We start from the raw sequence: 57,117 nt of genomic DNA on the forward strand, positions 1-57,117 counted from the left end.
GGTTACGAGATGGCGGTGCTGGCCGAGCGGGCGGGTGCGCTGCTCGATCCGGCGCTCATCTCGCAATTGCGAGAGACGCTGCGCAGATGAGAGATTCGGACAGAGACGACGCGTTCGTGCGCCCGTTCGTCGTCACCGCCGGGCGCACCACACCGCTGGTGGACGGCTTGCGGATCGAAACCCTGGTGCAGGCGCCGCCCGCCGCGCTGTCCGCCCCGCTGCGGTTCGAGGAGCGCACGGTGGTGCACCTGTGTCAGGCACCGCATTCCATCGCCGAAATCGGTACCGCCCTTCGCGTTCCGGTGGGCGTCGCGAAAGTCATCGTCAGCGATCTGACCGCCGCGGGCCATGTCACTGTGCGCGATGCGCAGGAACTGTCCACCGCGGCCATCGAGAGGATCAGGGATCTTGTTCGGGCACTCTGAAATTCGCACCCCACTCGCGGAACGTCCCCTGGCTTCCTCGGTGAAAATCGTCGTCAGCGGCGGATTCGGCGTCGGCAAAACAACATTCATCGGCGCCATCTCCGAAATCGAGCCCCTGGTCACCGAGGCCGCCATGACCGAGGTCGCGATCGGCGTCGACGACCCCGGACGGCACGCCGGCAAAACCCAGACCACCGTGGCCCTCGACTTCGGCCGCATCACCTTGGACTCGTCCCTGATCCTCTATCTCTTCGGCACCCCCGGCCAGGACCGCTTCGTATTCCTCTGGGACGACCTCGTCGACGGCGCCCTCGGCGCGGTAATCGTCGTCGACACCGGCCGCATCGAAGACTGCTACCCGGTCCTCGACTACTTCGAAGAGCACAACACCCCCTTCGTCGTCGTGGTCAACCGCTTCGACCAGGGCCCGGCCTTCGCCCTCGACGAGGTCCGCGAAGCCCTCGGCCTCGACGACCTGATCCCGCTCCTGGAATGCGATGCCCGCCAACGCGACTCGGTCCGCGACGTCCTGGTAGCCCTCCTCGAACAAGTCCTCGTCCACCGCCTCGCCGCACCCCACCTCCAGGTGAGCTGACCAAGATCACCAGGACCTGAGGGCGGCATCTCCCGAGAAGCCCCGCCCTCAGGTCCTGTTGATCTTGTGTCCGTAGGCTGGTGGAGTGGGTGAGCAGCGGGAGCGAATGCTTCGGGGTGAGTTGTACAGGGATAGCGATCCGGAGCTGGTGGCGGAGCGGCGGCGGGCGCAGCAGTTGTGCGATGAGTTCAACAGGGCCGGGCCGGAGGAGACGGAGCGACGGGATGGGGTGTTGCGGGAGTTGCTCGGGAAGTTGGGGGAGGGGTCGTGGATCATGCCCCGATTCCAGTGTGACTATGGGTATCTCATCGAGATCGGGGCCAATAGTTTCCTCAACTATGACGCGATTCTGCTGGACTGCGCGCAGATCACCATCGGTGACGATTGCTCGATCGGTCCGCGCTGCCAGCTTCTGACGGCCCTGCATCCCATGCAGGATCACGAATTGCGCAGGCAGCGTTGGGAATCGGCGGCGCCGATCACCATCGGTGACAACGTCTGGTTCGGCGGGGGCGTCATCGTCTGTCCGGGCGTCACGGTCGGCGACAACACCGTCGTCGGCGCAGGCAGCGTGGTCACCCGAGACCTCCCGCCGCGCGTTTTCGCGGCAGGCAACCCGGCCCGCGTCCTCCGCGAGCTGTAGCCGGGCTTGCCGAGCAGTAGCGGCAGCTGTCGGTGGTCGCCGTTAGCCTGGTGGCGTGTTGAGAACGGTGGCTGTCGAGAACTATCGGTCGTTACGGCGGTTGGTGGTGCCGCTGGGCCAGTTGAACGTCGTTACCGGGGCCAACGGGAGTGGAAAATCCAGTCTCTACCGGGTGCTTCGGTTGCTGGCCGATTTCTCGCGCAATACCGCGGTGGCTGCGCTGGCGCGGGAAGGTGGCCTGGATTCCACGTTGTGGGCGGGCCCCGGCCGCATCGATAGGGGCGAGCCGCTCCGGCTGCGGGTGGGTTTCGCCGGCGACGACTTCGGTTACGCGGCTGACCTCGGGATTCCACAGCCGGGGGAGTCGAAGTATTTCCATCGCGACCCGCAGATCAAGGCCGAGGCGGCTTGGGCGGGCCCGGTGCTGCGGCCCTCGACGGTTCTGGCCGACCGAGGTGGGCCCGTGGTCCGGCTGCGGACCGGCAACGGCGGCTGGCACATGGTGCCGCACGTGGTCAAGCCGTTCGACAGCATGCTCACTCAATTGGCCGACCCGCAGCAGGCGCCGGATTTGCTGGTGTTGCGCGAGCGCATCCGATCCTGGCGCTTCTACGACCATCTACGCACCGACTCCGAAGCCCCGGCACGTACACCGCAAATCGGCACCCGCACACTGGCTCTCGCACATGACGGCGCCGATATCGCCGCGGCCTTGGCCACCATCGAGGAGATCGGTTACCAAGCGGATCTGGTTGACGCGATCGATCGCGCGTTTCCCGGCAGCGAAGTCGAAATCGCCAGTCAAGACGGACGATTCGAGGTGTTCCTGCACCAGCCGGGCCTGCACCGGCCGCTGGGCACCGCAGAATTGTCCGACGGCACACTGCGCTACCTACTGCTTGTCGCAGCACTGTTGACACCCCGGCCACCCGAACTCCTGGTACTCAACGAGCCGGAATCCAGCCTGCACCCCGAGCTGCTGAAACCGCTGGGCGAACTGATCGCGTCGGCCGCGGAAAAGACACAGGTAGTCGTGGTGACCCACTCCCAGCCGTTGATCTCCGCCCTCGAGAACAGTGGCCACGAAATCAACACCATCGAATTGGTCAAGCAGGACGGCGCGACCACCATGCGCGACCAGGGCATCCTGGATGCCCCCGCCTGGCATTGGCCGAAACGCTAGCGTGATATCCCACCCGTTCGACAGAGAGAAAAGCAATGAGCAAAGACCTCGCCCTCACCCACGTCTCCGTGCTGGTCGGTGACCAGGAGCAGGCCCTCGAGTTCTATCGCGACGTGATCGGCCTGGAGGTCCGCCAGGACATGCCGTTCGCCGGCGTCCGCTGGCTCACCGTCGGCCCGGCCGCCCAGCCGACCATCGAGTTCCTGCTCGAGGTCCCGGAGATGGTGCCGGACGAGGCGCGCCGGCATGCGGCGCAGGCGCGGCTGGCCAGCGGGGCGCAGGGCACGCTGATCTTCACCACCGACGATTGTGACGCCACGTTCTCGCGGTTGCGGGACGCGGGCGCGGTGGTGGCGCAGGAGCCGATCACCCAGCCGTACGGCATGCGCGACTGCGGTTTCGTCGACCCGTGGGGCAATCACCTGCGCTTCTCCCAGTTCATGGGCTGATCACGCTCGTTTGAACGCTTTACGCCTCGCTTCCCAGAATCTGGGTTACAGGTTGACATTCAGTGTTGATTTGTAAACACTCGTTCCGTTCACGGTCATCGGAAGAGAGGTACGCCAGTGACCGATCATGCTCGGGAAGCGCTGGAGCTCGTGCGCGACAGCAGCCAGTTCAAGTGGTACGTCATCCCCCTGCTGCTGCTCGTCGTCTACGTGTATTCCGTCGAGGTCGAAAGACGGAACTGGAACGTGCTGTTCGGCGGTCTCGCGCTCTGGGGCATGGACCTGTTCAACGAGATCTGGAACTCGCTGGTTTTCCACGTCACCGGCCGGGCGCCGGTCTGGGGCGCCAGCGGTCCCACGGCGTATCAGCTGCTGATCGGGTTGAACATCGAGATCTGCTTCATGTTCGCCATCATGGGTGTGGCGGCCGCGAAGATGTTGCCGCCCAAGGAAACCCGGATCTTCGGATTACCGAACCGCCCGGTGCTGATCGCGCTGAACTCCGCCGCCGCGGTGGGCATCGAGGTGCTGCTGAACAAAGCCGGTGTGCTCACCTGGGATTGGTCCTGGTGGCAGCCGAGCTTCCCGTTCCTGATCTTCCTGATCGGCTACGTCCCGTTTTTCGCCGCCTGTTTCTGGGTGCACGATCTGGCGACGGTGCGCGCGAAAGCCATAGCGGTGGGCACGATCCTGGGGATCGACGCCGTGGCCGTGATCGTCTTCGGGACGCTGGGATGGCTGTGACGACTGCGCGCATATTGGCCTTGCTCACCGGGCTCGTCTTCGCCACCGCGCCGCTGCCGACCGCCGCGGCGGACACCGGATGCGCCCTGGTCGGCACGGTCGGCACACCCGAGATCGGCGTGGACAACAGCTCCGCCGGATTCGAGGCGTTGCCGCTCGCCGAAACCGGGCTGCCCGCGCAGGTCGTGTTCCGGACGTCGACGGAATCGTTCAACCGCCGCTGGTCCTTCGCCGCGCGCGACGGCCGGATCTACGTGAAAGAAGCTGCGGCCCAAGGTGGTTGGCGCGCCTTACCGCTTCCCGGTTGCATGGAAGGCCGGATCCGCGGGGTATCGGCGGACGACGATGAGGTCATGGCCATCGACCACGACGGCCGTTTCTTCACCATGGACCACGCCCTGAGCGCGCCCAAGGACTGGAACTGGAGCAGCCGCTTCGGCGCCCCGCTGTGGACCGGTCCCGGAAACGCGCTGCCCCCGGGCACTCTCGACTGGACCTGGTCGGTGCTGTCGCCGAACGAAGATCACGTCTGGCGCGACACCGCCGGCAACGACCACCCTGTCGGCGGCGCCAAGGTCTCGCATGTCTTCGCGCTCACCGACGGCGGCAGCCGCATCCGCTACATCGATCCGTGGCTGCCGCTCGACCACAGCTACGAGATGGCGACCCCCGAGGGCGGACGATTCCGCGCGGTCGCGCTATCCACGAGCGGCTCGACTTCGCTGGTGATCAACAAATCCGGCGACCTCTACACCCGCCTGTTCGACTTCGACATCTCCGGCGCCGACAAGGTCTTCTTCCGCTACTCCTACGCCGATCAGCGCGGCCTGCCCGAGGCTCCGGACATGCTCTCCGAGCGCGTCGACCAGAACACCGCCGCCATCCAACTCCCAGCACCCGCGTGGGCGTCCCAGCCCCGGATCCCCGGTGAGATCACCGACCGGATCTCCGTCCACAAGACCGGAATCGGTTCGGAAGCAAGGGAACTCCGCGTCGAAGGCCGCAGCGCGGGGCGTACCGGTTACTGGACCAAGCAACTCACCGCAAACGAGTGGACCTTCGTAGCCACCGATCAACCGCTCTCCGGCACGCGGTTGCCCAACGGCAGCGCGCCAGTCGATCCTTCGATCCCGCCCTCGGCATACAGCTACACCGGAAAATCCGCCACGGGCTGGACGGCCTCGATCGAGCACTTCGACGTCGCGAATACCCCTACACCCCTGCGGATGACCTTCGGCGACGGCACACAACTCGATCTGATCCTGCACACCGTCGATGGGCTCCGGCAGACACCGCAACTACCGGGCATCACAACCCAGCCCAGGCACTTCGACGGCACCATCGAAGTACCCCAAGACATCCTGGCCTCACTGTCTCGACAACCGGCACCGATCCGGGACCTCATCAATGCCCTCGCCGACAGCCGATTCACCGACACCGCAGTCGTGGTCACCGAGACGGAATTCCGGGTCGGTGTGCTGAATCTGGCCCTGACCCGCGCGCGGTAGTACCCCCCGGCGGGCTTGAAGCGTTGCACAGCAAGGACTTGCGGTCGATTCAGATGGCGGTCCGGCTGAGCACCGCGATGGGGAGTTTGCGGGGGCTGAGGGCCTGGTAGGTCTCGAAGTCGGGGTAGCCCGCGACCAGGGTGCGCCAGTGGGTGGCGTATTCGTCCGGGTCGGTGATCACCCGGGCGGTGACGGACCAGCTGTCGCGGCCGATCCGGACCGTCCCACGGCCGGCGGCGACCAGGTTGTGCCACCAGGCCGGGGCGGTGGGGCGGCCGCCGAAGGAGCCGCAGACCAGCAGGTCGTCGCCGTCGCGGACGAGCATCAGGATGACGGAGCGTGGCTCGCCGGACTTGCGGCCGATCACGGTCAGTTCGAAGACCGGTTTGCCCATCCACTTGCCGAACCGGGTGCCGCCGAAGCGGTCGTAGACGTGCCGGTGGACTCGGCCCGACAGTTTGCTCAGGCCGGTCAGGCGGGTGCTGCCGAAATTGGCCAGGCGTCCGCTGAGACTGATGCCGGTGGGGTGGTTATCGACCATGTCGACCTCGCTCTTCGCTCGCTTGCCGCCGGTCACGCTACCGGCCCGGGCGCGCCGCCGTCTCGCTGTGAACTCGATTGCACCGGCCGGTCCCTGAGCTCCCGGAAAGATCAACCGCAGTAGGGTCGAGGGCATGACCGTATCGCGGATCGACTCAGCACAGGACGCGACCCGGCCGCTGCGCGACGACATCCGGTTCCTGGGTGGCGTGCTCGGCGACACCATCCGCGACCACGAAGGCCCGGAGGTGTTCGATCTCATCGAGCGGGTGCGCATCGAGGCCTTCCGGATCCGCCGCGAGGAGGTGGAGCGCAGCGCGGTCGCGGACATGCTCTCCGGGGTGGATATCGAGACCGCGATCCCACTGATCCGCGCGTTCAGCTATTTCGTGCTGCTGGCCAATCTCGCCGAGGATATTCAGCGCGATCGGCGCCGGGCCGCGCACGTGGCGGCCGGAGAGCCGCCGCAGGATTCGTCGCTGGCCGCCACCTACCGCAAACTCGACGCGGCGCGGCTCGATGGTGACCAGGTCGCCGACCTGCTGGTGGACGCGCTGGTGTCCCCGGTGATCACCGCGCATCCCACCGAGACTCGCCGTCGCACCGTATTCGACGTGCAGACCAGCATCACCGATCTGATGCGGATGCGGCAGCGCTACGACGAAACCGAGGCCGAGCGCGCCGATTTCGAGTTGCAGATCCGCCGGCAGGTGCTGGCGCTGTGGCGGACGGCGCTGATCCGTTTGGCGCGCTTGCGGATTCAGGACGAGATCGCGGTGGGGCTGCGGTACTACGAGCTGACCCTGCTGGATGTGATCCCGGCGATCAACGCCGAAGTCCGTGCGGCGCTGCGGTCCCGATGGCCGGACACCGAACTGCTGTCGCGTCCGATCCTGCGACCCGGCTCCTGGATCGGTGGCGACCGCGATGGAAACCCCTATGTGACAGCGGAGGTGGTGCGCCAGGCCGCACAACAAGCCGCTGGCGTGGCGTTCGGGCATTACCTGCGGGTACTGGTGGAGCTGGAGAAGTCGCTGTCGCTGTCGGCGCGGCTGGCCGAGGTGTCGCCGGAGGTGACCGCATTGGCCGCCGCCGGATACGCGGACCCGCTGGTGCATGCCGACGAACCGTATCGCCGTGCGCTGCACGCGGTTCGGGCCCGGCTCACCGTCACCGCGCAGCAGGCGCTCGGTAGCCTGCCCGCCGATGGTTTGGCCGGTCGCATCGAAGGGGTCGATCCGTATCCGGCGCCCCGCGCGGTGCTCGACGACCTGGACGCGATCGACGCCTCGCTGCGCGCCAGCGGTGACGGGCTGCTGGCCGACGACCGCCTGGCCGCGCTGCGAAATGCCGTGGAGACCTTCGGATTCCACCTCCAGGGCCTGGACATGCGGCAGAACTCGGAGGTGCACGAGCAGGTCGTCGCCGAGATATTCGCCTGGGCCGGTGTGCATTCCGATTACGCGAGCCTGGCCGAGGCCGAGCGGGTCGAGCTGCTCGCCGCGGAACTGCGCACCCGTCGTCCGCTGCTCGGCCCGCACGCACGGTTGAGCGAACTCGCCACCAAGGAGCTCGGCATCGTCCGCGCCGCCACCGAAGTCGTGGAAACCCTTGGGGCGGAGGCGATACCGAACTACATCATCAGTATGTGCACCTCCGTCAGCGACATGCTCGAGGCCGCGCTGCTGCTCAAAGAGGGCGGCCTGCTCGATCCGGGCCCGCCGGACGGCGCCCCGAGCTGCACGGTGGGAATCGTGCCCCTGTTCGAAACCATCGAGGACCTCGGCGCGGGCGCAACGACACTGTCGGCGGCCTTGGAAGTGCCGGTGTACCGAGATCTGGTGGCCGCCAGGGGTATGCGCCAGGAAGTCATGCTCGGCTACTCCGACTCCAACAAGGACGGCGGGTATCTCGCCGCGAACTGGGCGCTGTACCGCGCCGAACTGGACCTGGTCGAGGTGGCGCGCAAAGCGGGAATTCGGCTGCGGCTGTTCCACGGTCGGGGCGGCACGGTCGGTCGCGGCGGCGGCCGCAGCTACGACGCCATCCTCGCCCAGCCCGCCGGCGCCGTGCACGGCTCGCTGCGCCTGACCGAACAGGGCGAGGTGATCGCCGCCAAGTACGCCGAACCCCGTGCGGCACACCGCAATCTGGAATCACTGATCGCGGGCACGCTGGAGTCGACCCTGCTGGATGTGGAAGGTCTCGGCGCCGACGCCGAACCCTCCTACCAACTCATGGACGACCTCGCGGCCCGCGCCCGCGCCGCCTACGCCCGCCTGGTGCACGAAACCCCCGGCTTCGTCCAGTATTTCCGTCAGTCGACCCCGGTCGCCGAGGTCGGCGACCTCAATATCGGCAGCCGCCCCGCCTCCCGCAAACCCACCAATTCGGTGTCCGACCTGCGCGCCATCCCCTGGGTGATGGCCTGGAGCCAGGCCCGCGTGATGCTCCCCGGCTGGTATGGCACCGGCACCGCCCTCGAAGAGTGGGTAGGCGACGATCCGCAGCGCCTGGCCACCCTCTCCGACCTGTACCGGCGGTGGCCGTTCTTCCGCACGGTCATGTCGAACTTGGCCCAGGTGATGGCCAAGTCCGACCTCGACATCGCCGCCCGCTACGCCGACCTGGTCGACGACAAAACCTTGCGCGACACCATCTTCGAGATGATCCGCGACGAGCACGCCCGCACCGTCCGGATGCACGCCGCGATCACCGGCAACGACCACCTCCTCGCCGACAACGCCTCCCTGGCCGAGTCCATCCACAACCGCTTCCCCTACCTGGAGCCGCTCAACCAGATGCAGGTGGAACTGCTGCGCCGCTTGCGCTCCGGTGACGACAGCGACCTGGTGAAGCGTGGCATTCTGCTGACCATGAACGGCTTGGCCACCGCCCTGCGCAACTCGGGCTAGACGACGTGGCCGGTGAACTTCGGTCGGAAGGAATGTTGTGGAGATCGACGAGAAGGCAGTGGCGGCGCTGGGCGACCGGGTGCTCGGACCGGAGCACAAGAGTGTGCCCGCGGCGGCATGGGGGCGCACTGCGCGCGAGTTCCTCGATACCGAACCGCATCTCGACGATTTCCAGACACCGGTGTTCACCCTCGATCGGTCGGCGCTGACCCACAACCTGGCGGTCATGGGCGAGCTGGCCGAAGCCGCCGGGGTGCGATTGGCCCCGCACGGCAAGACGACGATGGCCCCGCAGTTGTGGGCCGAGCAATTGGCGGCGGGCTGCTGGGGCATCACCTTGGCGACACCCTGGCAGGTGCAGGTGGCGCGGTCGTTCGGCGTGCGCCGCATCGTGCTCGCCAATACGCTGGTCGATCCGCACGGATTGCGCTGGGTCGCCGAGGAATTGGCGCGTGATCCGGCGTTCGAATTCGTCTGCTGGGCCGATAGCGTCGCCACGGTCGCATTGATGGACCAGCAGCTGCGCGCCGCGCCCGGCACCGGCCGAATCCGGGTCCTCGTGGAACTCGGTGGCGCGCAGGCACGTACCGGGGCCCGCACGATCGAGGAGGGTCATGCCATCGCCGCGGCGATCGAGCGCGCCGATCGGCTGATCCTGGCGGGCGTCGGCGGATACGAGGGAGCGCTGGCGCGGGACCGCACACCGGAATCGATTGCGACCCTGCGGCATTACCTGGACGACGTCGCCCGCCTGCATCGCGAATTCGCCGCCGCGGGGCGCTACCGGGACGACGCGATCGTCACCGCGGGCGGCAGCTCCTACCAGGATCTGGTGCTCGAACACCTCGCCGGTCTCGCGGATGAGCAAGGTGCGCAAGGGGTTCCGACCACGGTCGTGCTGCGCTCCGGCGCGTACCTTATTCACGACGACGGCTTGTATGCCGAGGTCTCCCCGCTCATCCCGCAGCGCAGCGCTCGCCCGCTGCGCGCGGCCATGCACGCCTGGGCCCGCGTCCTGTCCCGCCCGGAACCCGGCCTCGCACTGCTGGACGCGGGCCGCCGAGACGTGCCCTTCGATTCAGGGCTTCCGGTACCGCAACATGTTGTGACGCAAGACCTTTCCGGTGTGGATGGCATGCTCGACTCGATGGCCATCGGCAAGCTCGCCGACCAGCACGCCTTCCTCCGGATGCCGAACGCTACCGCCGACGACCTCCCGGTCGGCACGGTACTGCGCCTCGGCCTCTCGCACCCCTGTACCGCTTTCGACAAGTGGCGCCTGATCCCCGTCATCGACGACGCGGACGCCCGCCGTCCCCGCGTAGTAGACCTCGTCCACACCTTCTTCTGACCCCGGGTACCACCGGGCTGCTGGTACCGCATTCCGGACGGTCGGCATACGCTCGGTCGACGTGCTGGAGAGAGTGGGGATTGCGATGTCGAAGGTGATCATCGTCGGCGGCGGTATCGGTGGACTGGCCACCGCTGTGGCGTTCCACCGGCAGGGCTGGGATGTCGAGGTGCTGGAGCGGGCGCCGGAGATCACCGAGGTCGGTGCGGGATTGTCGTTGTTTCCCAATGCTCTTCGAGCGCTGGATACTCTCGGTCTCGGTGACGAGGCGCGGGCGCACGCGCGCGAGCACGGCGCCGTCGGGATCCGGAACAGCAAGGGCGGCTGGCTGGCCCGCCCTGACACAGCCGCTATTCGAGACCGGTACGGCTTGCCGGTCATGGTGCATCGCGCAGATCTGGTCGACATTCTCCGGCGTGCGATCCCGGAAGACGCGGTGCGCACCGGCATTTCGGTGACGGAGGCGCACTCCGGCGGCAGCGTGGAACATTCCGAGGGCACCTCCACCGGTGACCTGGTTGTCGGTGCGGACGGCATCAACAGCGTTGTCCGGCGCGCGGTGTGCGGCCAGATCACCCCGAAGTATGCCGGTGCGACTGCCTGGCGCATGGTGTTGACTCCCACCCAGCCGATGGACGACCTCGGTGAAACCTGGGGCCACGGCGAACGATTCGGCTTCACGCCACTCGGCGATGGCCGCGTCTACTGTTACGCCACCGCGAATCTGCCCGCGGGGACGAAAACCGACGGCCTCGAGGAACTGAAACGCCGCTTCGGGTCCTGGCACGCGCCGATCCCGAGCTTGCTCGAGGCCGCCGAGGCATCCGCTGTCCTGCAGAATGATCTCTACTACTTACCGCCCCTGAAAACCTTTGTGGCCGAACGTATCGCGCTGCTCGGAGACGCCGCGCACGCTATGACGCCGAACCTCGGGCAGGGTGGTTGCCAAGCCTTGGAAGACGCGGTCGTGCTGGCCAAGGTCATGCGGGAGGGTGGAAACCTCGCCCGATACGACGAGCTGCGCCGACCTCGAACGCAAATGATCGCCGCCCGCTCGAACCGGGCAGGGATGGTCGCCCAGCTTTCGTGGGCGCCGCTGGCCTGGTTGCGCGACTCGTTGCTCCGGCTGGTTCCGGCCTCCGCGCAGGTGAAAGCCATGGCGCCGGTGCTGGACTGGAAGCCCTAGTCGGTACCGGTGACGATGCCGCGGACCTTCGCGGTGACCTCGTCGGTGTCCACGCCGAGCGCCCCGAAGACGCGTTTGGCCAGTTCCGGGTCGGCGTCGAGTAGGCCGAGCAGCAGGTGCTCTGCGCCCACGACCTCGCTACCAGCCCGGACGGCCTCGTCGTTCGCATGCAGGAATGCTGTCCGGACCAGCGGTGCGAGCTGCAGGCGGCTCGGCCCGACGGGATGGCGCAGGTCCTCGGCGGTGAGCCCGAGTGTGGTGATGGCCGCGGCGGCGGGGGAGTCGACGTGCGCGGACTCGCTGCGAATGATGCCCAGCAGCACGTGGTCCGGCGTGATCGCGGTGTGACCCAGCGCTATCGATTCGCGCAGCGAGGCCTGCAACGCTTCCTTGGCTCCGTCGGTGAAGGGTAGGAACTCCGGTGCGGCTTCGGAGCCGGTGTCGGGTTGCAGCCCGACTCGTTCGACCGCGGCCGATGGCGTATACCCGTGCAGGTGCAGCGCTTTGGCGGTTGGCGAGTTCTCTTCGGATTCCGCTTCCCGCAGCACCGCGACGAGTAGATGCTCGGCCCCGATGAAGTGATGGTTGAGCGCGCGCGCCTCTTCTTGCGCGAGCACCACTACGCGGCGAGCTCGATCGGTGAATTTCTCGAACAATGCGCCTCCCAGTCCGGAAGCTGTCGTCGGGTTCCATCGTAGTGGGGATTTCCTCCGCCGCCGCCGGATTCAGCGACGCGAAGGCTACTCCGGGAACTCGCGCACCGCGCCCGAGCAGCGCTCGGCCTGCCGGCGCAGCGCCGCGACGAGTTCGGGCGGGCCGGTGAGCAGGGTGAAGTCGAGATCGGAGGACGCGATCATCCAGACCAGGGCTTCGGGCGTATCGGCGCCGACGTGCAGGCGGCAGCTGTGCTCGTCGAACGCCTCGACCACACCCATCCCCGGCCACACCCGGGCGCTGGCGTCATCCGCGGACACGTGCAGCAGCACCGTCGCCTGATACGGCCAGGTACGCACGGACAGCTGGCGCGAAAGGTAGGTCGCCACATCGGTTTCCGGCAGTTCCCGCGGCGTGAAACGGGGACCGGTCGGTATGCGCGGGGTCAGCCGATCCACCCGGAACGTGCGCCAGTCTCCGCGATCGACATCCCAGGCCACCAGGTACCAGTGGCGGCTGAAGTGAACGAGGCTGTGCGGCTCCACTTTTCGGATACCGCTGGCACCGCCGTGCGCACGGTAGTCGAAACGCAGTTGCTCCCGGCGCTGGCAGGCCTCGGCGATGGCCATCAACGTGTCCGGTTCCACGGTCGCTCGCGGTGTGCCGACCCGGACGGTCGCGCCCCGGAGCGTGCGAACGCGATGCCGCAATCGCGGCGGCAGCACCTGCTCCAGCTTGCTCAGCGCCCGCACCGCCGCCTCCTCGATACCGGCGACACTGCCATCGGACGCGCCGCGCAGACTCACCGCGACCGCCACCGCCTCCTCGTCGTCGAGCAGCAGCGGGGGCAGCGCGGCACCGGCACCCAGCCGATATCCGGCCGTGCCCTGGTTGGCGTGCACCGGATAACCGAGTTCCCGCAGCCGCTCCACATCGCGGCGCACGGTGCGCCCGGTGACGCCGAGCCGTTCGGAGAGCTCGGTGCCGGTCCAATCGCGGTGGGTCTGCAGCAGGGCCAGCAGTTTCAGTAGTCGCGCCGAGGTTTCCAACATGAATCCGAGAATGCCAGATACTTAGGAACGAGACGGTCCTAACACCTCTACTGTCGGCATGCCGGTTACTGGCGGTAGTTGTCTGCCATGCCAGCGGCGATCGCGGCGAGCTGGGCGCGCAGCTCCGGCGGATCGAGGATCTCCGCACCGGCGCCGAGCGGCAGAATACTGTGCACTAGAACGGGATACGATTCGGAGGCGAGTTCCACCTCGACCCAGTCGTCCGCGTCCGGTTCGCTCATCGACGCCAAAGCCGCAGTGACGGCGGCGGGTTCGAAACTCAGCCGGAGTAGTCGAATGTGATCGGCCCGGACGCGGCAGCGGGCGCGTACGCGCAGCATGGATTGCGCGAAGCCTTCCTGTGCCTCGGCCCAATGTGCGGCGAGATCGAAATCCTCTGGGCGGGTGAAATATTCATCGGTCTGCTCGGCGACCGTGATCCGGCCGACCCGGTAGGAGCGGATGTCGTGGCGATGACGGGCGACCAGATACCAGGTACCCGCTTTGAGCACCAGCCCGAGCGGATCGAGCAGGCGTTCGACCTCCCGGTCCTTGCGTCCGTAGGTCACCTGCAGCCTGCGGTCGTGCCACAGTGCGTCGGCGATGGTGGCCAGGGTCGGTGTCTCCTCGGGGCGATGGAACCAGCCGGGCACATCGATATGCACGCGCTCGGCGACCCGGGTGGCTCGCCCGCGCAGTTCCGGCGGCAGGGCGGCGAGCACCTTGAGCTGCGCGGTCGCGAGCACCGTGCCCAGTCCGAGGTCGGCGGCCGCGCCGGGGAGTCCGGCGAGCAGCACCGCGTCGGCTTCCTCCGAGGTCAACCCGGTCAACCGCGTCCGGTAACCGTCGACCAGCCGGATACCGCCCAGCCGCCCCGGCTCGCTGTACACCGGAACTCCCGCCTCCGACAGCGCCTCTACGTCGCGATATACCGTCCGCACCGAGACCTCCAGCGCCGCGGCCAGCTCCGGAGCGGTGACCCTGCCGCGGGTCTGCAGCAGCAGGAGAAGTTGCACCAATCGGCTCGCACGCATGGTTTCGAGATTATCCGGAAAACTTGACAGTAGATGTCAAGGTTGGCTCGTAGCGTTGCTGACATGACCGTTTGGAGCGAGTTCGTCCAGGAAGCACCGAAAATCGCGGCCCTGTTCTCGAGTCGGCACAAAGCGACCGACAACCTCTGCATGCTCGGCACCGTCCGCGCCGACGGTTCCCCGCGTATCAGCCCGATCGAACCGCGGCTCTTCGACGGCATGCTGGTGCTCGCGGGCATGCCGAACACCACGAAGTTCAAGGACCTGGAGCGCGACCCCCGGTTCTGTCTGCACACCGCCACCATCGATCCCATGGTCGGCGACGGCGACGTGAAACTCTTCGGCGCCGTCACCGACCTACAGGACAAGCAGGTACACGCCCGATTCGCCCAGGACCTGTTCGACGAATCGGGTTTCGACATTCGCGGCGAGGAGTTCGACCACTTCTACGTCGCCGACCTCACCGGCGCATCGTGTATCGAGGCCGCCGACAACCAGCTCGCGATCACCATCTGGAAGCCGGGCGAGGGCGAGCGCGTCGTGCGGAAGTGACGGTCAGGCCGCCGGGAAATGGCGGTCGAGGAATCGGGCGAACACCTGACGGGAGATCTGGGTGCCCCAGTCACCCCAGCTGAAGTCGTAGACGTGGTCGCCGTAGGGGATCGGCAGCAGATCATGCTGCACCCCTGCGGTTTTCAGCTTTTCCGCCAGCAGCGCCGATTGCGCGTAGGCGACGATGTGGTCCCGGGTCCCGTGCAGGAGGAGGGTGGGCGGCACGCCGGGCCGGACATAGGTGATCGGTGAGGCGGCGGCGTATCGGTCCGGGAACTCCTCCGGCGTACCACCGATATAGTCCCGCAACGCTTTTCGCGCGTACTCCGGATCGCCGGAGTCGCGGTAGCCGAGGGCCAGGTCGGCCGGCGGATAGAACGCGGCGACCGCGCGCACCGAGGTGTCGCCCACCGGGCAGCTCGGCGGCACCCGGTCGTCGGCGTATCCGCCCAGCAGGGCGAGGTTCCCGCCCGCCGAGCCGCCGGCCAGCATCACTCGCTCCGGATCCACGCCGAACTCCCGCGCGTGCTGCTTGACCCAGCCCACCGCGCATTTCACGTCACCGGGCGCCTGATTCCAGCGCGGCGGGGGCGCGAGCCGGTATTCGATGGCGAACACCGCATAGCCCTTGTCGTTGAGCCACTTGTGCCACCGCGGCGCTTCGCCCCGATCACCCTCGGACCAGCCCCCGCCGTGCACCCACACCACCGCCGGGCGCGGACTTTCCGCGGCGCGGGACGGAAGTTTCGGATCCAGCAGCAAATTGGTGCCGTCGACGGTCGCGTAGGTAGTAGACATCGATTCCATCGGCTTACCGGAATTCGACCCGCCGGTGAGGTAATCCAGCACCGACAATTCCGCGCCACGCCGGTGCGCCTCCCGCCACGAGGCGACAAGCGGAAAGCAGGCGGCGATCATCGCTATCACGCACACGATTCCGACCAGCTTGCCGACTATCCGCAATACCCTGGCATTGCGCTGCTGCAAGAGGATCGCGCTGATTCCGAGCCCCAGTAGGCCGACCGGAAGCAAATACAGTCCGAAGTTGCTGACCAGCAGTGAGAGCGGGATCAGGCGTGGCGGAATATCGGCCCAGGCGATCACGAACGTGATGGACGCCAGCAACGCGGCCAGTGCCAACCCGAGGGTGGCAACAATCCAGCGGATCACCATTCGCTCATTAACCCACGGCCCCCTGCGGTTTCCGGGTCCGGCACGCCGCGCCCACTCGCGGACCCGGTTCGATGCTCAGGCCGGCGGTAGTACCGCCCGCACCCGTTCCGCGACTGCCTGCACGTCGCCCACCCCGTCCACGCGTCGCAGCACTCCGCGCTTTTCGTAGAAGGGGAGCAATTCCGCCGTCATCGCCGCATAGTTTTCGATGCGCTGCCGCACGACATCCTCGTGATCATCGGAACGATGTTCCAGCTCCGCGCCCGCCGGCGGCGGATTGGATTTCAGGTGGTAGATCTTCCCGGTGCGTTTGTCCGCACGGCGATAAACGGCACGCTCGATCAACCGCTCCGCCGGCACTTCCAGCGCCACCACCAGATCGATCGCGGCGCCCTGCTTTTCGAGAATTCGATCCAGCCCGGTGGCCTGCGTCTCGGTCCGCGGAAAGCCGTCCAGCAAAAACCCCGACCGGCAATCCGCCTCGGTCAGCCGCTTGCCGATCAACTCGAGCACCACCTCATCCGGCAGCAACCCACCCTCGGACATCTGCCGCCCCAAATGCTCGGGCAGCTCACCAGCAGCCTGCGCGGCGCGCAACATTTCCCCGGTCGAAATCTGCGGAATATTGATCCGCTCACAAAGGATCTCGGCTTGCGTCCCTTTACCCGCACCAGGCGGCCCCACCAGAACCAGTCGCATAGCTGTCCTCCCTATAGGGGCACAGCCTTTGCGCCCGAACCGGATTCGAGATTACTGGAGGAATGCGCGGGAACCGGGGAACCACACGGGCTGCCCGGCCCATCCGCGTTCATGCGGAGGCACGCGGTCGCTGATGCTGTCAGGTGCGCCGTCCGACGGGCAGCAAAGTGTCTGCGCGACGCGCCTACCGCGGGGTGAACGCCTGGATGCCGCCATAACTCGGGATTCCGGTGGGCACCGCGCCCCCGTCGCGGACAGCGCGCGCCGCGTCGAGGGTCGCTGCGAGAGCGGCTCGGTAGAGCAGCGATCCGGTGCTGATGCGGCGGACACCCAAGCCCGAGAGTTCGGCGACCGAGGGGCCGGTGCTCGAGTAGAGGACGTTGAGCGGGAGGTGGGTCGCGCGGACCACCGTCCGGATCTGCTCCGGATCGGTCAACCCGGGGACGAAAATGCCGTCTGCGCCCGATTTTTCGTACTGCGCGACACGGCCGAGGGTGGAGTCGGGATCCAGCCCGAGCCAGTGGGTGTCGACGCGCGCGTTGATGAACAACTCGGGTGCGCGAGCTTTGATCGCCGCGATCAATTCCGCTTGCTGGCCGGGATCAGCCAGCGCAGTGTCCGAGCGCCCGTCCTCCAGATTGACACCAGCGATTCCGAGTCCGGCCAGCTGCCAGGCGAATTCGGCAACCTCACTGGGGTCTTCGCTGAACCCACCTTCGATATCTACGGTCACCGGCACTTCCAGTCGACTGAGACACGTTGCCAGGAGCAAGGTTTCGTCGCGAGTAGCACCCGTGCCATCGGGAAGCCCGGCACCCGCCGCCACCCCGAGACTGGTGGTACCGACCGCCGGAAAGCCTTCGGCCGCAAGCATTGCCGCCGACGCGAAGTCCCAGGCATTGGGCAGGACGAGCGGCTGACCACGATGGTGCAGCTCGCGAAAGATGGTCGCCTTGGAGGCCATTGTGTCTACCTTCTGCTGTGAGGAAATGCCTACGAAGTCGGAAGCGGTGTCAGTCTTCGGCGCGACAGTTGGGATGTCTGTGATAGCCAGTCGGTGTGTCGCCCATGGGCATTCGCGGCGAGCGCGGGGCCCATAACCCGCTGTGGCTCGGGTGGGGAGATACATCGCGAAGGGCTGGCAGGGGTCGGTCAGCCAGAAACCAAGTCGTGCACGGGGCTGTGGTTCGGCGGAGGTCACGGGTTTGGGGTCTCCCGAATATGGCTGCGATGGTCAGTGCTTGCGCATGGCCCGTGCATTCGCCGTCAGCGCCGCGACCGAGTTCGTCGGTTTCGCGCTGTGGCTCGCGGAGGGGTGGCTGTTGGTCAGGCGCGGGCCTCGAGGATCCCGGCTGCGATGGCCAGCGCGTGTGCCTGGCCCGGGCATTCGTGCGGACCCGAGCCGAAACCAAGTCCATCCTGTGTCAGGTCGAGTTCGACCAGTTCTCCATCGACGATGCGGCGGGTCCGTCGTACCGGCGGATTGTGAGCCATTGTGCGTGCGAGAACCGCGGCAGCCCAATCATTCTCGGATATCTGGTCATGCAGCATGCGGGCGTTCGCGAGCAGGTCGGTTGTTGCCTGGCAGGCTTGCACGAGCAGGGAGATCCGGGCTGCTGTCGCTTCATCGGCACTACCGCCGCAGGCCGCGACGAGATCCTCAACTGCTCGATCCGCGGCCGGATTATCGGGTGTGTGCGGTTGATAGTGTGCGGCAACGAGTTCCACCGCCTCGGCGGAAATGCCGTGCAGCCCGAGCGCGTCGGCGAGCACTCGGACGTGCGCCAATCGCCCGTCTGCGGCCCGCGCCGCGATCCGCAGCGAATCCGGTTCGAGCCTTTCCAATTCCGCGACCACCAGCGCGCGCCTGCGCCGATGCTCATCGTCGTTGCTGAAGCGCGGAACCTGGGCTCGCAGCCAGGCGATCCCGGTCGTCGCGCCTCGATCGACCGGAGGCATGGGGCAGTGGGCGAGTACCTCGCGTACCCGCGCAGGCTCGGTGATCAGCGGCAGTGTCGCGTTCATGCCGTGAAGGTAGACCGCCGTTGTTTCGGTGGCGGCCGAAACGTCGGCGGCGCATCCTGGGTGCATGCAAACCCGCGGCGCTGACCTGGCCGGACTGGCCGCCCTGCTGGCCGACTCCACCCGAGCCGAAATCTGCCTGGCGCTGCTCGACGGACGCGCCTGGACCGCAGGCGAATTGGCGCGCCACGCCGGCGTCGCCCCGTCGACCACGACCGAACATCTGAACCGCCTGCTGTCGGGCGGGCTGCTGGCCGAACGCCGCCAGGGCCGACACCGCTACGTGCAACTGGCCGACGCCCGGGTCGCCGAACTCCTCGAAGCGATGGTCGGACACCTCGAACCGCAAAAGCCCAGGGTGTCCTCGCTACGCGCGGCCACCGCGTCGGAGGCCCTGGCTCGCGGCCGCACCTGCTACGACCACCTCGCCGGCCGCCTCGGCGTAGTCATCACCGACGCCATGATCGCCCGCGACCTGCTCGACCCGGCCACCGGCTTCGCCCTCACCGACCCCGGCCTGACCTGGCTCACCGGCCCACTCGGCGTGGACCCGGCCGAACTCCGGAAAACCCGCCGCCCCCTCGCAAAACCCTGCCTGGACTGGACCGAACGCCGCACCCACCTCGGCGGCGCGGCCGGCGCACACCTCTGCCGCCGCCTCCGCGACCTCGACTGGGTCCAGCGCAGCGGCACCGGCCGCGCTGTCCGCGTCACCCCGCACGGCGCCTCCGGCCTCGCGGACCTTCTGGGTATCCAGCCCGCGGCACTGATCTGAACGCATCGCCTGTCTGCGGCGGCGCAACGCGGCGGAACCGGCCGCAGCGAGATCTTTCGCACGCGAGAGAAGTACAACCCTGGGGGCTATCTATTGGTGAATCTATGTCACAGCCTGATGTGGGAGCCGCCGAATTCTCGAACCTCTATGCCAATATTGGTCAATGGACCTGCTCAGCGCGGCTCATGACGCAGTGCACCCTACGGCTATCACCTCCCTGTTCTTGATTGCCTTGATCGCTGTCATCGGTCCAATCGCGTCGCGGTTATTGCGCGGCTATATCCCTGACGTCGTGATCCTGCTGCTCCTCGGCGCGATCATCGGTCCGAACGCGCTGCACTGGGCGGGCACGGACGGCGGTGTCGATCTGCTCAGCGAGTTGGGGCTCGGGATGCTGTTCCTGCTCGCCGGCTACGAGCTCGATCCGAAGTTGTTGCGCGGCAAGCCGGGGCACACCGCGTGGCTGGTCTGGGCGGGCTGCCTGGTTTTCGCGTTCTTGCTGGTGAGTGTCGCGGTGCTGGCCGAGTCCGGCGCGGATGCGGGGTTCACCGCCAAGGTCGCGGTCGCCATCGCGATGACCTCGACGGCGCTCGGGACGCTGCTGCCGATCGTGAAGCAGGCCGGATTCCTGGATCAGCCGCTGGGCCGGGCGGTGCTGGCGCACGGCGCGGTAGGCGAGTTGGGTCCGATTGTGGCGATGTCGGTGCTGCTGACCAGCCGCAGTCCGCTGGCCGCGGTCGTGGTGCTGCTGCTCTTCGCGGTCGCCACGGCGTGGATCGGGTTCGTGCCGCAGCGCATCGTCCAGAACGCGCCGTGGCTGAGCCGGCTTCTGGGCGGGATGAACGGCGGCACCTCGCAACTGCCGGTGCGCGGAGTGTTCCTCCTGCTGTTGGTGCTGATGGCGGTCGCGGAGACTTTCGACCTCGATGTGGTGCTGGGCGCGTTCGCGGCGGGTGTGGTGCTGCGCGGGATGATCGCCGGCGCGCATCCGGAGGTGGAGACCGCGCTGGAGACGATCGGGTTCGGCATCCTGATCCCGGTGTTCTTCGTGGTCTCGGGGATGGGTATCGATATTTCCGCCGTGCTGAGCAGCCCGGTGCTGTGGGTGCTGTTCGTGCTGTCGATCGCGATCGCCCGCGGCGTGCCGGTGTGGCTGAGCGAGCGGTTCGTCCCGCACGGCGAGAACCTGCCGACCCCGAAGGAGCGGGCGCAATTGGCGCTGTACGCGGCGACCGGTTTGCCGATCATCGTCGCGGTTACCCAGGTGGCGACGAGTTCGGGTTTGATGGATGCGGATCTGGCCTCGGTACTGGTGGCCGCCGGCGCGACGACGGTGCTGCTGTTTCCGCTGATCGCCCGGGTGATCGGCCGGGGGAATCTAGAAGCCGTCGAGCCCCGAGTATGAATGAGCTTGCATGATCATGCATAATCATTTCATGGCTGATTCCTCTGGTGGATCCGTAATAAGGGTCGCCGTCGCGGGTGCGAGCGGATACGCGGGCGGTGAAGTACTCCGACTACTCCTGGCGCATCCCCGATACCGAGACGGGCGCCTCGAGATCGGGGCGCTGACCGCGGGGTCGAACGCCGGAACCACGCTGGGCGCGCACCAGCCGCATCTGCTGCCACTGGCCGACCGCGTGCTCGGCCCGACCACCGTCGAGGAACTCGCCGGGCACGACGTGGTCTTCCTGGGACTGCCGCACGGCCAGTCCGCTGTCATCGCCGAGGCGCTGCCGGAGTCGACCGTGATCATCGACTGTGGCGCGGATTTCCGGCTGCGGGATGCCGCCGCGTGGGGGAAGTACTACGGCAGCGCGCATGCCGGCACCTGGCCCTACGGTCTGCCCGAATTGCCGGGCGGCCGTGAGTCTTTGCGCGGCGCGAAACGGATCGCCGTCCCCGGCTGCTACCCGACGGTGTCGAGTGTGGCACTGGCGCCCGCCATCGCCGCGGGCATCATCGAGCCGTCGGTGCACGTCGTCGCGGTGAGCGGCACGTCGGGCGCGGGCCGCAAACTCGATGTGAGCCTGCTGGGCTCGGAGGTGATGGGCTCGGTCCGCGCGTACAGCATCGCGGGCGCGCACCGGCACACCCCCGAGATCGCGCAGAACCTGAAGGCAGCCGGCGGCCAAGACGTCGCGGTGTCGTTCACCCCCGTGCTCGCCCCGATGCCGCGCGGCATCCTGGCGACCTGCACCGCGCGCACCACCGTGGACGCGGCGGAGGCCCGTGCGGTCTACGAAAAGGCTTACGCCGACGAACCTTTCGTGCACTTGCTGCCCGAAGGTGTGCTGCCGCAGACCGGTTCGGTGCTCGGCTCCAACGCCATCACCTTGCAGGTGGCGGTGGACGCCGACGCGGGTCTGCTCGTGGTGGTCGGCGCGATCGACAACTTGACCAAGGGCACCGCGGGCGCCGCGGTGCAATCCATGAACCTGGCCCTCGGATTCGAAGAGACCGAAGGACTTTCCACCGTAGGAGTGGCACCGTGACGACGACCGAAACCAACTCTGGCAAGCTGGTTCGGAACCAGGGCGTGACCGCCCCGCTCGGCTTCCGGGCGGCGGGTATCGCCGCGGGCATCAAGGCCAGCGGCAAGCCGGATCTGGCGCTCGTGCTCAACGAGGGCCCCGAATTCGCGGCGGCCGGCGTGTTCACCCGCAACCAGGTGAAGGCCGCGCCGGTGCTGTGGTCGCAGCAGGTGCTGACCTCCGGCCGGTTGCGCGCCGTCATTCTCAATTCTGGTGGGGCGAACGCCTGCACGGGCCCCGGCGGCTTCCAGGACACCCACCAGACCGCCGAAGAATTGGCAAAAGTCTTGAGCAACTGGGGCGCCGAGACCGGCGCGGGCGAGATCGCGGTCTGCTCAACGGGTTTGATCGGTGACCGGCTCCCGATGGACAAGCTGCTCCCCGGCATCACCGAGATCGTGCATGAAATGGGCGGCGGCATCTCCGGCGGCACCGACGCCGCGCACGCCATCATGACCACCGACACCGTGCCGAAGGAAGCCGCGTTCCACCACAAGGACAAGTGGAACGTGGGCGGCATGGCCAAGGGCGCGGGCATGCTCGCCCCGTCGCTGGCCACCATGCTGGTCGTGCTCACCACCGATGCCGTCGCCACGCCCGAGCAGCTGGATTCCGCGCTGCGCAAGGCGACCCGGCTCACCTTCGACCGGCTCGACGTGGACGGCTCCTGCTCGACCAACGACACCGTGCTGCTGCAGGCCAACGGCGCCAGCGCCGTCACGCCGTCGCAGGAGGAGCTCGACGCCGCGGTGCTCGCGGTCTGCGACGACCTGGCGACGCAGCTGATGGCCGACGCGGAGGGCGTCACCAAGCGGGTGCGGGTCTACGTCAAGGGTGCGGTCAGCGAGGACGAGGCACTGATCGCGGCGCGTGCCATCGCCCGCGACAGCCTGGTCAAGACAGCGCTTTTCGGCTCCGACCCGAACTGGGGCCGGGTGCTCGCCGCCGTCGGCATCGCCCCGATCACCCTGGACGCGAACCGGATCTCGGTGTCGTTCAACGGTAATCCGGTCTGCGTCGACAGCGTCGGCGCTCCGGGAGCGCGTGAGGTCGACCTGTCCGGCGAGGACATCGAGGTGCTCGTCGAACTGAACGTCGGTACCGGTGAGGCGATGGTGCGCACCACCGACCTCTCCCACGGCTACGTCGAAGAGAACTCGGCATACAGCTCATGACCGATGTGCTGCACAACCTTTCGGCCTTGGACAAGGCGCACGTCCTAGCCGATGCCCTGCCCTGGTTGCAGAAGTTCCGCGACAAGATCGTCGTCGTGAAGTACGGCGGCAACGCCATGATCGACGATGACCTCAAGCGCGCCTTCGCCGCCGACATGGCGTTCCTGCGCACCGTCGGCGTGCACCCGGTGGTGGTGCACGGCGGTGGTCCGCAGATCAGCGCGATGCTGAAAAAGCTCGGCCTGCAAGGAGAATTCCGCGGCGGCTTCCGGGTCACCACACCCGAGGTGATGGATGTGGTGCGGATGGTGCTGTTCGGTCAGGTCGGCCGGGAACTGGTGGGCTTGATCAACGCGCACGGCCCGTACGCGGTCGGTATCTCCGGGGAGGACGCACACCTGTTCACCGCGACGCGCCGCACCGTCGACGTGGAAGGCATCGCCACCGATATCGGCCTGGTCGGCGACGTCACCTCGGTCAACCCGGACGCGGTGCTGGATCTCATTGCGGCGGGCCGGATTCCGGTGGTCTCCACCATCGCCCCCGACGCCGGCGGTGTGGTGCACAACATCAACGCCGACACCGCGGCGGCCGCGCTCGCCGAGGGCATCGGTGCGGAAAAGCTGGTGGTGCTGACCGACGTCGAAGGCCTGTACACCGATTGGCCGGACCGCTCCTCGCTGACCTCGCGCATCGACGCCGACGAGCTGGCGAAGCTGCTGCCGCGGCTGGATGCGGGCATGGTGCCGAAGATGGAGGCCTGTCTGCGCGCCGTCGAGGGCGGGGTGCCGACCGCGCACGTCATCGACGGACGGGTGCCGCACTCGGTGCTGCTGGAACTGTTCACCGGAGAAGGAATCGGAACAATGGTGACGCCTGCCGGCGCACCGGACGGAACGAAATCATGAGCACTGTCGAAGAAATGCAGTCGCGGTGGAACACCGTGATGATGAACAACTACGGCACCCCGAAGGTCGCGCTGGTGCGCGGCTCGGGCGCGGTGGTCTACGACGCCGACGGCAAGCGCTACCTCGATTTCCTCGGCGGTATCGCGGTGAATTCGCTCGGCCACGGGCATCCGGCGATCATCGAGGCGGTCACCGGCCAGCTCGGCACGCTCGGGCACACCTCGAACCTGTATGTCACCGAGCCGGCGCTGGAGCTGGCCGAAAAGTTGTTGTCGCACTTCGGCGACGGTCACGGGCGGGCGTTCTTCTGTAACTCCGGCACCGAGGCCAACGAGGCGGCGTTCAAGATCGCGCGGCTGACCGGGCGCACCAAAATCGTTGCCTGCCAGGAAGCTTTCCACGGCCGGACCATGGGTTCGCTGGCGCTGACGGGTCAGCCCGCCAAGCGCGCGCCGTTCGAGCCGATGCCGCCCGGTGTCGTGCACGTGCCCTACGGCGACGCGGACGCCCTCGAAGCGGTGGTCGATTCCGACACCGCCGCGGTGTTCTTGGAGCCGATCATGGGGGAGAGCGGCGTCATCGTGCCCCCGATGGATTACCTGGCCCGGGCCCGGGAGATCACCGCCCGCCACGGCGCGCTGCTGGTGCTCGACGAGGTGCAGACCGGCATCGGCCGGTGCGGAAAGTTCTACGCGCACCAGGCTTTCGGCATCGTGCCGGACGTGATCACCCTCGCGAAGGGCCTCGGCGGCGGCCTGCCCATCGGCGCGGTGCTGGCCACCGGACCGGCTGCGGACCTGCTCACCCCGGGCCTGCACGGCACCACGTTCGGCGGCAATGCCGTGTGCGCGGCGGCGGCGCTGGCGGTGCTGCGCACCATCGACTCCGAAGACCTGCTCGCCCATGTGGAAGCGCTGGGCAAGCACATCGTCGACGGCATCGAAGGGCTGGACCATCCGCTGATCGACCACGTGCGCGGCGCCGGTCTGCTGCTGGGAATCGGACTGACCCAAGACATTTCGGCCGAGGTCGAGGTTCGCGCCCGGGCCGCCGGATACCTGATCAACGCCCCCAAGCCCGATACCATCCGCCTCGCGCCCCCGCTGGTGCTCACCGAGACCCAGGCCGACAACTTCGTCGCCGACCTGCCCGAGATTCTCGACGGTGCGGTCGAAGACGCGAAGGGAACCAAATGACCGAGCTCAGGCATTTCCTACGGGATGACGATGTCACCCCCGTCGAGCAGGCCGAGATCCTCGCCCTCGCAGCCGAACTGAAGAAGTCGCCGTTCGCGCACCGTCCACTGGACGGGCCGCGCGGCGTGGGTGTGATCTTCGAGAAGAACTCCACCCGCACCCGGTTCTCCTTCGAGGTCGGCATCGCCCAGCTCGGCGGCCACGCCGTCGTCGTCGACGGGCGCGACACCCAGCTGGGCCGCGAGGAAACCCTCGCCGACACCGGCCGTGTGCTCTCCCGCTACGTCGACGCCATCGTCTGGCGCACCTTCGAACAGGCGCGCCTGGACGAAATGGCCCCGGCCGCAACGGTTCCCGTGGTGAACGCGCTGTCCAACGAGTTCCATCCGTGTCAGGTGCTGGCCGACCTGATGACGCTGAAGGAGCAAAAGGGCGACCTCGCGGGCCGCAACCTCACCTACTTCGGCGACGGCGCCAACAACATGGCGCACTCGCTGCTGCTCGGCGGCGTCACCGCGGGCTTGAACGTAACCATCGCCGCCCCAGCGGGTTTCGAACCGCTGCCGTGGATCCTGGAGGCCGCCCGCAAGCGCGCCGCCGAGACCGGCGCGACCATCACCCTCACCGGTGACCCGGACGCCGCCGCCGAAGGGGCCGACGCGCTGGTCACCGACTGCTGGACCTCGATGGGGCAGGAAAACGACGGCCTGGACCGCGTCGGCCCGTTCCGCCCGTTCCAGCTCAACGCCGACCTGGTCGCCCGGGCGCAGTCGGATGTCGCTGTGCTGCACTGTCTTCCGGCGCACCGCGGCGAGGAGATCACCGACGAGGTGATCGACGGGCCGCACAGCGTCGTCTGGGACGAAGCCGAGAACCGCCTGCACGCGCAGAAGGCGCTGCTGGTCTGGCTGCTGGCGAAACGCGGTGATGCGCGTTGACCATCGCCCGCACCCGCGCCGGACGGCAGTCCCGCATCATCGAACTGCTGTCCGCGCACGCGGTCCGCAGCCAGACCGAACTGGCGTCGCTGCTGTCCGCCGAAGGCATCGAGACCACCCAGGCCACCCTGTCGCGTGACCTGGACGAACTCGGCGCCGTAAAACTTCGCGCGGCCGACGGCGGCGCGGGCGTCTACGTGGTCCCAGAGGACGGCAGCCCCGTCCGCGGCGTCACCGGCGGCACCGACCGCCTCTCGAAACTGCTGGGCGACCTGCTGGTCTCCACGGACTCCTCCGGCAACATCGCAGTCCTGCGCACCCCGCCCGGCGCCGCCCACTTCTTGGCCAGCGCCCTGGACCGCGCCTCCCTGCCGTTCATCGTCGGCACCATCGCCGGCGACGACACCATCGCCGTCATCGCCCGCGAACCCCTGACCGGCGCCGAGCTGGCCGCCAAGATCGAGGAACTCGCGTAGGCGAACACTTCCGCCGAGGGTTAACGCGCGAAGCCCGCACCCCGATTATGAATGGGATTGCAGCATCGTGCATAATCATTTGTAGAACGGCACGGGGGCGCCGACACCGAAACCAACTCGAGGAGCACAGAGAAAATGTCCGAGCGCGTCGTACTCGCCTACTCCGGTGGGCTTGACACCTCCGTCGCCATCAGCTGGATCGCGAAGGAGACCGGCGCCGAGGTCGTGGCCGTCGCCATCGATCTGGGCCAGGGTGGCGAGGACATGAACGCGGTGCGCCAGCGCGCGCTGGACTGCGGCGCCGTGGAGGCCATCGTGGTCGACGCGCGCGACGAGTTCGCCGACGAATACTGCCTGCCCACCATCCAGGCCAACGCCATGTACATGGGCCAGTACCCCCTCGTCTCCGCGATCAGCCGCCCGCTGATCGTCAAGCACCTGGTCGAGGCGGCCAAGTTCCACAACGCGACCACCGTGTCGCACGGCTGCACCGGCAAGGGCAACGACCAGGTCCGCTTCGAGGTCGGCATCGGCGCGCTCGCGCCCGACCTCGAGGTCATCGCCCCGGTCCGCGACTACGCCTGGACCCGGGAGAAGGCCATCGCCTTCGCCGAGGAGAACAAGCTCCCGATCAACGTCAGCAAGAAGTCGCCGTTCTCCATCGACCAGAACGTGTGGGGCCGCGCCGTCGAGACCGGCTTCCTCGAGGATCTGTGGAACGCGCCGACCAAGGACGTCTACGACTACACCGCCGACCCGACGGTCAACTTCGAGGCACCCGACGAGCTCATCATCACCTTCGACAAGGGTGTCCCGGTCGCCATCGACGGCAAGCCGGTCAGCGTGCTCGAGGCCATCGTGGAGCTGAACCAGCGCGCCGGCCGTCAGGGCGTCGGCCGCCTGGACATGGTCGAGGACCGGCTCGTCGGCATCAAGAGCCGCGAGATCTACGAGGCCCCCGGCGCCATCGCGCTGATCACCGCGCACCAGGCCCTGGAAAACGTCACCATCGAGCGCGAACTGGGCCGCTACAAGCGTCAGGTCGAGCAGCGCTGGGCCGAGCTGGCCTACGACGGCCTGTGGTTCTCCCCGCTCAAGCGCGCGCTGGACGCCTTCATCGCCGAGACCCAGCAGAGCGTCTCCGGCGATATCCGGATGGTCCTGCACGGCGGCTCCGCGGTGGTCAACGGCCGTCGCTCCGAGCAGTCGCTCTACGACTTCAACCTGGCCACCTACGACGAGGGCGACACCTTCGACCAGTCGCTGGCCAAGGGTTTCGTGCAGATTCACGGCCTGTCCTCGAAGGTCGCCGCGCGCCGCGACCTGAACCAGAAGTAAGGCTCCCGTATCGGTCGTAGCCTCGTACGAGAGGCTACGACCGAAAGGCGAATGCGATGCGCAGCGACGACGACAGTTGGGACATCACCAGCAGCGTGGGGCTCACCGCGCTCGGTGTGGCCGCCATGCGGGCTTCGGAAACCCGGCGGCCGGACGCCCTGTTCGCTGATCCGTTCGCCGAGATCCTGGTGACCGCCGCCGGTTCGCCGGTATGGACCCGGCTCGTGCGTGGTGAACTCGGCCCGGACGAGCAGGGTGTGGCCGAGTCCTATGCACCGCTGGTCGCCAGTATCGTCGCTCGCACGTGCTACTTCGACGCGTACTTCGCGGCTGCCGAAGCCGCGGGCATCCGGCAGTTCGTCCTGGTTGCCTCGGGTTTGGACTCGCGGGCCTATCGCATGGACTGGCCTGCAGGCAGCGTCGTGTTCGAGCTCGACCTGCCCGCGGTGCTGGACTTCAAAGCCGCCGCGCTGACCGGGCACGAGCCCCGTGCCGACCGCCGCGCGGTGCCGGTGGATCTGCGCCAGGATTGGCCGAAAGCATTGCAGCACAATGGATTCGATCCAGGAGCGGCGACCGCCTGGCTGGTCGAGGGCCTGCTGCGCTATCTGCCGGCCGACGCCCAGGATCGGTTGCTGGATGACATCGTCGCCCTGAGCGCCCCGGGTAGCCGGGTCGGACTGAACACCATGCTGGAACAGTCGGCGTCGGACGGGGAACGCGCCGCGCACAGCGTGCACCTGGACCTCGGGATCGACCTCGAGCAGTTGCTCTACCCCATGGAGGGGCGCGCGCACCCCGTCGAATGGTTCGACCGTCGCGGCTGGAGCACCTTCGCCGGTGACCCGGTCGAGGTCCTGACCGGCCACGGTCGCACCGTCACCACCGCCGAGGCCGACGAGATCGGCCACCACCTACTGATGACCGCAATCCGACCCGGAGGAGACAGCACACGATGAGCAGCGACAGCCACGGCACCAACGAAGGCGCGCTCTGGGGTGGACGTTTCGCGTCCGGTCCGGCGGCGGCCATGGCGGCGCTGAGCAAGTCGACGCATTTCGATTGGGTGTTGGCGCCGTACGACATTCGCGCGTCCAAGGCGCACGCCCGGGTGCTGCACAAGGCCGGTCTGCTCTCCGACGGTGACCTGTCCGGCATGCTCGCCGGCCTGGAACAGCTCGCCGCCGACGTGGATTCGGGGGCCTTCGGTCCCGTCGAGTCCGACGAGGACGTGCACGGTGCGCTGGAGCGCGGACTGATCGAACGGGTCGGCACCGAACTCGGCGGCCGGCTGCGGGCCGGGCGTTCCCGCAACGATCAGGTCGCCACCCTGTTCCGGATGTGGCTGCGAGATGCCGTGCGGCGCGTCGCCTTCGGTGTGCTCGAAGTGGTCGACGCGCTGGTCGCCCAGGCCGCCGCGCACCCGGATGCGGTGATGCCCGGCAAGACCCACCTGCAGGCCGCCCAGCCCGTGCTGCTGGCCCATCACCTGCTGGCGCACGCGCACCCGCTGCTGCGCGATATCGATCGGCTGCGTGACTTCGACAAGCGGGCGGCGGTGTCCCCGTACGGTTCCGGCGCGCTGGCGGGTTCCTCACTCGGCCTGGATCCCGAGCAGATCGCGGCCGAACTGGATTTCGATGCTTCGGCGGCGAATTCGATCGACGCGACCTCCTCCCGCGACTTCGCGGCCGAAGCGGCCTTCGTCCTCGCCATGATCGGCGTCGACCTGAGCCGCATGGCCGAAGAGGTAATCATCTGGAGCACACCGGAATTCGGTTACATCACGCTGGCCGACGCCTGGTCCACCGGATCCTCGATCATGCCGCAGAAGAAGAACCCGGATGTCTCTGAGTTGACCCGCGGCAAGGCGGGCCGGCTCATCGGCAACCTCACCGGTCTGCTCTCCACCCTGAAAGCCCAGCCCCTGGCCTACAACCGCGATCTGCAAGAAGACAAGGAACCGCTCTTCGATTCGGTCGCCCAGCTGGAACTCCTGCTGCCCGCGATCGCCGGCCTGGTCTCCACCTTGACCTTCCACACCGACCGCATGGCCGAACTCGCACCCGCCGGTTTCACTCTCGCCACCGATATCGCCGAATGGCTTGTCCGCCAGGGTGTTCCGTTCCGGGTTGCGCACGAAGCGGCCGGCGCCTGCGTGAAGGCAGCCGAATCCCGCGGCGTCGGCCTCGACACTCTCACCGACGCGGAATTCGCCGCTATCGATCCGGCTCTCACCCCGCAGGTTCGCGAAGTTCTCACCGTCCAGGGCTCCATCGCCTCGCGCAACGCCCGCGGCGGCACCGCGGGAGTCCAGGTCGCCGCCCAGCTCGACGAAATCCGCACGGACGTAACCGAACTCCGCAGCTGGTTGCACTGAGCACCGGGTAGGGCCGGGCACGCGTCCACGCGTGGCGTCGACGCGGCGCGCATACTTGGGGCGTGCCCGGTACCCCGACTTCTGAGGCGGAGACGCTCCGATCCGTGCTGCGCGCGCTCGCCGAAGCCAGAGCCGGACCCTTCTACTCGCTGTGGATTCATCTGGGGTACGCGGTGCACAGGCAGTCGCCGAAAATCGAGTTCCGCATACATCAAGTCTTTCCCTCTGACGGCGCCTACCTCGTGCTCTACGTCAGTGCGATCCGTCAGGACCAAATGGATGTCCACTGGTCCCTGACGCTGGCGGTCTCGGGAGAGTCGATCAAGATTTCGGCGCATGTCGAGGTGGAGACGGATTCCGGACACGACGAGGTATTCGAGCGGTGTGCTGTCGTACACAGCGCCACCGACGCAGTACAGGCGATCGAGCGCTTCGCCGCCGCCGTCTGCGCCGAACGCCACTGGTTCGACCCCTCGGCCTGACCGCTAATGTGCGGCCATGACCCTCCTGCTGCTGGCGCTGGCCATCGTCTCCGAGATCACCGCGACCATCTCGCTGAAACTGTCCGAGGGGTTCAGCAAGCTGGTGCCGTCGATCATCGTGGTGATCGGCTACTGCGCGGCGTTCTTCTTCCTGTCTCAGGCGTTGAAGCGCGGCATGAGTATCGGTGTCGCCTACGGCATCTGGTCGGCTATCGGTGTGGCCGCGGTCGCCACGATCGGCGCGCTGTTCTTGGGCGAACGGCTCACGCTCGTGCAGATCGGGGGGATCGGCTTGGTCATCCTCGGTGTGCTGGCGCTGGAACTCGGTGCGGCGCACTGAGAGTCCACTTTCGATGAATCACCCTCGGCGGGGGAGTGGGTGATCGTAGGATCGGGCGATGGACTGGTCGTTTGGTCAGCCGAGTCCACGGGGGGTGGACTGACGATGACGTCGGAGGAACAGTCGCCCGAAGCGGGCGGTGGTGCTGTCGCGCTGGAAGCCCGCGGGCTGATCAAGCGGTACGGCGGCGTGGAAGCACTGCGCGGGGCCAACTTTCAGGTACGCGCCGGTGAGGTCGTCGCCCTGATCGGGGACAACGGCGCGGGCAAATCGACTCTGGTGAAAAGCCTTTCGGGCGCCGAGCAACCCGACGGCGGGACCATCCTGCTGGACGGAAAACCGGTCGTGCTGAACACCCCGACCGCCGCGCGCAAACTCGGCATCGAAACCGTGTACCAGGACCTCGCGGTCGCTCCCGATCTGGATCCGGCCGCCAATCTGTTCCTCGGACGCGAGCTGGTGCGCCGGGGGATCGCGGGCAAACTCGGCATGCTGGACAAGGCCGCGATGAGAAGCCAAGCGGTGGAGCACTTCCGGCGTCTCGGGGTCACGCTGCAACGGGCCGATGTGCCGATCGGCTCGCTCTCCGGCGGGCAGCGGCAGAGCGTCGCCGTGGCCCGGGCTGTCATGTGGGCCAGCAAGGTCGTGTTCATGGACGAGCCGACCGCCGCCCTCGGAGTGGTCCAGCGTGAGCGGGTGCTCGACGTCATCCGCCGGGTCCGCGACGAAGGCATCGCGGTGGTGCTGATCAGTCACAACATGCCGGAGGTGCTCGCGGTGGCCGATCGGATCGAGGTGCTGCGGCTCGGGAAGCGCGTGGCCCGATTCACCGCCGCCGAAGCCACCTTGGAGCATCTGGTCGCCGCCATGACGGGCGCGTTGTCGCAGGAGGAGGCCGCGTGAGCGATCAGGAGGCCGAGCGCGTCGTGGACAACGGTGACACCGGCGGTATCGATCTGCCCGAACGCACTGGCCTGCAACGACTTCTGGGCATCAGCACCGTCTGGATCGGTGTGGTGCTGGTCGGGCTGTGTGTCGTGTTCAGTGTGATGCGACCGGAGGCCTTCCCGACCCGTTTCACCTTTCAGACGCTGCTCATCGAAACCTCTGTGCTGCTGGTTCTTTCGGTCGGCATGACCTTCGTCATCATCACCTCCGGTATCGACCTGTCGGTCGGGATGGTGCTGATCTTCGCCGGGGTGATCGGCGCGAAAACCATGGAGTGGCTCAGCCCGAACGAGGACGCGACCGGGGCGGGGTGGGGCCTCATCGGGCTCGGCTTCGTGGGAGCCGTAGCAGGCGGCGGCATCTGGGGTCTGCTGAACGGACTTCTGGTGGCCAAGGCCAAGATCCCGCCGCTGATCGTCACGCTCGGCACCTTCGGTGCGGCCCTCGGGGCGGCACAGCTGATCACCGGCGGCGTCGACACCCGCACGGTGCCCGACAAGCTGCGCAACACACTGGGTTTCGGTACCTCGCTGGGTGGTGTCCCGAACCTGGTGCTGGTCGCCACCGTGGTGACAGTGCTCGCCGCGTGGATACTGCACACCACCAAGTTCGGCCGCTACACCTACGCCATCGGCTCCAGCGAGGAGGCGGCCCGGCGCTCCGGTATCGCGGTCACCCGGCATCTGGTGCTGGTGTACTTGATGACCGGATTACTCGCCGGGCTCGCGGGTTTCATGAATCTGGCGTACTTCGGCACCACCACGATCGGCGGCCACACCACCGACAATCTGGACGCTATCGCCGGTGTAGTCATCGGCGGCACAAGTCTTTTCGGCGGCGTCGGCTCCGTGGTGGGCACGGTGATCGGGGTGTTCATTCCGTCGGTGTTGAAGAAGGGTTTCGTGATCGTGGGTGTGCCGGTGTTCTGGCAGCCCATCGCGGTGAGTGTGGTTCTCGTGGCGGCGGTCTGGTTCGACCAGGCTCGCCGCCGGGCGCGGGACCGGAAGTAGAGGTCCGTAGCAAAGCGTTGATCTAAAGAATGCGGAGGTTCGAGGATGAGGCAACAACTCGGGGTGGTGGCCGGTGCGCTGATGGCCGGGGTGCTGGTGGTGGGATGCACTGGGAACGTGGGTGATTCGGGTGGCGGCGACAGTAAGAAACTAGTGCTGATCCCCGGTGTCGCCGACGAACCGTTCTACATTTCCATGCAGTGCGGCGCGGAGGCGAAAGCCAAGGAACTGGGCTACGAACTCGGCACCCAGGCGCCCACGAAATTCGATGCGGCACAGCAGACTCCGATTCTGAGCGGTGTCGTCTCCAACAAACCGGGCGGCATCCTGATCGCCCCGACCCATGCCACCGCCATGGCCAGCCCGATGAAGCAGGCCCGCGATACCGGCATCAAAATCGTCGAGGTGGACACCGCCCTCGACGACACCTCCGTCGCCCTGTCCTCCATCGCCTCCGACAACAAGAAGGGCGGCGAACTGGCCGCGCAAACGCTGGCGAAACTCATCGGCGACAAGGGCCCGGTCCTGGTGATCAACACCAAGGCCGGCACCTCCACCACCGACGCCCGCGCCCAAGGTTTCCAAGACGCCCTCAAAGCCTTCCCTGGCATCACTTCCCTTGGCGTGCAATACAACAACAACGAAGCCGCCCAAGCCGCCTCCATCGTCACCGCCACCCTCGCCGCCCACCCCGACCTGGCCGGCATCTTCGCCACCAACCTGAGCTCCGCCGAGGGCGCCGCCACCGGCCTGCGCAACGCGAACAAACTCGGCCAGGTGAAACTGGTCGGCTTCGACGCCAGCCCCAAGCAGGTCGAGGATCTGAAAGCGGGCACCGTTCAGGCGCTGATCGCCCAGGACCCGGGCGGGATCGGCGAGAAGGGCGTCGAACAGGCGGTCGCGGCCATCGAAGGCAAGCCGGTGACGCGCACCATCCAGACCAGCATGGTGGCGATCACCCAGGCCGGCATGGACGCCAACTCGAAGTACTTCTACAAGCGCAAGTGCTGACAAGCGACGCGTGGGGGAGTTAATCCTCCACGCGCACTGCGTATCCCGCGTGGATCAGCGCGTCGAGCACTTCGCCGCGGTGATCCGGTCCGCGGGTCTCCAGCGTCAATGACACCTCGACCTCGTTGACCGCCAGCCAGGTACCGGTCCGGGAATGCGCGACATCCACCACGCTGGCGCCGGTCTTGCCGACCACCGTCAGCAGGCTGCTCAACGCACCCGGCAGATCGGAAATGGTGACCCGCAGCTCGAGGTAACGGCCCGCCGCGCTGAGCCCGTGCCCGATCAGCCGGGTCAGCAGCAGCGGATCGATATTGCCACCGGACAGGACCGCGCACACCGGGCCGCGCAGGTCCAATTCCGCTGGGGCACAACTCATCAGCGCCGCCACCGCCGCCGCGCCCGCGGGTTCGACGATCAACTTCGCCCGCTCCAGGCACAGCAGCAAGGCCTTGGACAGCGCCTCCTCGTCCACCGTCACGATGCTCGGCCCGTGCGCGGCGACATGCGCGAACGGCACCTCACCCGGCAAGCCCACCGCGATACCGTCGGCCATCGTCGACATCTTCGCCACCCGGACCGGCTTTCCGGTGGTCAGCGACTCGGGCCAGGCCGCGGCCTCGGCCGCCTGCACCCCGATCACCCGCACGTCCGGCGCGAGGTGATGCAGCGCGATCGCGATACCGGCCAGCAACCCGCCGCCGCCGGTCGGCACGAGGACCGTCCCGACCTCGGGCAGCTGCGCCAGAATCTCCTGCGCCACCGTCCCCTGCCCGGCCACGATATCGGGGTGATCGAACGGGTGGATCAACGTCGCCCCGGTCCGCACCGCGAAATCCTGCGCCGCCTCCAACGCCTCATCGATGGTCTCACCCACCTGCCGCACCCGCGCCCCATACGCCTTGGTAGCGGCCAACTTCGGGATGGACGCACCGGCCGGCATGAACACCGTCGACTCGATCCCCAACGAGGTAGCCGCCCACGCCACCCCCTGCGCGTGATTCCCCGCACTTGCCGCCACCACACCCCGCCCGCGATCCGCCTCTGGCAGATTCGCGATGCGGTTGTAGGCGCCCCGCGGCTTGAACGACCCGGTTCGCTGCAGGTTCTCGCACTTCAGGAAGACCTCGGTCCCCGCCCGTTCCGACAACACCCGCGACGCCACGATCGGCGTCTGCCGCATCACCGGCGCCAACCTCGCCGCCGCCGCTTCAATCTGTTCCAGCCCGAGCAACTCCATGCGCCCATGCTGCCACCACCACGCCGATTCGTCCCACCTTTCGGGCGGCGCGCTCGGGGCACGTGGAGGACACTCCCGTCGCGCGACGGACGCCGCCACTGTCCATCGATGGCAATGTGGCAGCGAACTGCACTCTGCGACAATCGGATTCAGAGAAATTCGCACACATGTGTCATAGCTGACCGCTATAGTGCGAATGCACCTCAGCTCCGAATGTTGGCGGTCGGTCCGGCCGCCACCGTCAGGAGAGGAGGTGAATATGGGGCGTCACAGTAAAGATGAGCCGACGACCGCTGCAGCATAGTTTGCAGCCACTGCGGCGATCGTCGGTCTCGTCATTATTCTGGTCCGCATGAAGCGGGCTAGGTAACCCCATAGGCAGGGCGTCGGGGTAGGAGCCGGCGCCCTGTCACTTCATCCATCACCTAGGTGATCCATCAATAATACGCGCCCAGCAGATCCGCGTCAGCCGGATAACGCACCCACTCCGCCCGGGATCGCGCCGACCACCGCCAGTTCTCCCATTCTGCTGCCCCTCGCATTCCGGCCGAGTCGAGTGGGACACCACCGAGTAACCACCCGCGCGATGCCACGCCCATGTCCCACTCGCTGAGCACTCGGGACGCCACACCCATGTCCCACTCGACGTGCCTACATCTGGGGGAGTACGGGGAAAGTCGTGCTGCGGCAGGATGATTCGTCGGGTCGTCAGGTGGGAGTGTGAGTTGAAGGACGGCGACGGTGGAGGGCATCATGCGTGAACGTTGGGGATCTGTGGTGGCGGTCGTGCTGGCTGTGGTCAGCGCGTACGGGGCGGGGCTGGCATGGATGACGCACATGCATCACCGCGCGTTGCAGTACCTCGAGCCGGGGCGGATGGTGGCGTTCGACGGCGGGTATGAGCGGCTCTCCGATCTCACGGTGATCCCGGTGGGCGTTGCCGGCTTGCTCGGCTGGACGGTGCTGCTCTGGCTACGGCCGCGCGGGGTGCCGACCTGGTTGGTCGGGTTCGGTCTGGCGCTGCAGGTTTCGGTGTTCATCAGTCGTATCTGGTTCTGGGGCGTGTGGGCGGAGACAGTCCGCGAGACCGGATCCGCCTGGCTTGCCGATGGCACGCTGCACCCTGATTACGTCCGGTATATGGACACGAACTGGGTCCGCATCGTGATCATCAGCGCCTATGCCCTGCTGGCTGCCGGGCTGCTCCTGCGTATGACCTACGTCCGAGCCGCGGCGAATGCGGGGGCTCGGGTCTAGCCTGCGATCAGGAGTTGTCGAACTGCAACAGCTTCGGCAACTCGGCCAGGCCCGCGATAGTCAGCACCCCGGTCGGCAGGCTGACGCCGCTGCCCGCGCGGTCCAACCAGACGGCGGTCAGGCCGGCGTCCCGAGCGCCGAGCGCATCGATATCGAGACGATCACCGACATAGGCGACGTCGGCGGGCGGCAAATCCAGTGCGGCACAGGCGGCGTGGAACGCAGCGGCGTCCGGTTTGGCGTGACCCAGTTCGTCGGCGCACAGCACTGCCTCGAAATGTGAACGGATGCCCAATGTTTGGAGCTTGCGCTCCTGGTTGACCACCGAGGAGTTGGACAGCACCGCTTGCCGGACCAGCGGCTCGAGCGCGACCAGCGCTTCGGCGGCGTCGGGAAACAACGTCCAGCAGTCCTGATAGTGCGCGATGTAGCGGTTGAACCAGGCATCCGCCTCGTCGTCGGACAGTTCAACCCCCAGAAACACCCGGGCACGGCAACGCCGATGCTCGAAAATATCCACCTCACCGGCGAGGAATCGAACGAACTCCGCCTCCATGATCGCCTGCCACCGCCGCACCGCCGGCCCCGCCCCACCCTGCGCCTCGAGCAACCCCTCCACCTCGAGATGCCGCAGCACCCCCGCCCGATCCGACCCCGAATAATCGAAGAGCGTGTCATCGACATCCCAAAGCACGGCCCGCACGGTCATACCGCCGACCTTAACGGCCGCGTTTGGCGATGTTGTGGGCGATGGCGCCGAGGCGGGCTAGGCGGGCATCGCCGAGGGGGGTCAGTTTGCCGCCGAGGCGGTTGGTGACGAAGCCGAGGGACATGCCGGTGGCGGGGTCGGCGAAGGCGCCGGAGCCGCCGAGACCGAAGTGGCCGAAGGCGGAGATCGGGTCGGCTTTGGAGGGCTTCATGGGGACGCCGTGATAGCCGAGGGCCCAGGGGATGCGGAAGGCGAGGACGTAGTCGGGGGTGAAGATTTGGCGTTCGCTGGCTTTTTCGATGGTTTCGGGGCGCAGGAGCTGGTAGCCGTCGAGCTGTCCGCCGTTGGCGAGGGCGCCGTAGAGGCGAGCCAGGGAGCGGGCGGAGAAGACGCCGTTGACGCCGGGCATGACCGAATCGTGCAGGCGCGGGTGGGACACGAGTTCGGCGAAGCCGGCGGGGGTGGTGTCGGCGGCCGCGGCGAATTTGGTTCGGCCGAGCAGGGTGCTGCTGCGTTCCCAGCTCATTCCGGCGATGGTGAGGCGGGGGAAGTTGGGGGCGATGCGGTGCCGCTCGTGGTCGGGGACGCGGAACCAGAGTTCTTCGGCGCCAAGCGGTTCGGCGATCTCGGTGCGGAGCAGCTCGGTGAATTTCGAGCCGCTGACCCGGCGGATCAGTTCGGCGACCAGATGGCCGTAGGTGATGCCGTGGTAGCCGCTGGTCACGCGGTGGCGCGGGTCGGGCGGGCTGGCGGCGAGGGCCGAAGTCACGGCCGCGTCGTCGAGGAATCCGTCGGCGGGTCCGGTGAGCAGTCCGCGCAGCCGATGCAGGCCCGCCCGATGGGTGAGCAGGTCGCGCACGGTGATGTGCTCTTTACCCGCCGCGGCGAACTCGGGCCAGTACTCGGCGACCGGCGAATCGTAGTGCAGCAGATCACGTTCGGCGAGGCGATGGAGCAGCGTCGAGGCGACGCCCTTGCCGGTGGAGTAGGCCATGGCCACGGTGTCGTGCTGCCATTCCTGGTCGGGCCGGGCGAAACCGGCCCACACATCCACCACGGGCTCGCCGTGCTGGTAGACCGTGAGCGCCCCGCCGCCGTCCTCGGGCGTGCGGAACAACCGGTCGAACTCGGCGACCAGCCGCACATAGCGTCGGTCCACGAACTGTTTGGTCGGAATGTCGGTCATCGTCGATCAGCCCTCTCCGTCTCCCGTACAGCGTAAATCAGGCGCTGCGGGCACCGAGAGCTCCCGCGTTCGCGGGGGAGAGGGGCTCAGGCGGCGACGGCGGAGGTGAGTTCGGCGAGGGCGGCGTCGGGGTCGGCGACATCGACGACCAGACGGGTGTAGCCGGGGCCGGCCAGCTCGATGCGGATGGCGTGGCCCTTGAAGTTGGTGTCCCAGAACTCTTTACGGCCCTTGCCGCGGAAGGTGCCGGCGGCGATGGCGCCGGGGAAGAAGGCCCCGGGGGTGCGGAGCCACGGGGGCCGGAGGTCGACCTCGGCGATCGTCACCTCTTTGATGTCGGCCACGTCGAGGGTGACTTCGTCGCGCAGCGCCAGGAGGCGATGTCCACCGAGCACGTGGAACTTCACCGTGTCATCCGTGACTTCGACTTCGACCATCGCACACCTCGCTTGCCGGAAATTCGGTACACCACTAACAATCCGCTGCCGGGCTGGCGGGACGCTGTGGCCTACCTGTGAATTGCCCAAGGTTCTCGACGCGGGTGACGCGTTCGTCCTGGGCGGGACAGTGTGGTTGTCGCACGAGACTGTGCAGTTGTTACAGACATCCCTTTACCTAGATATGCGCATCTATGCATTGGATGCGCCCTCCCTTAGAGTGCCCAGAATTAGCTGAATGCTGGGGTCGTAGAACAGCATTGAGGGGAGGGGCTCAGACGCCCGCTTCGCTCGCGATCTTCAACACCGGCCCGAGCCACGGCGTGTAGCTATCCGGATCCTCGGCCATCGCCGCCTGCAACGCCTCGGGCGCCACCCACTCGAACGCCGCGACCTCCGCCGGATCCGGATGCGGCACACCCGCGACGAGCGTGCCGACGAGCACGTGATCCCACTCGTACTCCACCCGCCCGGTCGCCGGATCCAGCGCTTGATAGACGAACTCGCCCGCCTCGGTGAGCGTGGTCGCCAGCCCGAGCTCCTCCGCGAGCCGCACCGCCGCGGCCGCCTCGACCGGTTCACCCGGCGCCGGATGCCCGCAACAGGTGTTGGCCCACAGCATCGGGAACCGCGTCTTCACCGCCGCCCGCTGCTGCAACAGCACCCGCCCGGTCTCGTCGAACAGCAGCACCGAGAACGCGCGATGCAGCCGCCCGGGCGCGGTGTGCGCCTCCGCCACCGGGCACGCGCCGACCGCGCGCCCGGCCTCGTCGACGAGCTCGACGGGCAGGGCTTCGCGGTCGGTCAGTGCTCGAGCCTGGTGATCGGTCACCGGCCCACCTTATCGGCGGCGATCAGCAGGTATTGGAAGCTCCCCTCCCGATAGGCGGTCAGGAACGGTTTTTCCACACCGGTCGCGAGTTCGGACTTGGTGCGCAGTTCCCAGTACGGGATCGTGGCCGGTGTGAGATCGATGACGTTGATCGGCACCAGGTTGTTGGCGGCGAGCGCGCGGAAGTATTCGCCGCGCGGATGGATCATGCAGCCGTAGTGCGCGTCGATCCAGCTGACCGAGGACGAGCGGCCACCGGTGACGTCGTTGGAGCAACCGGTGATGCAGACGTAGCGCCCGCCGGGTTCGAGCAGCCGGGAGAATTCCGCGAACAGCTCGAAAAGGTCGACGTACATGGTGGTTTCGTTGGTCCAGATGCCGCGCCGGGACGCGCTGTCGAAGCCGGTCTCGAGCATGTTGCGGAAGTGGAACCGCACTTTGTCCTCGACGCCGCGCTGCTGGGCCTGGTCGTTGGCGAAATCCACCTGGTATTGAGAGATGGTGACGCCGTCGACCTGGCAGCCGAAGCGCTGGTTGGCCATGAAACTGGTGCCGCCGCGCCCGGAACCGCCGTCGAGTAGCCGGTCGCCGGGTCGGACGTCGCCGAGATGGTCGAGCAGGAGATCGGCCTGGGCGGTTTCGAGGCGGTGCAGGTCGGTGACGATGCGCTGCTGCCGTGTCTCCTCCGGTCCTTCGAGCACCGACAGGTCGGGCTCGCCGATGCCGTAGTGGTGGTGATAGAGCCCGTCGACTTCGCCGAGTTTGGTGTTGACCCGATCGTCGTTGGGATTGTTGTTCCAGTATTCGGCGACCGACTTCTGATACCGGGTGCGCAGTACTGCGTCAGGGTCGAGCATGGTCATTCGGGATCATCCTCTCTCGGTAACGTCGTAACGCTTGCTGTCGGCATGCCAGGCGCGATTGCCGCCCATCCATGCCCACAGGCCGGTCAGGAACCGGCGCAGTTCGGCCGAGCCCGCGGCGGCCAGCGGTGCGGCCTCAGTTTCGAAGCGGTGCACCAGTTCGTCGTGGATCATCGCGGTCCGCAGGACGGCTTCGCGCCGGGAGCAGTTCTCCTCCGCGGCGAGGACCGTCGGCAGGTTGAATTCCCGTCCCTGGGAACGGTCTTCGCGTGCCATCGAATAGAGGTCGTTCACCATTTGACTGGCCAGCGCGGCCGTGGTGACCACACGCCGCACCCGGGGGTCGGTGTATTCGGCGGCTTGGAGTTCATAGCCGCCGACCACATCGATGGGCGCCATGCACGGCAGGAAGCTGTGCGGTTGGCGGTTGGTGAGGTACTCCCAGACCGGTGGCATTCGCCCCGCGGTTCGCCAGCCAGCCTCCGCGCCCAAAGCGATGAACCAGCCGGCGATTTCGGTGCGCAGGCGGGCGAGCTGGGCGGTGGTTGCGTAACGGGACAGGTGCTCGAAACTGGTCCGGAAGGCGCGCAGGATCGGGTCTGCCCGCATCGCCTGCTCCAGCCGCGGCGCGTAGGCCGCCGGTAGGTGCACGGGATCCATTGCGGCGGCGGCCAGTTCGAGTCGTGGCCCGAGTTCGGCCTCGGCGCTGGACGGGGTTCCGTCGGGTGCGCGGTTGTCGGCTCCTTCCTCGCAGTAGTAGTCGTCGACGGACCATTCGGACACCGCGCATTTGGCGGCGGCCAGCAGCCGATCGGCATCGTCGCAATCGGGGTGGGCGAGCATGATCAGCCGGCCGAAGCCGGCATCTCTTAGGTCGTCCAATCGTCCTTCGTACAAACCGATTTCAGCGGCCCAGTCGATCAAGCCGTCGTTGACGACCGCGGCGAGCGCCGGATCGTCGCGGACCGGCGGTGGGCAGTAGAGCGGCGGAATCGGTGCGCCACTCGGTTTGATGGCGGTCGATCTGGCCCCTAACCCGTTGGGGCCCAGTGGTATTCGCTGGGGCGCCCCTGGGTCGGCGGTGACCGGTGGCGGGGGAGCGGTTACCGATTTGGGCCTAGGCAACCGCAACGCCGCCGCACCCAGTCCGCTCGGCCCGAGCAGCCGCGGCGGGTCCGCGCATTCGGTGGCACTCGAATCGCATTCTGCGACTGGAGCTTCCGGTGTCGAGAAGGGCAGCAGTGTGGCAGGAGCGCTGGTCTGGTGATTGTTCAGGAGCGCGGCAACGGCAGCCGCCACCTCGTGCGTGGCAGCGGGCGCGCCGGCGCGTGAGAGCACCGACATCGAAGCACCCCCCGGCTCAGTCGGCTTGCCGGGCGACCAGGACGTTGTCCAGCATCCCCAGTGCATCCGGTACCAGCACCGCCGCCGAGTAGTAGCAGCTCACCAGATACGAGATGACCGACTGATCATCGATGCCTTTGAACCGCACATTCAGGCTGGGCTCGTACTCGTCGGGGATCCCGGTCTGATGCAGCCCGATCACCCCTTGGTCCTGCTCGCCGGTGCGCATGGCGAGAATCGAGGTGGTGTGGGTATCGCTGACCGGAATCTTGCCGCACGGATAGATCGGCACGCCACGCCAGGCCGGCACGCGATGCCCGTTCACCTCCACCGGATCGGGGTAGAGCCCGCGCTTGCTGCATTCGCGGCCGAACGCCGCGATCGCCTTCGGATGTGCGAGAAACAGTTTGGTGCTGCGCCGCATGCTCAGCAGGTCGTCCATGTCATCGGGGGTCGGCGGGCCGGATTCGGCGTAGATCCGCTGTTTCAGGTCGCAGTTGTGCAGCAGGCCGAAGTCCGGGTTGTTGACCAGATCGTGCTCGCGCCGTTCATAGAGGGCCTCGATGGTCAGCCGGAGTTGCTGTTCCACCTGGTTCATCGGGTCGTTGAACAGGTCGGCGACCCGTGAGTGCACCTGCAGCACGCTCTGCGCCAGGCTGAGTTCGTATTCCCGGGGCGCGATGTCGTAGTCGGCGTAGGTGCCGAGCAGCGCCGGTTCGCCCGCGTGCCCCGAAGCGATCTCGATATTCGCCTCACCGGCTCTGTTCTGCGGCAGCGCGGGTTCGGAGGCGACCTGTTCCAGGTGCCGGCGCAGCGCCGGCGCGCGGCTGAGGGTTTGGTCCAGGGCCGCTCGCGACAGCGTCAAAACTGTGGTGGGTGTGACGGTTTTGACCGTGACCGGCCAGATCGCCGAGGGGTCGGTGAGCGCGGAGTCGCCGAAGTGGTCGCCGTCGGCGAGTTGCCCGAGCTTGGTCTGTTCGCCGTACTGCCCGGTACCGTACTTGTTCACCTTGCCGTGCACGATCAGCACGATCTGGTCCATCGGGTTCCCGAATTCGGCGATCACCGTGCCGGGGTCGAGGTCCTGCTGCTCGAAGCGCCGCGCGAGTTCCTCCAGTGCGTCCTCGTCGGAGAGGCCGCGCAGTTGACGGAGTTCCTTGAGTTCCATGGGGATCGCCCGGGCCTTGCCGCCGTCGATGGCGAAGGTGACGATGCCGTCGCCGACGGTGTGGGTCAGGCGCCGGTTGACGCGGTAGGTGCCGCCGCTGACCTGGACCCAGGGCAGCGCGCGGGTGAGCCATCGGGAACTGATGGCCTGCATCTGCGGTACGGATTTGGTGGTGGTCGTCAGCTGACGGGCTGCGGTGGTGCTGAGGCTCTTGCGCTGTTCTTCGGTGTGGGCGGGCATCTCTTCGATAGTCATGCGCCATCCTCAAATCAGTCGGGTCGAGCGAATTGAGTTACGCGACAATGCGTTTCAGATGCACCGATGTTAAACGCAAGGTCTCGGCCGTACGGCGGAATGCCGTGATTCGTTTTGGATGGTTACGACATGCGCTCGATCCGGGCAACTGCCGCGGACACAAAAAACCGCACGTCCGGAATGTCGCGCTGGGACGGACATTCCAGACGTGCGGTGCGGAAGCATCCTGATCAGCGGTTCAGGATGCGCGGGATAGGTGCCAGCCACTGGCCCGTCCGGACCGGCAGCGATGGCTGCGTGCGGCCGACGATCGGGGTACGGCGCGGCGGCGGGCCGTCGATAGTCGGTACTGCGGGCCGACGGTGCGGCTTAGGTGAATCATCTTCCTCCACTGAACAATTCGGTTCGGTTGCGCGACTCAGCGCGAGCGCGACGGTTGGAGCGAGTGCTTAACGGTGGTGCTGAGTTGCACGGTTCACGTCGAACGGCAGGCTTGGAGCAGCCTGCGGGATCGGCGATGGGCGGCCGATCTACGCGGCAAGGCATGTGTGAACGGCATGAAATATAGGGCGGGAACCCGCAGGTACGCAGCGGAATTCGCAGATTGCCGAGATCGAATTCGGATGGTAACGAAACGTGCTCGATCGAGACAACGCCAGGTAACGTCCTGGGACGAATCGCGCCGCAGCCAGGAAGTTTGCTAAACGGTAGCTAGGGTTACCGCTCATGTTCACTTGGATCTACGGTCTGCCTATCTGGCTGGTGTTCCTGATCATTACCGGCGTGCCGGTTCTGCTCACCTGCGCGGGCATCGTGCTGGCCCGTCCGACGGTGCGGCGGATCTTCGGACCCGAGCCGGGCAACAACGACACCGTCATCATGGTGCTCACCGTCGGCGGGGTGTTCTACGGTTTGCTGCTCGGCCTGATCGCCGCCGCGACCTACGAGTCCAACGACCACGCACAGGGTTTGATCGCCGACGAAGCCGCCGCGGTCGGCACGCTCTACCGCGAGGTGGCCGCCTACCCGGAGCCGCAGCGCGCGGTGCTGCAGAACGATCTCGTCGACTACACCCAGGACGTGCTGACCGTCGTCTTCCCGAAACTGCGCGCCGGGGAGGAGCCGATGGGCGGCACCGCGCTGGTCACCCGCTTCCAGGGGCACTTGCTGGCGTTCCAGCCCGAAACCAAGGCTGAGGAGATCGTGCACGCGGCGACGATCGAACAGTTCGCCCGCTTCGACTCCGACCGCCGGCATCGGATCAACGCCAGTCAGGGCGGCATCCCGGACGTGCTGTGGTGGGTCATCCTGGTCGGCGCCGCGATCAACCTGGTCCTGCTGTGCCTGTTCAGTCTCAAACGCGGCGCGCATTTGCTGCTTGGTGGCTTGTTCGCCTTCTTCCTCGGAACGATGCTGTTTCTCATCGCGGCGATGGACTATCCGTTCCGCGGCGAGCTGAGCGTGAGCCCGCAGCCGTTCGAGAGCATGTACGCCAACGTGATGGGCCGCTGAGTCATGCAACCTGTCACAGCCGCCACATAGGGGTCACCCGATGTGGGAAGCTCTTGGCAACACATAGACGGCGTGCGTCTTTGGGGGCCGGCGAGACCATCTCGCCGGTGCGTCACGCCGGAGTGCGTGGCATGCGTGCAGGGTAGGGCCAGGAGCAATCGTGAAGTTCAGTTCGAAAGACGTGGTGGGATCGGTGCAGCGGTTGATGGCGACCGCGCAGAACGGTCTCGAGGTGATCCGTTTCGGCGGGCTCACCCATGACGTCGAGTCGTCCCCGTTCGAGGTGGTCGAGCGCCGGCGGATGTATCGGCTGCGGCGCTACTTCCCCGACGACACCACTCCGGGCCGGCCGGTGGCACTGCTGGTGCCGCCGTTGATGGTCAATGCCGACATCTGGGATGTGAACGCCGAGGACGGCGCGGTCGGGATCCTGCATCGCGGCGGAGTCGACTGCTGGGTGGTCGATTTCGGCTCGCCCGCCTCCGAGGAGGGCGGCTGGGAACGCGATCTCGCCGATCACGTGCTGGCGGTCAGCAGCGCCATCGACACGGTGTACGAGGCGACCGGCTCGAACGTGCACCTGATGGGTTACTCGCAGGGCGGCATGTTCGCCTACCAGACCGCGGCCTTCCGCTACGGCAAGGGCGTGGCCAGCATCGTCACCTTCGGCAGCCCGGTCGACGTGGTCGCGGGCATGCCGTTCGGGCTGCCCTACGGACTGGTCCGCGAGGTCGCCGATTTCCTGGCCGACCATGTCGTGACCCGCCTGCCGATCACCGATTCCATGGTGCGTTTCGGTTTCCAGATGCTGGATCCGGTGAAGACGGCCAAGGCGCGCGTCGATTTCCTGCGCCAGCTGCACGACCGGGAAGCGTTGCTGCCCAAGGAACGTCAGCGACGCTTCCTCAACAACGACGGCTGGGTCGGCTACGCGGGCCCGGCGGCCGCGGATCTGCTCCGGCAGTTCGTCGTGCACAATCGGATGATGCTGGGCGGCTTCGTGATTCGCGATCAGCCGATTTCGCTGGCGGAGCTGAAGATGCCGATCCTGGCCTTCGTCGGCGAGGTCGACGACATCGGCCAGCCCGCGGCGGTGCGCGGCATCGTGCGGGCCGCGCCGAACGCCGAGGTGTACGAGGCGACCCTGGTGGCCGGGCATTTCGGTCTGGTGGCGGGCAGCACGGCGACCAATCACACCTGGCCGCTGGTGCGGCAGTGGATCGATTGGATGGATCGCGACAAGGCGCTGCCCGACGAGATCTTCCGGATGGCCGAGCACGTGCCGACCACGGGCCCGCGCACCGCGGCGACCCGGATGGTGCACACCGTGGCCAGCCTCGCCGAGGCCGGCGCGGGCGTCGGCAAAGCCCTGGAAGGGGTCGCGGGCAACACCGTGCGCGGTTCCATCGAGCTGGCCGGTGAGGCCGCACGCGCACTGCCCCGCCTGGCCCGCCTCGGCATGATCCAGCCGAACACCCGAATCTCGCTGGGCCGCTTGCTCGCCGAGCAGGCCCGCCGCGCGCCGCTGCGCGAACTGTTCCTGTTCGACGACCGCGTGCACAGCAACGCGGCGGTGGACACCCGCATCAACAATGTGGTGCGCGGCCTCATCTCCGTCGGCATCCGGCCCGCCGACCGGGTCGGTGTGCTGATGGAAACCCGGCCCAGCGCCCTGGCCACGATCGCGGCGCTCTCCCGGCTCGGCGCGGTGGCGGTACTGCTCGCCCCGGGCAGTGAACTCGACCGCGCCATCGAACTCACCGGCATCACCACGCTGGTCTCGGACCCGGACAACCTGCGGCAGGCCGCGGCCACCGGCATCCAAGTGCTGGTGCTCGGCGGCGGCGACGCGCGTCAGCTGGATCTGCCGGTGAGCGACCAGGTGGTCGACCTCGAGCAGATCGACCCGGCCCAGGTGCGGCTGCCCGCTTGGTACCGACCGGATCCGGGCTTGGCACGCGAGCTCGCGTTCGTGCTGGTCACCGGCACCGGCGACCGCCTGGAAACCAAGTACATCAGCAACCATCGGTGGGCGCTGTCGGCCTTCGGCACCGCCAGCGCGGCCGACCTGGACCGCAACGACACCGTGTACTGCCTTGCGCCGCTGCATCATTCGTCGGGTCTGCTGGTCAGCCTGGGTGGCGCGATCGCGGGCGGCAGCCGGATCGCGCTGGCCCGCTCGCTCGATCCGGCGCGTTTCGCCGAGGAGGTGCACCGCTACGGCGTCACCGTGGTGACCTACACCTGGACCATGCTGCGCGACATCCTCGACGCGGAAGTCTTCCCGGTGGGCCATTCCCACCCGATCCGCTTGTTCATCGGTTCCGGCATGCCCGCGGGTCTGTGGCGGCGCACGACCGAGCAGTTCGCGCCCGCGCGCGTGCTCGAGTTCTATGCCTCCATCGAGGGCGATGTGGTGCTGGCCAACGTGACCGGCGCGAAGGCCGGTTGCAAGGGCCGCCCGGTGCCGGGGACCGCCAAGGTCGAACTCGTCGCCTTCGATCCGGTGACCGGGCGGGTCCTCAACGACGAGTCCGGGTTCGCCCGGCGCTGCGCCGACAACGAGGTGGGCCTGCTCATCGGCAAAGCCTCCGAGCACATCGACATTTCGGCGGGCGGCCTGCGCGGCGTGTTCAGCCGCGGCGACTCCTGGATGCCGACCGAAAACCTGTTCCGCCGTGACAGCGACGGCGACTACTGGCTGGTCGACCGCAAGGACACGGTGATCCAGACCGGTCGCGGTCCGGTGTACACCCAGCCGATCGTGGACGCGCTCAACGACATCGCCGCGGTCGACATGGAGGTCGCCTACGGGTTGCAGATCGCCGACCGGTGCCTGGCGGTGGCCGCAGTCAGCGTCCGTGACGGGATGCGGCTGGACCACAAGGACGTCACCGAGGGGCTGCGCGCGCTCGACCCGGAGCAGCGTCCGGACATCGTCTACGTTGTCGACGAGATTCCGCGCAGCTCGTCCTACCGCCCGTCCACCCGTGCCGTGCAAGCGGCCGGTCGCCCGCAGCCAGGGCCGGACACCTGGTGGTACAACCCGGAAACCGACGCCTACGAGATCCTGACCGACTGAACGAGCCTTTCGGTGCGTCCGCGGGCAGCTGCGCGTAACCACCTAAGGGCGGAGTGAGCGGCGCAAATCCGATACAGCCGTGTAGGGTCTGGAACTCGTGGTGGACAGTGGAACTCGCGATCCGCGAGCGGTGTACAAGTGGGGCGGCATAACCGCCCTCGGCGTAGTCGCGGGCTATATCGCGGTGCTGCTGGCCAACGTCCGGCATTTCTATACCGACGACACCGAATCCCAGTACGCCCCACTGTGGGTGATGCTGGGCCGGTGGCTGCGCGAGGGCACGCTGCCGACGATGGTGCCCGAGCACTGGATGGCGGGTAACTACACCATCGAGGAAGCGGGCCTGCTGAATCCGCCGCAGCTGCTGATCGATTTCATCGCGCCGTCGGTGCCGAACCTCGCGGTGTACGCGACTGTCGTCAAGCTGATCTTCGCGATCATTCTGGCGCTCGGTGTGTACCGGGTCTGCCTGGTGTACGGGGCGAAAGCGCCGTGGGCGGCCGTCGCCGGTGTCTGTATGCCGTTCACCGGCTGGATGCTGTTCTTCGATTCCTCGACCTGGTGGACCGCGCTCACCGGCACCGCCTGGATGGTGCACGCGTGGGCTTCGGGTGTGCGCTACGCCCGCGGTCAGAGCGGCCCGATCCCGACCTTCGTTTTCCTGTACCTGGCCATCTCGGTGCAGTACGTCTTCCCGGCGGTCGAAGCCGCCATCATGATCGCCGCGGTCGCCATCGGCGAGTGGGTTTATCAGAAGCAGTGGCTGCCGTCGCTGCGGCTGGCCACGGTGGCGGCGTGCGCGGCACTGGCCGGGCTGGCCACCTATCTGCCGAGCGCGCTGTCGGCGAAGTCGACCTGGCGCGGTACCGCGCAGATCAACAACGATCAGCTGCTCACCGTGCCGTGGTCGGAATCGATGAACGCGAGCCTGCCGAGTACGTTGCCCGCGTTCAACTCCTGGTGGGGTTACGTGCAGCCGATGCCGGTCGTCTACATCGCCTGGTTCCTGATTCCGGGACTGGCTTTCGTCGACTGGCGCCGGGCCCGCATGCACGTCCGCGAACTCACCGCGCCTGTGCTGTTCACGACGCTGGTGCTGTTCTGGACCGCCGGGCCCGGCACCATCGGCCCGCTGCGCTGGCCTGCCCGGGTACTGCCGATGGTGGCGCTGGGCCTGCTGATCCTGGTGTGCGTGCTGCTCGGTCGTTTCGCGACCGCGCGAGAGTGGCGCAACCGGGCCGCCGTGGCCGCGCTGCTGGTCGGATTGCTGTTAGTACGTTCGTATTCCGCCGCGCCGAACCAGCTGATCTGGCATCTGGCCGCCGTCCTCGTCGTGCTGGTGCTCGGCGCGGGCGCGGTATGGCTCGGCCGCAACCGTGGCTTGTCCGCGGCGGCCGCGTTGGTGCTGATCTCGGTCGCGCCGATCGCGTTCTGGCAGGTGCAGCACGCGCAGCCGACGCCGCTGGGCTGGAACCTGCCCGAGAACCGCTCGGAGATGAAGGCCGCGTTCCCTGAGTTCGCGGGCACCACGCTGCAACTGGGCGACCGCGCGCTGATCCCGCCGGAGGAGCGGAGCCTCGACGGCGCGTATGGGTCGCTGGTGTTCGGCAACTACGCCAAGAACCTGGAGAAGACCTACGTCAGCGGTTACACCCCGAACGGTCACTTCTGGTTCGGCGAAACGCTGTGCATGCGCTGGGACACCAGCGTCTGCCCCGACGCCTACCGTCGCGCCTTCGCGCCCGAACCGAGCACCGGCAAGGCCATCATCGACCTGATGAACATCGACCGGGTGGTGCTGCAGAAGGCGCTGTATCCCGACGCCCGCAACCAGCCCGCGCCCGTCGGGTGGAAGTTCGTCGACTACCCCGGCCACGAGAAATACATCGACGTGCTCGAACGCGTCGACGGACCGATCTCGGACAAGAACGGCCGCATCTCCGCGGTCGCCGGCGCCACCGCCACCTCGAAGTCGGAGTCCGACACCGAGAGCCGAGTCCGGGTCAGCTCTGAGACGGGCGGCCAGGTCGTATTCGCGCGCCTGGCTTGGCCCGGCTACGAGGCCACCCTGAACGGCACCGAGGTCCCGGTCGAGCAGATCGGGAAAACCTTTGCCGCCGTGCACATTCCAGCGGGCGCCAAGGACGCCGAGCTGGTGCTGTCGTGGAGCCCGCCGGGCTGGCCGATCGGCGCGGCCGCCGCCCTCTTCGCACTCCTCGACGTCGCCCTGCTGCAGTGGATCTACCTGCGCGGCAAGCGACGCGAGCAGAACGAGCCCGAAGAACCGCGGCAGCCCAAGGCGGCCGAGCCGGAGCCGGTAGGCGCGATCTGATATGACTGGAGCGGTGAACACGATCGCGACAGACCCCGATCCGGGGCCTCTGCTGCGACTGGTGCGGCGCCAGGAAGTCGCGTTCGCGATGGTCGGCATCGTCAACACCGGGCTCGGCATGGCGCTGACGGTGATGTGGCTGAAGATCTTCGGCGACCGGGTGCCCGCCGCCCTCGCGCCCGCCGCGGCCTACGCGGTCAGCATCGTGATCGCCTTCGTGCTGCACCGCACCCTGGTGTTCCGGGTCCGCGGCCACCTGCTGCGCGACTTCCTCGCCTTCTGCGGCGTGAATTCCGGTGGGCTGCTGATGAACATGGTGCTGTTGCAGGTGGCGGTGTCGGTGCTGCATCTGCCCGACATTCCCTCGGCGGTCGTGGTGATGGGCCTGGTCGCGGTGCTGAGTTTCTTCGGTCATCGCCACATCTCGTTCCGCCGCAAGCCCGCCCCGGAGCCCGACGCCGCCTGAGCACGGCTGGTTTGCCCGACAACAGAACGGTTACGCCCTCGCAAGAGGCGTTGACCGTGATACTGCGCGTCGGTAAGGATCGTCAACATCTCGACTGTTTCGATCAACCCCGGCGTGCGGGGTCGAGCCAGTGGCCCTGCACCGCCATAGATGCCGCTCGCGGCGCGGACGCGGCGGCAAGGCCAGGAGGTCGGCGTGATGATGAGCAGCACTCGTGTACGAAGAGCATCGGCCGGATACGCCCTGATAGCGGGCATCGCCGCAGCCGGAATTCTCACGGCGCCGACGGCACACGCCGATCCGCTCTGGCCCGGCGGCCCTGACTTACCGGGCGTACCGGCCATCGTTCCGCCACCGCTGGCTCCGCCGGTGGTCGCGCCGTGCACAGCGCCCGGCGCGAAGGTCTGCATGAGCAAGTCCATGAACGAGGCCTGGTTGATGGAGGACGGCCGGGTGACCTACGGTCCGACGCCGATCTCGCACGGCAGGCCCGGCTATGAGACCCCGCCGGGAGTATTCAAGGTCGCGTTCAAACGCGAGGACCACTGGAGCACCATGCATCATGTGCCGATGAAGTGGGCCGTCTTCTTCAACGGCGACATCGCCACCCACATCGGGCCGATCGAGGAACAGTCGCACGGCTGTATCCGGATGGTTCCCGAGGGCGCCGAGAACCTCTACCACCACGTGAACCCCGGCGACATCATCGAAGTCATCGAATAACCCGCTCGCGCGCTGATCCGGCCCGTCTCGAGATTCGAGCGGGCCGGATCTCGGTGCGGACCAACCGGATTCACCTGGCATAGTTGTCACCGATGCCGCAGCCGATGTCCGACGACTGTCCAGGGGTTTTTTCGTGAGCACCAGCCTCATCTACCGCAACCGCACCCTCTACGAGGTGCTGATGCGCGGACTGTACGGCCGGTACTACGCCGCCCGCTATCGCGCGGTCGCCGGCTTGATTCCGGCCGGGGCCAGTGTCGCCGACGTCTGCTGCGGGCCCGCGACGCTCTACACCCGGTATCTGCGGCACAAGCCGGTCGACTACACGGGCTTGGACCTCAACGACGGCTTCATCGCCGACCTCACCAAAGCGGGCGGCCGGGGGATGGTGTGGAACCTGCAATCGGAAGCCCCACTGCCCGCAGCCGACTACGTGATCATGCAGGCCAGCCTGTACCACTTCTTGCCGGATCCGGCCGACGTGGTCGACCGGATGCTCGCCGCCGCCCGCACCCAGGTGATCATCGCCGAGCCGATCCGCAATCTCGCGACCAGCGAGAACCGTCTGCTCGCGGCCATCGGCCAGCGGTTCACCAACGCGGGCACCGGCGCGCAGGCACACCGGTTCACCGAGGACACCCTCGACGAGTTCTTCTCCCGCTACGCATCGCGCATCGTGCGCAGCGAAGTCATCGCGGGCGGTCGCGAGAAGCTTTACGTACTGTCCGCCTAGCCCACATCTGTGGCATTCTCGGGTAGTCAAGACAACCAAATATCGTCAGCGCCAGGTAGGTCGGTGGAGCGTGCTGGCGTGCTCGTTCGGCTTCGAGCACGGCTGGCCCTCATGCACGGCACAGCTGTACTTCGGGACCGGACTCCGTCTCGAAAGGACAGAAATGCACACCGACCAATTCGGCCTCGCCGGAGACGATTACACGCCCGATCCCGAAACAGACTCAACGGCCATCGTTGACGGCTTCTTCGACCACATCGCTGCGGCCCGGCCCGACCTCCCAGCTGATCTGGTCGCCGAGATGCGCTCGCAGCTAAAGGAATTGGAAGCGGCGAACGCGGATCGCATCGTGGACGAACCGGCCCGATACAACCTGCGGATGACACTGGCGCTCGTGGTCGCCTACCGCGCATTGCGGTCGCGTCTCGGCCGGGACGAGGCGATAGCCCTGGTCCGCGCCGCCTTCGTGGAACCACTCGGTGACCTCGTCCGAGAAAGCACCCTGGCGATGCTCGACACCGCCGAAGACCCTTTCGCGGCCATGGTCGCGGTCTCCAAGGTCCGGGAGGAGCAGGCTTTCGGCGCGGGCTTCACCTTCGCCCGCCCGGCCGACGACGAGCACCGCTATCACGTGGACATCGTCCGCTGCTTCTATCACGAAGTGCTGGTGGCACATTCGGCGCCGGAGCTGACACCGGTGATGTGCGAGTTCGACGCGAACTGGATCGGTGCGATCGACCCGCCTGCCCACCGTTTCCGGTTCGACCGCGCCACCACGATCGGGCTCGGCGGTTCGCACTGCCCGTTCTACTTCGAGCGCACCTGAGGAGTGCGTGCTAGATCGTGAACGCGGTGATCGCGTCCACGACTCGCGCGATCTGCGCTGTGGCCAGATCCGGCCACAGCGGCAGACGCACCACGGTCGAGGAGAACTCGGCGCTGCGCACACACGGCGCAGGGGTGCGGCCCAGCTTCAATCCGGCCGGGCTGGAATCCAGCGGCACATAGTGGAACGGCGCCACGATGCCGCGCTCGCGCAGATACGCGATCAGGTCGTCACGGCGTTCCTCGGTGGGGGTGCGCAGGTAGTACAGGTGTGCGGTGTGCTCGCGATCGGCGGGCACCGTCATCAGCCGGACGTCGTTGCGCGCGGCCCACTCCGGCAGCGCGGCGGCGTAGGCGTTCCACACCCGGTGCCGTCCGGCCTGGATGGTCTCGAACTCGTCGAGCTGCGCGTCCAGCACGGCCGCGTTCAATTCGCTGGGCAGATAGCTGGACCCGATGTCCTGCCAGGAGTACTTGTCCACCGCGCCGCGCAGGAAGCGGGCCCGGTCGGTGCCCTTCTCCCGGATGATCTCCGCGCGCGCCATCAGGATCTCGTCGGTGAGCAGCAGCGCGCCGCCCTCGCCGCAGTGCACGTTCTTGGTGTCGTGGAAACTCAGGGTGCCCAGCGCGCCGATGGTGCCGAGCTTGCGGCCCTGCCAGCTGCCGCCCAGACCGTGCGCGTTGTCCTCGACGATCGCCAGCCCGTATTGCTGTGCGACGGCGAGCAATCCGGCCATGTCGGCGGCGACACCGCCGTAGTGGATGACGACCACGGCTTTGGTGCGCGGCGTCACCGCGGCGGCGACCGACGCCGGATCCAGGTTGCCGGTCTCGATATCGATATCGGCGAACACACAGGTCGCTCCGCGCAGCGCCATCGAGGTCGCGGTCGAGGTGAACGCGAAACTGGGCACGATCACTTCGTCGTCGGGCCCGAGTTCGAGCAGCAGCCCGGCCATTTCGAGCGCGGACGTGCACGAGGTGGTCAGCAGCGCGTGCGGGGCCTCGGTGATCGCCTTGAGTTTCGCGGTCGCGGCGGCGGTGAACTGCCCGTCGCCGTGGCTGTGGTCGGAGGCCAGGACCGTTTCCAGATTCGCCAGTTCCCGGCGCGCGCGGTAGGGCCGGCTGAAGATGACGCGGTCAGTGCTCGACACGATCGTTCCCCCTACTGGCGACAGTGCTGGACAATTCCCGCGCGGTCACAGCTGCGGGGCGCGGTGTCGGCGAATCTACCGTCAGATACAGGGGTTTGCCTACCAGCACGTGCAAGGCCACACCGAGATACTCGGCGATCAGGCCGAGGGAGAACAGGATCGCGCCGGAGACGAGCAACAGCACCACCATCAGCGAGGTCCAGCCCTCGGGCGCCCAATTGTCCCTGGTGAGCGCCTCGAAGGCGAAGACGGCGGCCAGCGCGACACCGATCAGCGCGAGGGTGACACCGAGCAGGCTCACCAGGCGCAGACCGCGGGTTCCGCTGCACAGCACCATCTTCCAGAACAGCGAGAACAGCCGCCGATAGTTGTAGCCGGATTCCTCCCGGCCCTCGGCGCGCAACGCCACCGGCACCTGCGCGACGGTGCCGACCACCCAGGTCAGCGCCACATCCAGGTACACGCCGTTGGAGGCGACCCCGGCGAGCTGGCGGCCGATATCGCCGCGGATCAGCCGGAAGCTTTCGAAACGGGTGGAATCGGGGAACGCGAACACCGTGGCCAGCACGATCTTCGCGCCGCGCGAGGTGATGTTGCGCAGGAAACCGTGCGGGCGGGTGTTGCTCGGCTTCGAATAGACCAGGTCGGCGCGCTCGTTCAGCGCCGCGTCCAGGAAGGCGCCGATGGCGGCGGGATCGTGCTGGCCGTCCTCGTCCATGGTGACGATCCAGTCGGCGCGTGCGGCGGACATGCCGGCGATGGTCGCGGCGTCCTGGCCGTAGTTGCGGCTGAGCCAGATGACGCGGACCTGCTCGTAGGTCTGTTCCAGTTCCTGCAGCACCACATCGGAACGGTCCGGGCCGTGGTCGTGCACGAGCACGATCTCGTCGATGACATAGGAGGCGCCGCCGGGACTGGTGCTGGGCTGGGTCATCGGATGCAGTTGGGCGACCAGATCGCCGATGGTGTGCTCGCCCCGATAGATCGGCACGACCACCGACACAGTGTGCGGCCGGTCCGTACCCGGACGGCCGCCATCGCCATTGTGCTCCGGGAGAATCGGCATCAGCTGAATCGACTTTCGCTATCGGTGCATGCCAGCGGCCGAACTCTAACACGGTGCGAGTTCGAGGCTTTCGCCGCTCGTGAGCCCTGCACGGTAGGGTACGGAACTCGTGACGGACAGTGCAGTGGCCTCGGCCTCGGAGGACCAGGTTCCCGCCCCCGAGCTCGATACTCACGAGGCAGAACCGGCCACCGGCCGCTCGGGTTTCCTGCGCGGTGACGTGTTCCGCTGGGGTGTCCTCACCTCGCTCGGCGTCGTGCTCGGTTACCTCACGGTGCTGCTGGCCAATGCCCGGCATTTCTACACCGACGACACCGAATCCCAGTACACCGGCCTGTGGATCGGCCTCGGCGAATCGCTACGCAAGGGCGAGTTCCCGGTGCTGGTGCCCGAACGCTGGATGTCGGGCAACAACACGATGGACGACGCGGGGCTGTTCAACCCGCCGCAACTGCTGATCGATCTGCTCGCGCCGTCGGTGGACAACATGGCGCTCTACGCGACCGTCGTGAAGCTGATCTTCGCCATCATCGCCGCGCTCGGCGTGTACCGGATCTGCCTGGCCTACGGCGCGAAGCCGTGGTGGTCGGCGGTCGCGGGTGTGGCGTTCCCGCTTTCGGGGTTCTTCCTGTTCTTCGATCAGGCCAGCTGGATGACCGCGCTGACCGGCACCGCGTGGCTGGTGCACGCGTGGGCGTCGGCAGTGCGCTACGTGCGCGGACAATCCGGGCCGATCCCGGTTTTCGTCTTCCTCTATCTGACCATCAGCACCCAGTACATCTTCCCCGCCGTCGAGGCCGTGCTGATGCTGGCCGCGGTCGCCGTCGGCGAGCTCCTGTACCAGCGCAAATGGCGCAACCTGCCCAAGCTGGTCGCGGTGTCGGGCTGCGCGGGGCTGGCGGGTCTGCTGACCTTCCTGCCCAGCATCCTGTCGGCCAAGGTGACCTGGCGCGGCACCTCCGCGGTGATCAACGACCAGTTCCTGACCATCCCGTGGTCGGAGTCGCTGAACGCCAGCCTGCCCAGCACGCTGCCCGCGTTCACCTCCTGGTGGGGTTATGTGCAGCCGCTGCCGGTCACCTATATCGCGTGGTTCCTGATTCCGGCGCTGGCGTTCATCGACTGGGACCGGGCCCGGGAGTCCTGGCGGGAACTGTCCGCGGTGGCGCTGTTCGTGGGGATGGTGCTGATGTGGAGCGCCGGGCCCGGCACCATCGGGCCGCTGCGCTGGCCGGTGCGGCTGCTGCCGATGCTGGCCATCGGCCTGCTGGTGCTGGTGTGCGTACTGGTGTCGCGCTACGGGACCCTGTCGAGTTTGCGGACCCGCGGTATTGCCGCGGGTGTGCTGATCGCGGCGCTGTGGCTGCGCTCGTTCTCCGCGGACCCGCACAACTTCATCCGGCATCTGCTCGCGGTGCTCCTGGTGGCGGCGCTGGTCGCGGCCGCGGTGTGGCTCGGCCGGAACCGGGGTGTGGCCGCGGTGTGCGCGCTGACCATCGCCGCCATGTTCCCGATCGCGTTCTGGCAGGTCGAAGCCGCCCAGCCGACACCGATGTCGTACAACTACCCGACCAACCGTTCCGAGGCCAAGGCCGCGTTCCCGGATTTCCCCGGCAACACCATTCAGCTCGCCGAACGTGGCCTGGTGCAGTCCGCCGACAAGAGTCTCGACGGGGCCTACGCGTCCTTGGTTTTCG

General features: G+C 67.3%; 55 protein-coding genes (2 of these 55 running past the window's edge). 37 read left to right on the top strand and 18 right to left on the bottom strand.

The window, feature by feature from the left end; all coding sequences use genetic code 11:
- From IBX22_RS36255 to IBX22_RS36290, 8 genes are all read left to right on the top strand, one after another.
- On the top strand, positions 1–90 hold the final stretch of the coding sequence (locus IBX22_RS36255) for a roadblock/LC7 domain-containing protein (protein ID WP_194820353.1). Its footprint begins 342 nt before the window's first position; the window shows 90 of its 432 coding nt (coding positions 343–432); its start codon lies off the left edge, out of view; it ends in the stop codon at positions 88–90.
- Complete coding sequence (locus IBX22_RS36260; RefSeq protein WP_194820354.1) at positions 87–425, top strand: DUF742 domain-containing protein; 339 nt, start codon at positions 87–89, stop codon at positions 423–425. The genes IBX22_RS36255 and IBX22_RS36260 overlap by 4 nt, the downstream gene beginning before the upstream one ends.
- A gap of 28 nt (positions 426–453) precedes the next feature.
- A complete protein-coding gene (locus IBX22_RS36265) occupies positions 454–1,020 on the top strand; it encodes an ATP/GTP-binding protein (protein WP_228540193.1) in 567 nt (188 codons plus the stop codon).
- A 106-nt stretch (positions 1,021–1,126) separates the two neighbouring features.
- A complete protein-coding gene (locus IBX22_RS36270) occupies positions 1,127–1,663 on the top strand; it encodes a sugar O-acetyltransferase (protein WP_228540194.1) in 537 nt (178 codons plus the stop codon).
- Between the two features lie 55 nt (positions 1,664–1,718).
- Complete coding sequence (locus IBX22_RS36275) at positions 1,719–2,846, top strand: AAA family ATPase (RefSeq protein ID WP_194820356.1); 1,128 nt, start codon at positions 1,719–1,721, stop codon at positions 2,844–2,846.
- Between the two features lie 35 nt (positions 2,847–2,881).
- Entirely contained in the window at positions 2,882–3,295 is a 414-nt protein-coding gene (locus tag IBX22_RS36280) for a VOC family protein (protein ID WP_194820357.1), read from the top strand.
- Positions 3,296–3,412: 117 nt separating this feature from the next.
- A complete protein-coding gene (locus tag IBX22_RS36285; protein ID WP_194820358.1) occupies positions 3,413–4,039 on the top strand; it encodes a hypothetical protein in 627 nt (208 codons plus the stop codon).
- Positions 4,030–5,547 carry a hypothetical protein gene (locus tag IBX22_RS36290; RefSeq protein WP_194820359.1) on the top strand — a complete coding sequence of 506 codons (1,518 nt, stop codon included), beginning with the start codon at positions 4,030–4,032 and terminating at the stop codon, positions 5,545–5,547. Before IBX22_RS36285 ends, IBX22_RS36290 begins: the two co-directional genes overlap by 10 nt.
- Before the next feature lie 49 nt (positions 5,548–5,596).
- Here IBX22_RS36290 and IBX22_RS36295 read toward each other — a convergent pair whose 3' ends face one another.
- The gene (locus IBX22_RS36295) at positions 5,597–6,223 is read right to left on the bottom strand and encodes a nitroreductase/quinone reductase family protein (protein ID WP_228540169.1); all 627 of its coding nucleotides are present in this window, start codon (positions 6,221–6,223) and stop codon (positions 5,597–5,599) included.
- Between IBX22_RS36295 and ppc the strand changes: the two genes are divergently transcribed.
- From ppc to IBX22_RS36310, 3 genes are all read left to right on the top strand, one after another.
- The gene (gene ppc / locus IBX22_RS36300) at positions 6,222–9,002 is read left to right on the top strand and encodes a phosphoenolpyruvate carboxylase (protein WP_194820361.1); all 2,781 of its coding nucleotides are present in this window, start codon (positions 6,222–6,224) and stop codon (positions 9,000–9,002) included. The genes IBX22_RS36295 and ppc overlap by 2 nt on opposite strands.
- Before the next feature lie 37 nt (positions 9,003–9,039).
- The gene (locus IBX22_RS36305) at positions 9,040–10,353 is read left to right on the top strand and encodes an amino acid deaminase (RefSeq protein ID WP_194820362.1); all 1,314 of its coding nucleotides are present in this window, start codon (positions 9,040–9,042) and stop codon (positions 10,351–10,353) included.
- A gap of 61 nt (positions 10,354–10,414) precedes the next feature.
- Complete coding sequence (locus tag IBX22_RS36310) at positions 10,415–11,539, top strand: FAD-dependent monooxygenase (protein ID WP_309234940.1); 1,125 nt, start codon at positions 10,415–10,417, stop codon at positions 11,537–11,539.
- On the opposite strand, the gene IBX22_RS36315 is transcribed toward IBX22_RS36310, so the two are convergent.
- From IBX22_RS36315 to IBX22_RS36325, 3 genes are all read right to left on the bottom strand, one after another.
- Positions 11,536–12,195: a Clp protease N-terminal domain-containing protein gene (locus tag IBX22_RS36315; protein ID WP_194820363.1), complete on the bottom strand. Its 660-nt coding sequence runs from the start codon at positions 12,193–12,195 to the stop codon at positions 11,536–11,538. The genes IBX22_RS36310 and IBX22_RS36315 overlap by 4 nt on opposite strands.
- An 84-nt stretch (positions 12,196–12,279) precedes the next feature.
- Positions 12,280–13,245 (bottom strand): YafY family protein, encoded by a 966-nt coding sequence (locus tag IBX22_RS36320; RefSeq protein ID WP_194820364.1) that lies wholly within the window; start codon positions 13,243–13,245, stop codon positions 12,280–12,282.
- A gap of 65 nt (positions 13,246–13,310) precedes the next feature.
- Positions 13,311–14,279: a YafY family protein gene (locus IBX22_RS36325; protein ID WP_194820365.1), complete on the bottom strand. Its 969-nt coding sequence runs from the start codon at positions 14,277–14,279 to the stop codon at positions 13,311–13,313.
- A gap of 63 nt (positions 14,280–14,342) precedes the next feature.
- On the opposite strand from IBX22_RS36325, the gene IBX22_RS36330 reads away from it, so the two are divergent.
- The gene (locus IBX22_RS36330; RefSeq protein WP_194820366.1) at positions 14,343–14,831 is read left to right on the top strand and encodes a pyridoxamine 5'-phosphate oxidase family protein; all 489 of its coding nucleotides are present in this window, start codon (positions 14,343–14,345) and stop codon (positions 14,829–14,831) included.
- 3 nt (positions 14,832–14,834) lie between these two features.
- On the opposite strand, the gene IBX22_RS36335 is transcribed toward IBX22_RS36330, so the two are convergent.
- From IBX22_RS36335 to IBX22_RS36350, 4 genes are all read right to left on the bottom strand, one after another.
- Positions 14,835–16,004, bottom strand: a complete 1,170-nt coding sequence (locus IBX22_RS36335) for an alpha/beta hydrolase (RefSeq protein WP_194820367.1) — start codon at positions 16,002–16,004, stop codon at positions 14,835–14,837.
- A 75-nt stretch (positions 16,005–16,079) separates the two neighbouring features.
- Positions 16,080–16,703 (bottom strand): adenylate kinase, encoded by a 624-nt coding sequence (locus tag IBX22_RS36340; RefSeq protein ID WP_194820368.1) that lies wholly within the window; start codon positions 16,701–16,703, stop codon positions 16,080–16,082.
- 184 nt (positions 16,704–16,887) lie between these two features.
- Positions 16,888–17,667, bottom strand: a complete 780-nt coding sequence (locus IBX22_RS36345; RefSeq protein ID WP_228540170.1) for an isocitrate lyase/phosphoenolpyruvate mutase family protein — start codon at positions 17,665–17,667, stop codon at positions 16,888–16,890.
- A gap of 362 nt (positions 17,668–18,029) precedes the next feature.
- The gene (locus IBX22_RS36350; protein ID WP_228540171.1) at positions 18,030–18,728 is read right to left on the bottom strand and encodes a cytochrome P450; all 699 of its coding nucleotides are present in this window, start codon (positions 18,726–18,728) and stop codon (positions 18,030–18,032) included.
- A gap of 64 nt (positions 18,729–18,792) precedes the next feature.
- Between IBX22_RS36350 and IBX22_RS36355 the strand changes: the two genes are divergently transcribed.
- The 16 genes from IBX22_RS36355 to IBX22_RS36430 all read left to right on the top strand — a co-directional run bounded on the left by IBX22_RS36355 (position 18,793) and on the right by IBX22_RS36430 (position 34,236).
- On the top strand, positions 18,793–19,500 hold the full coding sequence (locus IBX22_RS36355) for a helix-turn-helix transcriptional regulator (RefSeq protein ID WP_194820369.1): 708 nt from the start codon (positions 18,793–18,795) through the stop codon (positions 19,498–19,500).
- 163 nt (positions 19,501–19,663) lie between these two features.
- On the top strand, positions 19,664–20,905 hold the full coding sequence (locus tag IBX22_RS36360; RefSeq protein WP_194820370.1) for a cation:proton antiporter: 1,242 nt from the start codon (positions 19,664–19,666) through the stop codon (positions 20,903–20,905).
- Between the two features lie 31 nt (positions 20,906–20,936).
- A complete protein-coding gene (gene argC / locus IBX22_RS36365) occupies positions 20,937–21,995 on the top strand; it encodes an N-acetyl-gamma-glutamyl-phosphate reductase (RefSeq protein ID WP_194820371.1) in 1,059 nt (352 codons plus the stop codon).
- Positions 21,992–23,209, top strand: a complete 1,218-nt coding sequence (gene argJ, locus IBX22_RS36370) for a bifunctional glutamate N-acetyltransferase/amino-acid acetyltransferase ArgJ (protein WP_194820372.1) — start codon at positions 21,992–21,994, stop codon at positions 23,207–23,209. The genes argC and argJ overlap by 4 nt, the downstream gene beginning before the upstream one ends.
- Complete coding sequence (argB, locus tag IBX22_RS36375; protein WP_194820373.1) at positions 23,206–24,117, top strand: acetylglutamate kinase; 912 nt, start codon at positions 23,206–23,208, stop codon at positions 24,115–24,117. Before argJ ends, argB begins: the two co-directional genes overlap by 4 nt.
- Positions 24,114–25,313 (top strand): acetylornithine transaminase, encoded by a 1,200-nt coding sequence (locus IBX22_RS36380; protein ID WP_194820374.1) that lies wholly within the window; start codon positions 24,114–24,116, stop codon positions 25,311–25,313. Before argB ends, IBX22_RS36380 begins: the two co-directional genes overlap by 4 nt.
- The gene (argF, locus tag IBX22_RS36385; protein WP_194820375.1) at positions 25,310–26,251 is read left to right on the top strand and encodes an ornithine carbamoyltransferase; all 942 of its coding nucleotides are present in this window, start codon (positions 25,310–25,312) and stop codon (positions 26,249–26,251) included. Before IBX22_RS36380 ends, argF begins: the two co-directional genes overlap by 4 nt.
- Positions 26,248–26,727, top strand: coding sequence for an arginine repressor (locus IBX22_RS36390; RefSeq protein WP_194820376.1), 480 nt, complete (start codon positions 26,248–26,250; stop codon positions 26,725–26,727). Before argF ends, IBX22_RS36390 begins: the two co-directional genes overlap by 4 nt.
- A 135-nt stretch (positions 26,728–26,862) precedes the next feature.
- Positions 26,863–28,065 carry an argininosuccinate synthase gene (locus IBX22_RS36395; RefSeq protein ID WP_194820377.1) on the top strand — a complete coding sequence of 401 codons (1,203 nt, stop codon included), beginning with the start codon at positions 26,863–26,865 and terminating at the stop codon, positions 28,063–28,065.
- 56 nt (positions 28,066–28,121) lie between these two features.
- Positions 28,122–29,024 (top strand): SAM-dependent methyltransferase, encoded by a 903-nt coding sequence (locus IBX22_RS36400; protein WP_194820378.1) that lies wholly within the window; start codon positions 28,122–28,124, stop codon positions 29,022–29,024.
- Positions 29,021–30,445 carry an argininosuccinate lyase gene (gene argH / locus IBX22_RS36405; RefSeq protein ID WP_194820379.1) on the top strand — a complete coding sequence of 475 codons (1,425 nt, stop codon included), beginning with the start codon at positions 29,021–29,023 and terminating at the stop codon, positions 30,443–30,445. The genes IBX22_RS36400 and argH overlap by 4 nt, the downstream gene beginning before the upstream one ends.
- A gap of 104 nt (positions 30,446–30,549) precedes the next feature.
- Entirely contained in the window at positions 30,550–30,927 is a 378-nt protein-coding gene (locus tag IBX22_RS36410; RefSeq protein ID WP_194820380.1) for a hypothetical protein, read from the top strand.
- 16 nt (positions 30,928–30,943) lie between these two features.
- The gene (locus IBX22_RS36415; RefSeq protein WP_194820381.1) at positions 30,944–31,267 is read left to right on the top strand and encodes a multidrug efflux SMR transporter; all 324 of its coding nucleotides are present in this window, start codon (positions 30,944–30,946) and stop codon (positions 31,265–31,267) included.
- 105 nt (positions 31,268–31,372) lie between these two features.
- A complete protein-coding gene (locus IBX22_RS36420; RefSeq protein WP_194820382.1) occupies positions 31,373–32,170 on the top strand; it encodes an ATP-binding cassette domain-containing protein in 798 nt (265 codons plus the stop codon).
- Positions 32,167–33,225: an ABC transporter permease gene (locus IBX22_RS36425; protein WP_309234941.1), complete on the top strand. Its 1,059-nt coding sequence runs from the start codon at positions 32,167–32,169 to the stop codon at positions 33,223–33,225. Before IBX22_RS36420 ends, IBX22_RS36425 begins: the two co-directional genes overlap by 4 nt.
- A gap of 45 nt (positions 33,226–33,270) precedes the next feature.
- Complete coding sequence (locus tag IBX22_RS36430) at positions 33,271–34,236, top strand: ABC transporter substrate-binding protein (protein ID WP_194820383.1); 966 nt, start codon at positions 33,271–33,273, stop codon at positions 34,234–34,236.
- Positions 34,237–34,255: 19 nt separating this feature from the next.
- Here the strand turns inward: IBX22_RS36430 and ilvA are convergent, their stop codons facing one another.
- Positions 34,256–35,476: a threonine ammonia-lyase gene (ilvA, locus tag IBX22_RS36435; RefSeq protein WP_194820384.1), complete on the bottom strand. Its 1,221-nt coding sequence runs from the start codon at positions 35,474–35,476 to the stop codon at positions 34,256–34,258.
- Between the two features lie 753 nt (positions 35,477–36,229).
- Between ilvA and IBX22_RS36440 the strand changes: the two genes are divergently transcribed.
- Entirely contained in the window at positions 36,230–36,733 is a 504-nt protein-coding gene (locus tag IBX22_RS36440) for a hypothetical protein (protein ID WP_194820385.1), read from the top strand.
- A gap of 7 nt (positions 36,734–36,740) precedes the next feature.
- Here IBX22_RS36440 and IBX22_RS36445 read toward each other — a convergent pair whose 3' ends face one another.
- The 7 genes from IBX22_RS36445 to IBX22_RS36475 form a co-directional block, all read right to left on the bottom strand.
- Positions 36,741–37,442, bottom strand: coding sequence for an HAD family hydrolase (locus IBX22_RS36445; protein ID WP_194820386.1), 702 nt, complete (start codon positions 37,440–37,442; stop codon positions 36,741–36,743).
- A gap of 10 nt (positions 37,443–37,452) precedes the next feature.
- Positions 37,453–38,628, bottom strand: a complete 1,176-nt coding sequence (locus IBX22_RS36450) for a serine hydrolase domain-containing protein (RefSeq protein ID WP_194820387.1) — start codon at positions 38,626–38,628, stop codon at positions 37,453–37,455.
- An 86-nt stretch (positions 38,629–38,714) separates the two neighbouring features.
- Complete coding sequence (locus IBX22_RS36455) at positions 38,715–39,065, bottom strand: hypothetical protein (RefSeq protein ID WP_194820388.1); 351 nt, start codon at positions 39,063–39,065, stop codon at positions 38,715–38,717.
- A 274-nt stretch (positions 39,066–39,339) separates the two neighbouring features.
- Positions 39,340–39,897 (bottom strand): isopentenyl-diphosphate Delta-isomerase, encoded by a 558-nt coding sequence (gene idi / locus IBX22_RS36460; RefSeq protein ID WP_309234942.1) that lies wholly within the window; start codon positions 39,895–39,897, stop codon positions 39,340–39,342.
- Positions 39,894–40,760: a geranyl diphosphate 2-C-methyltransferase gene (locus IBX22_RS36465; protein WP_194820389.1), complete on the bottom strand. Its 867-nt coding sequence runs from the start codon at positions 40,758–40,760 to the stop codon at positions 39,894–39,896. The genes idi and IBX22_RS36465 overlap by 4 nt, the downstream gene beginning before the upstream one ends.
- Positions 40,761–40,766: 6 nt before the next feature.
- The gene (locus tag IBX22_RS36470; protein WP_194820390.1) at positions 40,767–42,104 is read right to left on the bottom strand and encodes a family 2 encapsulin nanocompartment cargo protein terpene cyclase; all 1,338 of its coding nucleotides are present in this window, start codon (positions 42,102–42,104) and stop codon (positions 40,767–40,769) included.
- A gap of 16 nt (positions 42,105–42,120) precedes the next feature.
- Positions 42,121–43,527 (bottom strand): family 2B encapsulin nanocompartment shell protein, encoded by a 1,407-nt coding sequence (locus IBX22_RS36475; protein WP_194820391.1) that lies wholly within the window; start codon positions 43,525–43,527, stop codon positions 42,121–42,123.
- Positions 43,528–44,253: 726 nt separating this feature from the next.
- Between IBX22_RS36475 and IBX22_RS36480 the strand changes: the two genes are divergently transcribed.
- The 7 genes from IBX22_RS36480 to IBX22_RS36510 all read left to right on the top strand — a co-directional run bounded on the left by IBX22_RS36480 (position 44,254) and on the right by IBX22_RS36510 (position 53,201).
- Positions 44,254–45,039 (top strand): DUF4239 domain-containing protein, encoded by a 786-nt coding sequence (locus IBX22_RS36480; RefSeq protein WP_194820392.1) that lies wholly within the window; start codon positions 44,254–44,256, stop codon positions 45,037–45,039.
- Positions 45,040–45,199: 160 nt separating this feature from the next.
- Positions 45,200–48,121 carry an acyl-CoA synthetase gene (locus IBX22_RS36485; protein ID WP_309234943.1) on the top strand — a complete coding sequence of 974 codons (2,922 nt, stop codon included), beginning with the start codon at positions 45,200–45,202 and terminating at the stop codon, positions 48,119–48,121.
- 100 nt (positions 48,122–48,221) lie between these two features.
- The gene (locus IBX22_RS36490; RefSeq protein ID WP_375540320.1) at positions 48,222–50,453 is read left to right on the top strand and encodes a hypothetical protein; all 2,232 of its coding nucleotides are present in this window, start codon (positions 48,222–48,224) and stop codon (positions 50,451–50,453) included.
- 1 nt (position 50,454) lies between these two features.
- Positions 50,455–50,919: a GtrA family protein gene (locus IBX22_RS36495; protein ID WP_194820393.1), complete on the top strand. Its 465-nt coding sequence runs from the start codon at positions 50,455–50,457 to the stop codon at positions 50,917–50,919.
- A gap of 198 nt (positions 50,920–51,117) precedes the next feature.
- Complete coding sequence (locus IBX22_RS36500; protein ID WP_194820394.1) at positions 51,118–51,642, top strand: L,D-transpeptidase; 525 nt, start codon at positions 51,118–51,120, stop codon at positions 51,640–51,642.
- A gap of 133 nt (positions 51,643–51,775) precedes the next feature.
- Positions 51,776–52,375, top strand: coding sequence for a methionine biosynthesis protein MetW (locus IBX22_RS36505; protein ID WP_194820395.1), 600 nt, complete (start codon positions 51,776–51,778; stop codon positions 52,373–52,375).
- A 163-nt stretch (positions 52,376–52,538) separates the two neighbouring features.
- Complete coding sequence (locus IBX22_RS36510) at positions 52,539–53,201, top strand: L-2-amino-thiazoline-4-carboxylic acid hydrolase (RefSeq protein WP_194820396.1); 663 nt, start codon at positions 52,539–52,541, stop codon at positions 53,199–53,201.
- Between the two features lie 10 nt (positions 53,202–53,211).
- On the opposite strand, the gene rffA is transcribed toward IBX22_RS36510, so the two are convergent.
- Both rffA and IBX22_RS36520 read right to left on the bottom strand, forming a co-directional pair.
- Complete coding sequence (gene rffA, locus IBX22_RS36515) at positions 53,212–54,354, bottom strand: dTDP-4-amino-4,6-dideoxygalactose transaminase (RefSeq protein ID WP_194820397.1); 1,143 nt, start codon at positions 54,352–54,354, stop codon at positions 53,212–53,214.
- The gene (locus IBX22_RS36520) at positions 54,341–55,420 is read right to left on the bottom strand and encodes a glycosyltransferase (RefSeq protein WP_194820398.1); all 1,080 of its coding nucleotides are present in this window, start codon (positions 55,418–55,420) and stop codon (positions 54,341–54,343) included. The genes rffA and IBX22_RS36520 overlap by 14 nt, the downstream gene beginning before the upstream one ends.
- Positions 55,421–55,640: 220 nt before the next feature.
- On the opposite strand from IBX22_RS36520, the gene IBX22_RS36525 reads away from it, so the two are divergent.
- Positions 55,641–57,117, top strand: the 5' portion of a protein-coding gene (locus IBX22_RS36525; RefSeq protein ID WP_309234945.1) for a hypothetical protein. It continues 698 nt past the right edge of the window; the window shows 1,477 of its 2,175 coding nt (coding positions 1–1,477); its start codon is at positions 55,641–55,643; its stop codon lies beyond the right edge, outside the window.

The sequence above is a fragment of the Nocardia sp. XZ_19_385 genome, from assembly GCF_015355755.1.
Classification (GTDB): domain Bacteria; phylum Actinomycetota; class Actinomycetes; order Mycobacteriales; family Mycobacteriaceae; genus Nocardia.

What these genes read in the sequence shown, in the direction of transcription:
- IBX22_RS36440 (WP_194820385.1), top strand. Translation starts at nt 36,230, where the DNA reads ATGCGTGAACGTTGGGGATCTGTGGTGGCGGTCGTGCTGGCTGTGGTC.
- argB (WP_194820373.1), top strand. Translation starts at nt 23,206, where the DNA reads ATGACCGATGTGCTGCACAACCTTTCGGCCTTGGACAAGGCGCACGTC.
- IBX22_RS36330 (WP_194820366.1), top strand. Translation starts at nt 14,343, where the DNA reads ATGACCGTTTGGAGCGAGTTCGTCCAGGAAGCACCGAAAATCGCGGCC.
- IBX22_RS36470 (WP_194820390.1), bottom strand. Translation starts at nt 42,104, where the DNA reads ATGTCGGTGCTCTCACGCGCCGGCGCGCCCGCTGCCACGCACGAGGTG.
- argH (WP_194820379.1), top strand. Translation starts at nt 29,021, where the DNA reads ATGAGCAGCGACAGCCACGGCACCAACGAAGGCGCGCTCTGGGGTGGA.
- IBX22_RS36415 (WP_194820381.1), top strand. Translation starts at nt 30,944, where the DNA reads ATGACCCTCCTGCTGCTGGCGCTGGCCATCGTCTCCGAGATCACCGCG.
- ilvA (WP_194820384.1), bottom strand. Translation starts at nt 35,476, where the DNA reads ATGGAGTTGCTCGGGCTGGAACAGATTGAAGCGGCGGCGGCGAGGTTG.
- IBX22_RS36430 (WP_194820383.1), top strand. Translation starts at nt 33,271, where the DNA reads ATGAGGCAACAACTCGGGGTGGTGGCCGGTGCGCTGATGGCCGGGGTG.
- IBX22_RS36360 (WP_194820370.1), top strand. Translation starts at nt 19,664, where the DNA reads ATGGACCTGCTCAGCGCGGCTCATGACGCAGTGCACCCTACGGCTATC.
- IBX22_RS36455 (WP_194820388.1), bottom strand. Translation starts at nt 39,065, where the DNA reads ATGGTCGAAGTCGAAGTCACGGATGACACGGTGAAGTTCCACGTGCTC.
- IBX22_RS36445 (WP_194820386.1), bottom strand. Translation starts at nt 37,442, where the DNA reads ATGACCGTGCGGGCCGTGCTTTGGGATGTCGATGACACGCTCTTCGAT.
- IBX22_RS36295 (WP_228540169.1), bottom strand. Translation starts at nt 6,223, where the DNA reads ATGCCCTCGACCCTACTGCGGTTGATCTTTCCGGGAGCTCAGGGACCG.
- IBX22_RS36480 (WP_194820392.1), top strand. Translation starts at nt 44,254, where the DNA reads ATGTTCACTTGGATCTACGGTCTGCCTATCTGGCTGGTGTTCCTGATC.
- IBX22_RS36260 (WP_194820354.1), top strand. Translation starts at nt 87, where the DNA reads ATGAGAGATTCGGACAGAGACGACGCGTTCGTGCGCCCGTTCGTCGTC.
- argC (WP_194820371.1), top strand. Translation starts at nt 20,937, where the DNA reads ATGGCTGATTCCTCTGGTGGATCCGTAATAAGGGTCGCCGTCGCGGGT.
- IBX22_RS36340 (WP_194820368.1), bottom strand. Translation starts at nt 16,703, where the DNA reads ATGCGACTGGTTCTGGTGGGGCCGCCTGGTGCGGGTAAAGGGACGCAA.
- ppc (WP_194820361.1), top strand. Translation starts at nt 6,222, where the DNA reads ATGACCGTATCGCGGATCGACTCAGCACAGGACGCGACCCGGCCGCTG.
- IBX22_RS36400 (WP_194820378.1), top strand. Translation starts at nt 28,122, where the DNA reads ATGCGCAGCGACGACGACAGTTGGGACATCACCAGCAGCGTGGGGCTC.
- IBX22_RS36495 (WP_194820393.1), top strand. Translation starts at nt 50,455, where the DNA reads ATGACTGGAGCGGTGAACACGATCGCGACAGACCCCGATCCGGGGCCT.
- IBX22_RS36465 (WP_194820389.1), bottom strand. Translation starts at nt 40,760, where the DNA reads ATGACCATGCTCGACCCTGACGCAGTACTGCGCACCCGGTATCAGAAG.
- IBX22_RS36270 (WP_228540194.1), top strand. Translation starts at nt 1,127, where the DNA reads ATGCTTCGGGGTGAGTTGTACAGGGATAGCGATCCGGAGCTGGTGGCG.
- IBX22_RS36510 (WP_194820396.1), top strand. Translation starts at nt 52,539, where the DNA reads ATGCACACCGACCAATTCGGCCTCGCCGGAGACGATTACACGCCCGAT.
- IBX22_RS36320 (WP_194820364.1), bottom strand. Translation starts at nt 13,245, where the DNA reads ATGTTGGAAACCTCGGCGCGACTACTGAAACTGCTGGCCCTGCTGCAG.
- IBX22_RS36420 (WP_194820382.1), top strand. Translation starts at nt 31,373, where the DNA reads ATGACGTCGGAGGAACAGTCGCCCGAAGCGGGCGGTGGTGCTGTCGCG.
- IBX22_RS36345 (WP_228540170.1), bottom strand. Translation starts at nt 17,667, where the DNA reads ATGGCCTCCAAGGCGACCATCTTTCGCGAGCTGCACCATCGTGGTCAG.
- IBX22_RS36290 (WP_194820359.1), top strand. Translation starts at nt 4,030, where the DNA reads ATGGCTGTGACGACTGCGCGCATATTGGCCTTGCTCACCGGGCTCGTC.
- IBX22_RS36380 (WP_194820374.1), top strand. Translation starts at nt 24,114, where the DNA reads ATGAGCACTGTCGAAGAAATGCAGTCGCGGTGGAACACCGTGATGATG.
- IBX22_RS36450 (WP_194820387.1), bottom strand. Translation starts at nt 38,628, where the DNA reads ATGACCGACATTCCGACCAAACAGTTCGTGGACCGACGCTATGTGCGG.
- IBX22_RS36280 (WP_194820357.1), top strand. Translation starts at nt 2,882, where the DNA reads ATGAGCAAAGACCTCGCCCTCACCCACGTCTCCGTGCTGGTCGGTGAC.
- IBX22_RS36325 (WP_194820365.1), bottom strand. Translation starts at nt 14,279, where the DNA reads ATGCGTGCGAGCCGATTGGTGCAACTTCTCCTGCTGCTGCAGACCCGC.
- IBX22_RS36500 (WP_194820394.1), top strand. Translation starts at nt 51,118, where the DNA reads ATGATGAGCAGCACTCGTGTACGAAGAGCATCGGCCGGATACGCCCTG.
- argF (WP_194820375.1), top strand. Translation starts at nt 25,310, where the DNA reads ATGACCGAGCTCAGGCATTTCCTACGGGATGACGATGTCACCCCCGTC.
- IBX22_RS36355 (WP_194820369.1), top strand. Translation starts at nt 18,793, where the DNA reads ATGCAAACCCGCGGCGCTGACCTGGCCGGACTGGCCGCCCTGCTGGCC.
- IBX22_RS36475 (WP_194820391.1), bottom strand. Translation starts at nt 43,527, where the DNA reads ATGACTATCGAAGAGATGCCCGCCCACACCGAAGAACAGCGCAAGAGC.
- IBX22_RS36350 (WP_228540171.1), bottom strand. Translation starts at nt 18,728, where the DNA reads ATGAACGCGACACTGCCGCTGATCACCGAGCCTGCGCGGGTACGCGAG.
- IBX22_RS36335 (WP_194820367.1), bottom strand. Translation starts at nt 16,004, where the DNA reads ATGGTGATCCGCTGGATTGTTGCCACCCTCGGGTTGGCACTGGCCGCG.
- IBX22_RS36395 (WP_194820377.1), top strand. Translation starts at nt 26,863, where the DNA reads ATGTCCGAGCGCGTCGTACTCGCCTACTCCGGTGGGCTTGACACCTCC.
- IBX22_RS36520 (WP_194820398.1), bottom strand. Translation starts at nt 55,420, where the DNA reads ATGCCGATTCTCCCGGAGCACAATGGCGATGGCGGCCGTCCGGGTACG.